Source organism: Undibacterium sp. Di27W (assembly GCF_049340345.1).
GTDB lineage: Bacteria > Pseudomonadota > Gammaproteobacteria > Burkholderiales > Burkholderiaceae_D > Undibacterium.
In genome coordinates, this window is the sequence record NZ_JBMPOS010000018.1 from 57,672 (window position 1) to 102,506 (window position 44,835).

General features: G+C 51.7%; 42 protein-coding genes and 1 riboswitch (1 of these 43 cut by a window edge). Of the genes, 15 read left to right on the top strand and 27 right to left on the bottom strand.

The window, feature by feature from the left end:
- The 6 genes from ACO0LF_RS27415 to ACO0LF_RS27440 form a co-directional block, all read right to left on the bottom strand.
- Positions 1 to 719, bottom strand: partial view of a methyl-accepting chemotaxis protein gene (locus tag ACO0LF_RS27415; RefSeq protein WP_423019894.1) — the beginning only. Its footprint begins 1,000 nt before the window's first position; only the first 719 of its 1,719 coding nucleotides appear in the window; its start codon is at positions 717 to 719; its stop codon lies off the left edge, out of view.
- 253 nt (positions 720 to 972) lie between these two features.
- Complete coding sequence (locus ACO0LF_RS27420) at positions 973 to 1,248, bottom strand: hypothetical protein (RefSeq protein ID WP_423019896.1); 276 nt, start codon at positions 1,246 to 1,248, stop codon at positions 973 to 975.
- Between the two features lie 16 nt (positions 1,249 to 1,264).
- Positions 1,265 to 1,561 (bottom strand): YkgJ family cysteine cluster protein, encoded by a 297-nt coding sequence (locus ACO0LF_RS27425; protein WP_423019898.1) that lies wholly within the window; start codon positions 1,559 to 1,561, stop codon positions 1,265 to 1,267.
- A 115-nt stretch (positions 1,562 to 1,676) separates the two neighbouring features.
- Positions 1,677 to 2,264, bottom strand: coding sequence for a C39 family peptidase (locus tag ACO0LF_RS27430; protein ID WP_423019900.1), 588 nt, complete (start codon positions 2,262 to 2,264; stop codon positions 1,677 to 1,679).
- Between the two features lie 44 nt (positions 2,265 to 2,308).
- Entirely contained in the window at positions 2,309 to 3,058 is a 750-nt protein-coding gene (locus tag ACO0LF_RS27435; protein ID WP_423019902.1) for a hypothetical protein, read from the bottom strand.
- 170 nt (positions 3,059 to 3,228) lie between these two features.
- Positions 3,229 to 3,429: a hypothetical protein gene (locus ACO0LF_RS27440; RefSeq protein ID WP_423019904.1), complete on the bottom strand. Its 201-nt coding sequence runs from the start codon at positions 3,427 to 3,429 to the stop codon at positions 3,229 to 3,231.
- Positions 3,430 to 3,594: 165 nt separating this feature from the next.
- Positions 3,595 to 3,693, bottom strand: a riboswitch (glycine riboswitch).
- A 287-nt stretch (positions 3,694 to 3,980) separates the two neighbouring features.
- Between ACO0LF_RS27440 and ACO0LF_RS27445 the strand changes: the two genes are divergently transcribed.
- Positions 3,981 to 5,366 carry a hypothetical protein gene (locus ACO0LF_RS27445; RefSeq protein ID WP_423019906.1) on the top strand — a complete coding sequence of 462 codons (1,386 nt, stop codon included), beginning with the start codon at positions 3,981 to 3,983 and terminating at the stop codon, positions 5,364 to 5,366.
- A 188-nt stretch (positions 5,367 to 5,554) separates the two neighbouring features.
- Positions 5,555 to 6,391 carry a hypothetical protein gene (locus ACO0LF_RS27450; RefSeq protein ID WP_423019908.1) on the top strand — a complete coding sequence of 279 codons (837 nt, stop codon included), beginning with the start codon at positions 5,555 to 5,557 and terminating at the stop codon, positions 6,389 to 6,391.
- 11 nt (positions 6,392 to 6,402) lie between these two features.
- Here ACO0LF_RS27450 and dacB read toward each other — a convergent pair whose 3' ends face one another.
- Positions 6,403 to 7,923, bottom strand: coding sequence for a D-alanyl-D-alanine carboxypeptidase/D-alanyl-D-alanine endopeptidase (dacB, locus tag ACO0LF_RS27455; protein ID WP_423019910.1), 1,521 nt, complete (start codon positions 7,921 to 7,923; stop codon positions 6,403 to 6,405).
- A 316-nt stretch (positions 7,924 to 8,239) separates the two neighbouring features.
- On the opposite strand from dacB, the gene ACO0LF_RS27460 reads away from it, so the two are divergent.
- The 4 genes from ACO0LF_RS27460 (at position 8,240) to ACO0LF_RS27475 (ending at position 12,977) form a co-directional block, all read left to right on the top strand.
- The gene (locus tag ACO0LF_RS27460; protein ID WP_423019912.1) at positions 8,240 to 10,213 is read left to right on the top strand and encodes a peptidase U32 family protein; all 1,974 of its coding nucleotides are present in this window, start codon (positions 8,240 to 8,242) and stop codon (positions 10,211 to 10,213) included.
- 194 nt (positions 10,214 to 10,407) lie between these two features.
- Positions 10,408 to 10,755, top strand: a complete 348-nt coding sequence (locus ACO0LF_RS27465; RefSeq protein WP_423019914.1) for an STY0301 family protein — start codon at positions 10,408 to 10,410, stop codon at positions 10,753 to 10,755.
- A gap of 161 nt (positions 10,756 to 10,916) precedes the next feature.
- A complete protein-coding gene (locus ACO0LF_RS27470; protein ID WP_423019916.1) occupies positions 10,917 to 11,195 on the top strand; it encodes a hypothetical protein in 279 nt (92 codons plus the stop codon).
- A 432-nt stretch (positions 11,196 to 11,627) separates the two neighbouring features.
- The gene (locus ACO0LF_RS27475; protein WP_423019918.1) at positions 11,628 to 12,977 is read left to right on the top strand and encodes an MFS transporter; all 1,350 of its coding nucleotides are present in this window, start codon (positions 11,628 to 11,630) and stop codon (positions 12,975 to 12,977) included.
- Between the two features lie 442 nt (positions 12,978 to 13,419).
- Here ACO0LF_RS27475 and ACO0LF_RS27480 read toward each other — a convergent pair whose 3' ends face one another.
- Together ACO0LF_RS27480 and ACO0LF_RS27485 are read right to left on the bottom strand one after the other, a co-directional pair.
- The gene (locus ACO0LF_RS27480; RefSeq protein ID WP_423019920.1) at positions 13,420 to 14,343 is read right to left on the bottom strand and encodes a prolipoprotein diacylglyceryl transferase; all 924 of its coding nucleotides are present in this window, start codon (positions 14,341 to 14,343) and stop codon (positions 13,420 to 13,422) included.
- Between the two features lie 102 nt (positions 14,344 to 14,445).
- On the bottom strand, positions 14,446 to 15,123 hold the full coding sequence (locus ACO0LF_RS27485) for a M949_RS01915 family surface polysaccharide biosynthesis protein (RefSeq protein ID WP_423019922.1): 678 nt from the start codon (positions 15,121 to 15,123) through the stop codon (positions 14,446 to 14,448).
- Positions 15,124 to 15,601: 478 nt separating this feature from the next.
- Between ACO0LF_RS27485 and ACO0LF_RS27490 the strand changes: the two genes are divergently transcribed.
- Positions 15,602 to 16,222, top strand: a complete 621-nt coding sequence (locus ACO0LF_RS27490; protein ID WP_423019924.1) for a DUF2238 domain-containing protein — start codon at positions 15,602 to 15,604, stop codon at positions 16,220 to 16,222.
- A gap of 92 nt (positions 16,223 to 16,314) precedes the next feature.
- On the opposite strand, the gene ACO0LF_RS27495 is transcribed toward ACO0LF_RS27490, so the two are convergent.
- Both ACO0LF_RS27495 and ACO0LF_RS27500 read right to left on the bottom strand, forming a co-directional pair.
- The gene (locus tag ACO0LF_RS27495; RefSeq protein WP_423019925.1) at positions 16,315 to 16,881 is read right to left on the bottom strand and encodes a hypothetical protein; all 567 of its coding nucleotides are present in this window, start codon (positions 16,879 to 16,881) and stop codon (positions 16,315 to 16,317) included.
- Between the two features lie 110 nt (positions 16,882 to 16,991).
- Positions 16,992 to 18,632, bottom strand: coding sequence for a tetratricopeptide repeat protein (locus ACO0LF_RS27500; RefSeq protein WP_423019927.1), 1,641 nt, complete (start codon positions 18,630 to 18,632; stop codon positions 16,992 to 16,994).
- Between the two features lie 412 nt (positions 18,633 to 19,044).
- Between ACO0LF_RS27500 and ACO0LF_RS27505 the strand changes: the two genes are divergently transcribed.
- Positions 19,045 to 19,260, top strand: coding sequence for a hypothetical protein (locus ACO0LF_RS27505; protein ID WP_423019929.1), 216 nt, complete (start codon positions 19,045 to 19,047; stop codon positions 19,258 to 19,260).
- 302 nt (positions 19,261 to 19,562) lie between these two features.
- Here the strand turns inward: ACO0LF_RS27505 and ACO0LF_RS27510 are convergent, their stop codons facing one another.
- Positions 19,563 to 19,688: a hypothetical protein gene (locus tag ACO0LF_RS27510; RefSeq protein WP_423019931.1), complete on the bottom strand. Its 126-nt coding sequence runs from the start codon at positions 19,686 to 19,688 to the stop codon at positions 19,563 to 19,565.
- A 108-nt stretch (positions 19,689 to 19,796) separates the two neighbouring features.
- Here ACO0LF_RS27510 and ACO0LF_RS27515 point away from each other — a divergent pair, with 108 nt between their 5' ends.
- Both ACO0LF_RS27515 and ACO0LF_RS27520 read left to right on the top strand, forming a co-directional pair.
- Positions 19,797 to 20,111: a hypothetical protein gene (locus tag ACO0LF_RS27515; RefSeq protein WP_423019933.1), complete on the top strand. Its 315-nt coding sequence runs from the start codon at positions 19,797 to 19,799 to the stop codon at positions 20,109 to 20,111.
- Between the two features lie 96 nt (positions 20,112 to 20,207).
- Positions 20,208 to 20,729 (top strand): hypothetical protein, encoded by a 522-nt coding sequence (locus tag ACO0LF_RS27520; protein WP_423019935.1) that lies wholly within the window; start codon positions 20,208 to 20,210, stop codon positions 20,727 to 20,729.
- Between the two features lie 147 nt (positions 20,730 to 20,876).
- Here the strand turns inward: ACO0LF_RS27520 and ACO0LF_RS27525 are convergent, their stop codons facing one another.
- The 3 genes from ACO0LF_RS27525 to ACO0LF_RS27535 form a co-directional block, all read right to left on the bottom strand.
- Entirely contained in the window at positions 20,877 to 21,263 is a 387-nt protein-coding gene (locus ACO0LF_RS27525; protein ID WP_423019937.1) for a hypothetical protein, read from the bottom strand.
- Positions 21,264 to 22,272: 1,009 nt separating this feature from the next.
- A complete protein-coding gene (locus ACO0LF_RS27530; protein WP_423019939.1) occupies positions 22,273 to 24,261 on the bottom strand; it encodes an alkyl/aryl-sulfatase in 1,989 nt (662 codons plus the stop codon).
- 14 nt (positions 24,262 to 24,275) lie between these two features.
- A complete protein-coding gene (locus tag ACO0LF_RS27535; protein WP_423019941.1) occupies positions 24,276 to 25,907 on the bottom strand; it encodes a GMC family oxidoreductase in 1,632 nt (543 codons plus the stop codon).
- Positions 25,908 to 26,040: 133 nt separating this feature from the next.
- Here ACO0LF_RS27535 and ACO0LF_RS27540 point away from each other — a divergent pair, with 133 nt between their 5' ends.
- Positions 26,041 to 26,952 (top strand): LysR family transcriptional regulator, encoded by a 912-nt coding sequence (locus tag ACO0LF_RS27540; RefSeq protein WP_423019943.1) that lies wholly within the window; start codon positions 26,041 to 26,043, stop codon positions 26,950 to 26,952.
- A 6-nt stretch (positions 26,953 to 26,958) separates the two neighbouring features.
- Here the strand turns inward: ACO0LF_RS27540 and ACO0LF_RS27545 are convergent, their stop codons facing one another.
- From ACO0LF_RS27545 to ACO0LF_RS27565, 5 genes are read right to left on the bottom strand one after another with little or no spacing between them, the layout of a single operon-like run.
- A complete protein-coding gene (locus ACO0LF_RS27545; protein ID WP_423019945.1) occupies positions 26,959 to 27,876 on the bottom strand; it encodes a haloalkane dehalogenase in 918 nt (305 codons plus the stop codon).
- 26 nt (positions 27,877 to 27,902) lie between these two features.
- Positions 27,903 to 28,979, bottom strand: a complete 1,077-nt coding sequence (locus ACO0LF_RS27550; protein WP_423019947.1) for an MBL fold metallo-hydrolase — start codon at positions 28,977 to 28,979, stop codon at positions 27,903 to 27,905.
- A complete protein-coding gene (locus tag ACO0LF_RS27555) occupies positions 28,976 to 30,793 on the bottom strand; it encodes an arylsulfatase (protein ID WP_423019949.1) in 1,818 nt (605 codons plus the stop codon). Before ACO0LF_RS27555 ends, ACO0LF_RS27550 begins: the two co-directional genes overlap by 4 nt.
- A gap of 1 nt (position 30,794) precedes the next feature.
- Positions 30,795 to 32,165: a DsbA family protein gene (locus ACO0LF_RS27560; RefSeq protein ID WP_423019951.1), complete on the bottom strand. Its 1,371-nt coding sequence runs from the start codon at positions 32,163 to 32,165 to the stop codon at positions 30,795 to 30,797.
- A 9-nt stretch (positions 32,166 to 32,174) separates the two neighbouring features.
- Positions 32,175 to 33,362: a SphA family protein gene (locus tag ACO0LF_RS27565; protein ID WP_423019953.1), complete on the bottom strand. Its 1,188-nt coding sequence runs from the start codon at positions 33,360 to 33,362 to the stop codon at positions 32,175 to 32,177.
- A 221-nt stretch (positions 33,363 to 33,583) separates the two neighbouring features.
- Here ACO0LF_RS27565 and ACO0LF_RS27570 point away from each other — a divergent pair, with 221 nt between their 5' ends.
- Positions 33,584 to 34,213 (top strand): TetR/AcrR family transcriptional regulator, encoded by a 630-nt coding sequence (locus ACO0LF_RS27570; RefSeq protein ID WP_423019955.1) that lies wholly within the window; start codon positions 33,584 to 33,586, stop codon positions 34,211 to 34,213.
- Between the two features lie 124 nt (positions 34,214 to 34,337).
- Positions 34,338 to 35,153, top strand: coding sequence for a TMEM175 family protein (locus ACO0LF_RS27575; RefSeq protein WP_423019957.1), 816 nt, complete (start codon positions 34,338 to 34,340; stop codon positions 35,151 to 35,153).
- On the opposite strand, the gene ACO0LF_RS27580 is transcribed toward ACO0LF_RS27575, so the two are convergent.
- Positions 35,100 to 35,981 (bottom strand): SDR family NAD(P)-dependent oxidoreductase, encoded by an 882-nt coding sequence (locus tag ACO0LF_RS27580; RefSeq protein ID WP_423019959.1) that lies wholly within the window; start codon positions 35,979 to 35,981, stop codon positions 35,100 to 35,102. The two genes, ACO0LF_RS27575 and ACO0LF_RS27580, sit on opposite strands and share 54 nt — an antisense overlap.
- Positions 35,978 to 37,480: a flavin-containing monooxygenase gene (locus ACO0LF_RS27585; protein WP_423019961.1), complete on the bottom strand. Its 1,503-nt coding sequence runs from the start codon at positions 37,478 to 37,480 to the stop codon at positions 35,978 to 35,980. The genes ACO0LF_RS27580 and ACO0LF_RS27585 overlap by 4 nt, the downstream gene beginning before the upstream one ends.
- A 185-nt stretch (positions 37,481 to 37,665) precedes the next feature.
- On the opposite strand from ACO0LF_RS27585, the gene ACO0LF_RS27590 reads away from it, so the two are divergent.
- Positions 37,666 to 37,872 carry a hypothetical protein gene (locus ACO0LF_RS27590; protein ID WP_423019963.1) on the top strand — a complete coding sequence of 69 codons (207 nt, stop codon included), beginning with the start codon at positions 37,666 to 37,668 and terminating at the stop codon, positions 37,870 to 37,872.
- 140 nt (positions 37,873 to 38,012) lie between these two features.
- Here ACO0LF_RS27590 and ACO0LF_RS27595 read toward each other — a convergent pair whose 3' ends face one another.
- The 5 genes from ACO0LF_RS27595 to ACO0LF_RS27615 all read right to left on the bottom strand — a co-directional run bounded on the left by ACO0LF_RS27595 (position 38,013) and on the right by ACO0LF_RS27615 (position 44,136).
- Positions 38,013 to 38,906, bottom strand: coding sequence for an alpha/beta hydrolase (locus ACO0LF_RS27595; protein ID WP_423019965.1), 894 nt, complete (start codon positions 38,904 to 38,906; stop codon positions 38,013 to 38,015).
- 173 nt (positions 38,907 to 39,079) lie between these two features.
- Positions 39,080 to 40,468: a DUF1254 domain-containing protein gene (locus ACO0LF_RS27600; protein WP_423019967.1), complete on the bottom strand. Its 1,389-nt coding sequence runs from the start codon at positions 40,466 to 40,468 to the stop codon at positions 39,080 to 39,082.
- A 13-nt stretch (positions 40,469 to 40,481) separates the two neighbouring features.
- Complete coding sequence (locus tag ACO0LF_RS27605) at positions 40,482 to 41,915, bottom strand: coniferyl aldehyde dehydrogenase (protein ID WP_423019978.1); 1,434 nt, start codon at positions 41,913 to 41,915, stop codon at positions 40,482 to 40,484.
- A 26-nt stretch (positions 41,916 to 41,941) separates the two neighbouring features.
- A complete protein-coding gene (locus ACO0LF_RS27610) occupies positions 41,942 to 42,991 on the bottom strand; it encodes a formylglycine-generating enzyme family protein (protein ID WP_423019969.1) in 1,050 nt (349 codons plus the stop codon).
- A gap of 8 nt (positions 42,992 to 42,999) precedes the next feature.
- The gene (locus ACO0LF_RS27615) at positions 43,000 to 44,136 is read right to left on the bottom strand and encodes a glutathione S-transferase family protein (protein WP_423019971.1); all 1,137 of its coding nucleotides are present in this window, start codon (positions 44,134 to 44,136) and stop codon (positions 43,000 to 43,002) included.
- A gap of 302 nt (positions 44,137 to 44,438) precedes the next feature.
- Between ACO0LF_RS27615 and ACO0LF_RS27620 the strand changes: the two genes are divergently transcribed.
- Positions 44,439 to 44,835 (top strand): hypothetical protein (locus tag ACO0LF_RS27620; protein WP_423019973.1); only part of this gene is annotated, 397 nt, incomplete at its 3' end.

A 44,835-nucleotide genomic window follows, 5' to 3' on the forward strand; every position in this document is an offset into this window, starting at 1 on the left:
TCTATGGTGTCACTCAAATCACCTTGTGCCATCTTCTCGGCCACTGCCGTCGCCCTGGCCAGTGGCCTGGTGATGGAGATTGTCATCAACCAGGCACAGGCTACTGCCAGTATGGCGGCAATCATTGAAAGGGCGATCAACAACATGCGGCTCGATTGATAAGTGTGCTGGATTTCGCCCGAAGTATCATCAATTTGCTTGCGCTGCATGGCCAGCATTTCTTCTATCTTTTTGACATAGATAGCCGATGCCGGGATGAATTCCTTGTCCAGGATTGCACTGGCTTCATCAAGCTTGCCTTCTTTTTTCAAATCAACCAGCTTGTTGCGGGCATTGATATATTGCTGCCGCTGTTCGCCAATTTCCTTGAAGAGAGCGATTTCATCGGAACTCTTCATATGCTCGCCGATTTCTTTTTGCAGGAGGGCAGATGTCCTGGTAGATTCTTCCTGGTCTGCTGCAAAAAAACTGGCAAGCGAAGGGTCGCTGCTTTTGGCAATCGCCGTGGTGCGGCGCACGCCAGTATGGATATTACGATACCAGTCACTGACCATGCGTTCTGTCGCCAGCGGATCTTTTAATAAGTCATCTGCCGCTGCAGCAACTGCATTGAGTTTAAGGATGGCGACTATGGTGGTAATGAAGAATAGTGCCAGAATGAGTGCAAAGCCCAAGCCTAAGCGTTTACCCACCGAAAGGTGTTTAAGTAGAGAGAACATAGATTTTCTATTTGTTGTCGTAAGACAAATTGAAAATGCAGACCCGTAAATACCTGGTGGTCTGCATAGGAAAGAAGGGAAATTAAATTTCCTGGTGGTAATTATACTTTGAAGTAATTAGCTAGATGTATGAAGTTTGTATGAAATTTATTCATGATTTGTTATGTCAGGTTCTTTTACATGCCAAGGCGTGTTGACATGTTTAAGCAGCAATATTTGCTGTAAATGCCAGTTGCATGACCTGGCATAGCCTTCATTTCTTGTTTAGTACTTTGAGTGATTTAGCTGCACTCACCAGCATGGTCAGTAGGAGAAACAAGTGCATGCTCACTACAAGCATGGTCCCCAACTGTGCATGAAGCTGGTCCAGCATATAGGCCAGGCCCCATGCCAGCAGCGGGAATAAGGGGATGATGGGAAATATGGATACACTTCCCATGTCCCCTTTTGCGCTTTTCTCTAAGACGGCCGTTGGTATCCAGATGAGCCAGGCAAGACTGGCAATGAGTAGGGCGTAGAGATCAGTCATGGCCGACGTAGGGTATTCAATGTGGCGCGGTCGCGGCTTCAAGCTGTGTCAAATAAAACATCGCCTGCTCCTTATTTTCCCCGCACATGTCAAACGAAGCCTTTAAGCCCGCGCAAACAGCCGGGCGGCTGGCATCGCCAAAAATCTTGCAACCCAAATCTGCATCCAGTTGTATACAGGGCACACCGGCGGGTTTGCCATTCGGCATGCCGGGTATGGGGCTAGTGATGGACGGTGCTATACAGCAGGCGGCGCAGTGGGGGCGGCAGGAAAAAGAAGTACTCATGCGCGCATTGTAAAGTATGCGTCTCATGGCACGCCAGCAGAAAGAGGTGCTTTGTATGATGCACGGCAGGTAGGAGGTGTTAAATGCACAAGCTCCCACCTGCTTATTTCATGACGTATATGTCACAGCAATGCCAGGGTGATCAGCCACTGACATTCATACGCTGGGTATGTGTCCACTGATGATCATAGTCAGATACCGCAGAACCATAAGTCCTGTAGGTTTTACCTTCACCCGGCCATGGGTTCATGATGTAGATGTAATTGGTACCATTGTAGACTTCATAGCCAGAACCGACCATGATATGGCCGCCGCCATTGGTCCAGCCATAGCGGATGATGAAGGGGCGGTTGGCATTGATGTCATTGACCACGGTATTCCATGAAGATGCATAGCTATAAGCGTTGTTGGATACGCCCCAATGGCTCAGGATGTTTTGCACGCTGCCACCGCTGCCATACATGGAGTTGGGCTGATTGGCGTTGCTATTCCAGTTAAAATTGCTATTGCCGCAGGCATAATTCAAGCCAAAAGCCCAGTTGACGATCTGGCACTGGCTGGGATTTTGATTGTAGAAACTCAGTAATGCCTTGCTGCTGCCTGCCCAGCACCACTGGCTATGCTCCTGGGTCACCAGCGGTATGTTCAGCGCGCGTGACTGCGAAAAGGCGGATGACATACCCAGCATGATGCCCAGTGCAAGGATCAGTCTTAACAGATTTTTTTGCATGATATCTCCATATTTATTGTCAGTGTGAGCGGTAGTTTTTTTGTCTAGCGGAAGTTATCCAGATTGGTTTTGATACTGGCGCGCAGCGGATCAAGGATGTCGCTTTGTTCCAGCAAACCATTATTGGCAGAGGCTGTTCCGGTTTTTTCGCTGCGCTGTTGCAGCAGCAGGGTTTGCCGCGCTGCCTGCAAGGGTGCGAAGCGGGCACGGGCATCAGTCGGGGAGACGACTTCCAGGAAATCCGACATGGCCTGGTAGATGCGGATGAAGCGCAAGTTAGAGCGTGTGCTATTGCCATGCACGGCGATCGCTGCATCCACATCCTTGGCCAGCACTGCGCCACCATAGGAGGTGATGCCCCAGCGGCCATTGTCTTGCCTGAGGGTTGCCAGGCCTATCGGGGTGTCATGCAGGCTGATGACAAAGCGCCATTCGCCCGTGGCCTTGGCCAGGCTGCGCAAATCACTGCGACCGGCCAGGACATCTTGCGGTGGAATGCTATACACAGGGAAGCCATAACTGATTTTGGCATCCTTGAGGTCTTGCACATCATTGACTTCCAGCGGGAATTCGGCAGGCAGAGTACCACCGCGCCGCTGTACATTGAATTGCACAAAGGCGGCGAAATCACGTTGTGCCGCGGCGTTGACCAGGCGGGCCTGCTCTGTCGTGCCAGCGATGTCGCTACTGATGTTTTGTGCCAGTAGTGGTGCGCTCGTCACGGCACAACCAAGGCTGAGTATCAAAGCGGCGAGCGTGGATTTTTTGTATCTTGAAACGGAGTTCAAATGCATGATAGCTTGCTCCTTCTAGAGTGGTAGACAATAGCCCGCCTGTCCAAGCGGGCTGGGCGGCTTGAAACATGGCATGGTTCACATGCCGGACAAAATTACCCGCTGGTGCGGGAATAGGGATTAGCGCAACGAGCTAGATCTGAACTATCTCGCTGAGCTATGTCGTGGCATCAACAATGCAGGTGACTGCACCAGAGGTGCGTGTGGTGATCATGCTTAAGTAAATGGTCTGTGCTGAGATGGTCTTTGTCGCCATGGCTGTCGTGTTTGGCTTCTTCAGACCTGGTTTTTTTACCAGGTCCAGACTTGGCGAGCGCGCAGGCAGCAGCCATCGCGGTGACAGTGTCACCGTGTAATTTCATGATTTTCATGATGTAGAAACTCCGGGCGTCAAAGAGATATCTGCGCGCAAAATACGCTGCGGATACCCCCTCTGTCCTGGACCTGAGAGATTTCGCCTGCAACTGCTGGTGGCAGTGCAATGCTTGCTCCTTCGGTGTGCCGGGCGACGTAGTCCGGCAGCTCTTCAGAGTTTAAAAATGATAACGGTCCTTGTTGCCTGAGAGTTTCCGGGGTGGTTGCTCCTTCGGCGCTGCCCTTTTTTATGCGTAGACAGTCTCTCCCGATATCACCTGGCTTGCGCCTTTGTGCTCAACCCCTTGTGTGGGTCGTAGAAATGAGCATAGTGCACGTCTTAATCATTTACAAATTATTTTTTGATGTCAAAGCATTTATTTTCCGCGCAATGCATTGCGGCCGTAGCTTTGAAAAAAATGAATGCCAGCCCAAGATCGTCAATAAGCTCTTACATGCTTTGGTATGCTTGGTGTTTGTCCCTTGGCCCAGCTATCATATGGCTACTATCCAGCCTATTTTTTTATCCATGTCTCTGCAATTTCCCCGGGTTTCGCGATCACGCCCCTTGTCCCTGCTAGTCAAACTCAGCCTCAGTTGTGGGCTGGCATTGAGTTCTATCCCACTCCAGGTCCAGGCTCAGGACAAACCCGCAGCACAGCAAGCTGCCAAGGAAAAAGGCAAGGAAAGTGCCTGGCTGACTAGCTCTGCGCTGAGCAATTTTGCGAAAAAAATGGTGGAAAGTCGCTACATGCCCTACAAGTTGGTGGGGCAAAAAGATGGCAAGAGCATGCTGACTTACAAAGCATATTTCCAGCCCTTGCCACGTGATATAGAAAGATTTTATTACTATTGGGCCATGACGCCGGAATGGTATGCCACTTACAAAAACAATATGGCAGAAGAAGGTTATCAGGAAACCTGGCACCAGTCTTTTAGCGATGCGGCCAATACCGAATTACATCAGGCGGTGTGGCAAAAAAAACTTACGGGAAGTCCAGAGGTTCCCAAAGTGGGTAGCGGCTATGCTGATGAAGAGCATGAGCAAAACATCCTGGCCTCAATGTTATGGCGCGGCGAATTTAATAAACTGGACCAAACTCTGGACGGTGGCTTTGCGAAAAAACAGGCTGGACAATTAAACTCCAATACCCTGTATACGCGTTTTGGCACCCTGTCACGTTTGGATAAAGAGTACAAAAAACAATTTGATCGCTGGGTAAAAACCAGTCGGCATGGATATGCCTATCTGGCGCGTGGGATGTTCTTGCAAGAGCAGGCCTGGGAAGCGCGCGGTGCTAAATTTGCTGCCGAGACCAGCAAGTCACAGTTTGCCGCATTTCACCGCCTGGCTGCTCTGGCCAGACAGGATTTTAATAAGGCCAATGAAAAAATCACGGCATGCGCTATCTGTGCCGGTGAATTGATACGCAATAACAAGGCGCTCAGCAAGCAAGAAGATGATCTGGCTTTGCTCAAAACCGCTCTGCAACAAGACCATGGCCTGTATTCACCTGCCTATGCCTATCTGAATAAACTACTGCCGCAATGGGGTGGTTCATTTAACGAGATGGAAGCCTTCATCAATTACATCAAGCAAAATACCGACGATGAGATACTGGTGGAGCAATTGAAGTCACGACTGTGCTACGAGCGTGGCATGGCCATTTATCGAGAAGATACTGAAGGCGCACGCATCTGGCTTGAAAAAGGCTTGAATAGCCAGCCCTATCAATTGCTGATCAACGAACTGGCCCTGCTATATGCCAAAAAGAACAGCCACCAACAGGCCATAGCCCTGCTGGAAAAGAGTATGGCGAATGGCAATGAATGGGATCTCTATACCCTCGAGGCCCTGGCTCAGTCTTATTTTGCGCTAGGCATGCAAGTCAAGGGTGACAAGCTCATCGCCAAGAGGGATGAGGCTGTCCGGCGCTTCAGGGATGGTGAATAGAGAGATTGTGCTTCTGATATCGGATCTTCATCAGGCTTCAGTTAAAATCTATGTTGCTTCATAGAAGAATTTCTTTTGCGTAATCAATTGTGCAATTAACCGTTCAACCAAGCCTGCGTCGCCCGCTCCTCCATTTTTTTTCCTTGCTTGCGTTATGTCTGCTGGCCGCTTGCACACGCACAGAATCTGTGCAAACCCTGGAGCAGCGCGACCTCATGCGCCTGGTCTTCAAGGGCTGGGATGTGGCAGATGACAAGGCCATCGTCAAGGCCCCGCAGTTAAAGGCAGAATTGCCAGCCTCTGCCAAACCGGTAGCAGAACTGGCCTTGCGCATGCATGCCCTGCATGTGCAAAAGCTGGCAGAAGATACCGCAGTCTTGCTAGTCAAGGGCGAGCCACTGGAGTCTGGCTTACCCAATCTGATTGCTGCCTACTGGTTCCAGCGTCGTGGCGAAGCCTGGTCATTGACCAATCGCCAGGACGTGGTGGAATGGCTGGCACCCGATGGCCGTATCAGCAAGACCAGCCTGGTGGAATTATTTCCTGGCGAATTTGCCCTGGCGATAGAGCATAGCCATGTAGAAAAAAATGAAGTGAATATCTGGTTGCGCTTGTTGCGCATCGAGGCTGACAAAATCAGCCCCCTATTCGATAAAAGCAAGGACCCGGATCTGGTCCGGCATTTTGAAAGCGGCCCCGAATGTGAAGGTCTGATGCGCGCAGGTAAAGGCAAGCACCTGCGCCTGCACTTGCGCGACAGCGATCCGGCACCGCCCCATTGCCATGACTATCTCGCCAGATGGCAGCTTAGCCCCGGCACCACCATGCCAGGTCCGCTATTGCTGGAATTTTCAGGCAAGATCATTAGCTATCGTGAAGTCAGCCATGGCACAGATAGCACGGGTGAGCGCCTGACAGGCTATGACTTGCTCATCACGCCACTACTGGGCAAGATCAAGCTGGTGTTTGATCCTGCCACGCAGCAGTATGTGCTCCAGAATGATAAGCAGCATAAAGCCAAATAGGCGAGTAGTCGTCAAGGCCGCCCGGCCGCGACCCAGTTGATTAACTCATCCAGTGCCGCTTTGGCCCTGGCGGCCTCATCATGATTGATCATCGCCACGACTACCCATTGCTGGTCATTGATATCCCTGACATAACCGGCGACGGCGACCACATCTTTCAGTGTGCCGGTCTTGATGCGTGCCCGCAATTCTGCCGGGCCACCTTTCAAGCGGCGGCGCATGGTGCCATCCAGCGAGGCTACCGGCAGGCTGCTGGCGAATTCTGCATACCAGTTACTGCGCGCACCAGCTTGTAATAAACCAGCCATTTGTTGCGGGCTGATGCGTTCTGTGCGTGACAGGCCAGCGCCGTTTTCCAGCACCAGCCCGGCATCGTTGATACCTTGCTTGAACAGCCATTGCCTGATACGTGCATCGGCCGCCTGCAAATGACTCATGCCCTGTTTGCTGCCTGTACTGCCTGATTCCGCACCCAAAGTCAGGTAGAGCGTGCGTGCCATGACATTGTCGGATTGCTTGTTGATGATGCGCAGTATATCCGCCAGTGGCTCGGACACTCGCTCCGTCAAGACGGTGGCAGAGGCGGGCGTTTTGCCGTCGCGCACTTCACCCTGCCAGGTGCCGCCCATTTCTTGCCATAGGGCGCGTATCAGATGCGCGATGTACTGGTTACGGTCCAGGATATTGATGTTATTAGTGATCTTGCAGCGTTTGGGGAAACCGCCATTCAAAGTGATTTCCAGCCCGCCACGGGTAGTCTGGCGCACCGGTTTTTTTGTGGCTGGTGCATTTGGGTTTTCTGCTTCTGGGTCATCAATGACATTGCTGGTGGTTTCTATGACAGGCGGCAGCCATTCTGTCTCCCAGGCTGAGCAGGGCAGCTCATTGAAGTGCAGATGATTGGTGATCTTGACCTTATCCAGCGGCGTGTTCAGACGCGCCTCGATTTTGTCACCTGCCGATTCTATCGAGATGCTGCTCAGATTGCTGTTCACCAGTAAGGAGTCCGGGATCACATTGTAATAAGCATCCGGGAATTCATCGAATTGCGGAGCGCCTATATCGGGTCGCTCAGGCTGGAAATAACTGCGGTCCAGGATGAGATCGCCACGCAATCTGCGCAAGCCCTGGTTGCGCAGATTGCGCAGCATGCTGCTCAGTTTTTCTATCGTCAGATTGGGGTCGCCACCACCGCGCAAGTACATGGTGCCAGTCAGGCTGTCATTGTTTTTCTTTGCTGCTTTGTCTGCCAGTATCTGCGTCTTCCAGCGGAAGTTGGGCCCCAGTTCTTCCAGGCCTACCAGGGTAGTCACCAGCTTCATGGCAGAGGCCGGGTTCATGGGCCGGTCTGCGACTTGCGTCAGGACTGCAGCACCGCCATTGGCTGGCATGACGATGGCGCTAAAGGCTTGTACGGGCACATTGGTCTTGTTAAACGCCGCCTCGACTGCCGGTGGCAGGCTGGCTTGGGCCAAGGCAAGGGCAGGGAGCAGGGGCAAGACAAAAAACAGGCTGGCAGGAATGAGGCGCATAAGTAATCTAATAATGACATCAGGCGGTATTGTAGAGCAGGCAAGTCAAGGAAACAGAAAAGCGTACTTTTTACGCAATGAAAATTTGTTTGCAGCCTATATATTTTGCTTATCTACTTTTCATCTGCATGTTTTGTCCTACACTGCAGATGGCAAAAATAATCTGCTAAAGTTGATTGATACTCAAGAAACTGGGTTTGTGAGCTTGAATATTGCATAACTAATATTCAATTCAGGCTTGGCCACAGCATCAAATACGACATAAGCCCTTGATTTCCTTTATAATTTCGCCCTTTCCCCGTCATTTGCCACCGCCATGAGCTTGCTAGTCAACCAGACCGAACTGTTATCGCCCGCCAAAACTGTAGAGATAGGCCGCGAAGCGATCTTGCATGGTGCTGATGCTGTCTACATCGGTGGCCCTTCTTTTGGCGCGCGTCACAATGCCAGTAATGAAATCAGCGAGATAGCCAGCCTGGTGGAATTTGCCCACCGCTATCATGCGCGCATCTTCGTGACCATGAATACCATCTTGCATGATTCTGAACTGGAACCAGCCAGAAAGCAGATACGTCAGCTCTACGATGCCGGTGTCGATGCCCTCATCGTGCAAGACATGGGCATACTCGAACTCGATATCCCGCCTATCCAGCTGCATGCCAGCACCCAGTGCGATATCCGTGGTGTGGAAAAAGCCAAATTCCTGGGTGATGTCGGTTTCTCGCAATTAGTGTTGGCGCGTGAGCTGACGATCAAGCAGATACAGGCCATCAAGGCCCAGGTTGCCACGCCGCTTGAATATTTTGTGCATGGTGCATTGTGCGTAGCCTTCTCTGGCCAATGCTATATCTCGCATGCCGACAATGGCCGCAGCGCCAACCGTGGCGATTGCTCACAAGCCTGCCGCCTGCCTTATACATTGAGCGATGGCGAGGGCAGGGTAGTCGCCTATGAAAAACATTTGCTGTCGATGAAAGACAATGACCAGAGCCGCAATCTTGAAGCACTGCTCGATGCGGGCGTACAGTCATTGAAGATAGAAGGCCGCTACAAGGACATGGGCTATGTCAAGAATATCACTGCCCATTACCGCTTGCTGCTCGATGAAATCCTGGAGCGCAGGCCAGAATTCACACGCGCCTCCAGCGGCCATAGCCAGGTGTCATTCAGCCCCAATGTCGACAAGAACTTCCATCGCGGTCACACCGATTATTTTGCCAATGGCCGCCTTGAAGACATAGGCGCATTTGATTCGCCCAAATATGTAGGCCTGCACCTCGGTTATGTCACCCGTCTGGCCGCCAACTACTTTGAGATAGAAGCCAATGAACCCATGTCCAACGGCGACGGCCTCAACTACATGGTCAAACGCGAAGTCGCAGGCATACAAGCCAACACGGTAGAACGTGTTGGTGCCTCAGAAAACGGTGAAATCTGGCGCGTATTCCCGAATGAAAAAATGGCCGAGCTGGTCAGCCTCAAAGTCGGCACCCTGATCAACCGCAACCGTGATCACCGCTGGGAACATGCACTGACCAAAAAATCCGCCGAGCGCCGTATCCCTGTCTATATGACTTTGACAGAACACGCAGATGGCCTGAGCCTGAAAATCACCGATGAAGATGGCGTAAGCTCTGAAGTCAATACGCAACTGGCACTGGAACCCGCACAAAACCGCGACAAGGCAGAGGCAGGCTTGCGCGACAACCTCGCCAAGCTCGGCAACACCATGTTTGAGGCAGCCCAGGTTAATCTGGATTTGCAGCAGCCATGGTTTGTGCCATCCTCCGTGATTAATGCCTTGCGCCGCGATGCTGTCACTGCGCACGAGGCCGCACGCCTTTCAGCATGGCTGCGTCCATTACGCACACCGGCAGTCGAACCGCCAGTGGCGTATCCAGAGACGACATTGAGCTACCTCGCCAATGTGTACAACCACAAGGCCCGCAGTTTCTATGAAAAACACGCAGTACAACTGATCGCCGCCGCCTACGAGTCACATGAAGAGCCGGGTGAAGTATCGCTGATGATCACCAAACACTGCCTGCGCTTTTCCTTCAACCTCTGCCCCAAACAGGCCAAGGGCGTGCAAGGTGTACAGGGGCAGGTCAAGGCCGAACCCATGACCCTGGTCACAGGCGAAGAAAAGTACACGCTGAAGTTTGACTGCAAGCCCTGCGAAATGCACATCATAGGCGCGATGAAAAAACACATCTTGCAGGCACCGCCACCATCATCGGTGCAATACAGCACAGTGAGCTTTCACAAGACCAGGCCACAGACAGCGTGATCGCGTAGTGGATGGAAGTTATAGGCCCAAAAAGTGGAGGCGCTTTTTGGGCCTTTCTTGTATTGTGGGTCAGGGTTTGTGAAAATTCTGGCAAGTGGCACGTCGCATCAATGTGATAATCTGGAACAAGTTTTTTGACGTCAGCTTTTGTCGTCACTTTTCGCCACTTTTTTGTCACTTAAGAAGGAGATACTGTGCTTATTAAATTCAAGTTGAAAAGCTTGGTTTGCGCATGCATGACACTCAGCATGCTACAGCCAGCATTTTCTGCAGAGATTTGCCCACGCCGGGACGCTTCTTTCCCCCTATCGGTTACCGTCTTTGACGGTACTCCAGAAGAGCTTGCCAGTCTGGTACCAGAAGAGAGCGGCAAACGTTCAGGCTATTGGTTGTTGGAGTCTGTTTACGATCAAAAGCGTTCTGTTACTGTGCTCTGCAAATACGCCGATGGACATGTTGAGCGGGTTGATCTCAAACAAAGAGTCAGCAGATGCAACTATCAAATCAACAAGAAAAATCAGTTTAGTATTCAATGTAAGTAAACGCTGAATTGAACGCTCCGAAAATGAAGAGGTTTTTTGGGAGCATTTTGGTAGCATGAATATGAATTTATCACTAATCTAATTTATCTAATTTATCTCATTTATCTCATTTATCTCATTTATCTCATTTATCTCATTTATCTCATTTATCTCATTTATAAATGACAAGTACACATACAGGTAAAGACCGTAACGGCCACATCGTCAGAGACGATGACTATGTCCGCTTACTCGCCATTCGTCCTTCCATCATCAAAAGGCTGGCTGGCTCTGAGTTGGCCGATGTGTCTTCCATGTTGGGACAAACCGTCCAGGTGTTTGATATCTATGAAAACGGCCAAGTCTGGGTGAGCATGGAATGGAGAAGGCCAGATGGATTGACCGAGATGCATGCCATCGCTGTTGATACAGAGGCGATAGAGTTTGTAAAGGGTGCGTGAGCGACGGAGCAGGACTTAGGAGCGGGGCAGGTGTCAACTTTACCAATGGGCATGGCTATGCAATCCCGGCCCCAATTCACCCGGGCAGTTTTTCTGCAAATCTTCAAAACCTGCGATTGATACAAGCTGAAGATCGCATGTTGACTGTATGATAAACTTATTTTAATTGTGTGTTATCGTACAACATAGGTTTTTGTAAATAAGCCAAATAATTATCCCTTGATACCCCAAGGTGGCGATTATTTACTATAAGCCACGCAAATAGCGCCTGCTACAAGTACCAAGTTTTTCTGAAAATAATATTCCTTACAATCCATTGTTGTACGACGTCATATAACAATGTATAGTTTTAGATAGATTTAATCCGGCATTGGCATTGTTCCATTTCTATGGCAGCAAGCGATATCGAAAAACTATACAAATGGGGACAGGATGGACGCGCAAGCATTAGTAGCAGGCAGGCAGAACAGCCAGACACGCACGGGGACCCGCTGGGGTATCTTGCTGATTTTATTTATCGTAACGACCATCAACTATGCTGATCGTGCATCTATTTCTATTGCCGGGCCGGAGTTAAGCAAGAGCCTGGGCCTGTCATCTGTGCAGATGGGCTTTATCTTTTCAGCGTTTGCCTGGTCTTATGTGCTGGCACAAATCCCTGGTGGATGGCTGTTGGACAGATATGGTTCCAAGGGGACTTATTTCTTCAGTATTTTTCTGTGGTCATTGTTTACGATGCTCATGGGCCTCGTGGGCTTTTTGTCGGGTGCTGCGGCGATTGCCGTATTGTTTGCGCTGCGCCTGCTGGTTGGTGCGGCAGAGGCGCCATCGTTTCCGGGTAACAGCCGTATTGCGTCTGCCTGGTTCCCTGTCAGTGAACGCGGGCTGGCAGCAGCGATATTTAATTCTGCGCAATATTTTGCGACCGTGATTTTTGCGCCTTTCATGGGCTGGATAGTTCATCAATGGGGATGGCCCAGCGTCTTCTATGTCATGGGTTCTCTGGGTATCATGATGTCTGTGGTCTGGAAGTTCAAACTGCACGACCCGCAAACGCATCCGCGCATCAATGCCGCAGAACTCCAGTACTTAAAAGATGGTGGGGCCTTGATTGATCTTGAGACTGCCCATCAGGTCAAAAAAACAGAGCAGCTTGATACTGCTTCCATCATCAAGCAATTGCTGTCCAACCGCATGCTGCTGGGGGTATATATCGGCCAGTATTGCATCAATACACTGACGTATTTTTTCCTGACATGGTTCCCGGTCTATCTGGTGACGGAGCGGCACATGACTATCCTCAAGGCGGGCTTCGTCGCTGCCATACCCGCTATCGCAGGCTTTATTGGCGGGGTACTCGGCGGTCTCATTTCTGACCGCATGATCAAGGCCGGTGTGTCTTTGTCCAGGGCCAGGAAAACACCTATCGTCATCGGCCTGCTGATGGCGATGAGCATGATCTTCTGCAATTACATCAGCACAGATGTGATCGTCATTGCGACCATGTCACTGGCATTCTTTGGCAAAGGCATAGGCGCCCTCGGTTGGGCTGTGGTATCTGACACAGCACCAAAAGAAGCGGGTGGCCTCAGTGGTGCGCTGTTCAATACTTTTGGCAACGTCGCCGGTATTACTACACCCATCGTCATCGGTTATATCCTGCAAGCGACTGGTTCGTTTGCCGGTGCCCTGGTTTTTGTCGCAGCCAATGCCGCCATCGCTATTTTTTGCTATGTGTTTATTGTCGGTGACATCAAGCGCATGGAATTCAAACCTGCCTGAGGCTAAAGGAAAAGAGGGCAGCGAATTCGCCAGAAGCTATCCTCAAAATTCCTTGTAAGGCTCGCGCTTTTTGAGCGGCATATAATTGTGCTTGTGCTCAAAGGCGAAAAGCTTGTCCTCAGACATTTTCTTCATTTTCCTTGCCAGATATTCCTGTATGGGTTTTGATTGGCCAGCCCGCGTTATGAGGCAAACGCATCTCACCCCATTTATGAAATGACTTCTAAAGTACCCACACTCAATAACATAGCGTTATTGGCACAGCCAGTATTACCAATTTTGGTTTGACTCCACGCGAGGGATGGCAATAGAAAAAATCAGGAAAACGATTGAAGTCAGTTTCATATCTGGGACGTTGTCAGACATCAGGAATAAAAATATATTGTTAAGACAAACGCTAGCCAGGTGTCGATGTTAAGAATGGTATTGGTAGCAAGCCGGGCTACTTCGCCATTGCGTCTGTCATGGGCATTGCTGGCAAACGCTTGCGCAATATCAGCATACCTGCGAGCCCTGCAACGATCAGTGCACCAGAAATAAATTCTGCCTGTGTCGCATGGATACCTAAAATATCAAATACAGGATTGATGCGGATTTTTTCTATCAGCAAACGTTCTACGCCAGCCAGCAGCATATACAGGGAGAACAGCCATCCAGCCTGGAAAGTGTTTTTCCTGAAAGCCCATAACACGGCAAAGCAAGCCATACTCATCACGACTTCATACATGGGGGTGGGATAGACGCCTGGAGCAGCAATGATTGTGCCAACGATATTGTTGTCATAGGTTTGTGCCCAGGCCCACAGCGGCAGCCAGTCTGGTTTGAGTGCCAGGTTCGCCACGCTGCCCCAGTCTCCATCACCCGATACCTGACAGCCTATGCGACCTATGGCGTAGCCTAGCATCATCACCGGTGCCGCCGCATCCAGGGCGGGGCGTAGGGCTAATTGCCATCTCCTGACATAGTACAGACCCACCAGCGTGCCTGCGATCAAACCTCCAAAAATACTCAGGCCAGAAGTCGTGAATATCATCGCCCATGGAGTAGTCATAAATTCGTCGGTATGCTCAAGCAGATGAAATAGTCTTGCACCGGCGATACCGATCAGCATGACGATTATGCTGAGATCTGCCACAATTTCCTGGGGTGACACTTCAACAAAAGTGTCGGCTTTATTTTTGTCCTTGCGCCTTATCTTTGCAGCACCAATTTGACCATTATTGTATTTGCGCTGCAATTCATGCTTGAGTACGTATGAGGCTGCCAGCATGGCGATGGCGACAAATAAGCCAAACATGGGCACAGGCAAAGGAAGAGAAATGCCGGACAGGCTGTACACGACATCGGTTAAATAAGGGAAAGCCATGTGATTCTTTGCTCAAAAATTAATCTCCATCTTAACATGAGGCAGCTTATCAGGCTGCGACTTTCAGACTGATTTTTCATGCAGGCTCAGGGAAAACAGTCATTAGTTTCCTTTCGATTTTCTCGGCACAAATTGATAGCTATTATCAAACCCATACAAATTATCCTTGTACATCCCTTCCATCTTCTTCACCAAATGCTTTTGCACTGACGCAGGTAGTGAGAAAAAATTCTCGGTCGCGGTCGTCTGCCTTTCACCATCCAGATTGCCTGTAATGGCGCGTATGACGACTTTTTCGCCTTTGTAGAACATGATGATCTTGAGACGGCCTGAAAAAGCCTCGCGGTCTGTGTTAGCACCATCCTGGTTATAAAAGCGATAGACCAGGATGGGATCTATATTGCCATCCCTGTCTATGTCAGCGATTTCTGTCAGCTTGCTCCAGAATTCCATGCCTGCTTCTTCACTCTCGGCCCTGTCGCGTATGCTGATCACATTGCTGAGGGATTTATCGCTCGCGATTTTGAAGAGATGTGCCTCTACTGCGCTGGAGAGTTTTTCAGCGCCGTATGTTCTATCCTGTTTTTCAGTCAGGTAGAGGACATAACTGCCGCTTTGATCGCTATAGCAATAATGCTTGAATACTGGCAAAAGTACCTTCGATTTTTTCAGCGTGTCGGCATTGAGCCATGTCTTGTCTGTGCAGGTGGCTGCACTATTCTTGGCTTCGGCAAAGGCAAGAACAGGTAGCAAGAAAATGAGAGAGAGCAGGTTTTTCATCTGATACGCTGGCGTTTATATAGCTGCATAGCTTAACAAAAAATCTTGCGCAGGCAGCATTCTTTGTGAGTGCAGCCGCTTCCACGGTCGCACTGTACATGGGCCAGCGCCTTTATCGCCATGTTCCGACTCTACATGGGCATCACACCTAAGGCCTGGCTGGAGAATAGATAGACCAGCCCGCGTAGGTGCGATTAGCGCAAGCGTAATCGTACGAATGTTGATTTCACTGCAGATGCATTTGCTGCTTTACACTTTACATACGTACGATTACGTTTCACTAATCGCACCTACGATGACTGAAATCGCCCGCAAACATAAAAATGCCGATATTTGAGCAGATGTAGCGTACCTCTTCGGTTATGATGTGGACCCGCGACTTTAGCGACAACACAGAATAAGAAAGCTACGCTATTGAATACCGCACTAGTTACTACCGGGCCTTTGTTCTACTGCTAGCATCTTTTTTATCCAAATAATGAAACTCAGTAAAACCTCATCTTTCCTGTTTGCCCTTACGGTATTTGCCATCAGCTGGATCAAGCCTATCTGGCCCTATGAGCAAGCATTGCATAGTTCGCTCACTGTCCTGGGTTTGATCCTGCTCTGGTATTACGCTAGAAAAAATCCCATCAGCGATACCAGTTTCTTGCTGATTTGCCTGTTCATTGCCGTTCATTGTGTGGCCGCCAGATGGCTGTATTCAAACGTGCCTTATGACGCCTGGGTCAAATCCCTGTTTGGTTTTTCCTTACAGGCCAGCATGGGCTGGAGCCGCAACCATTTCGACAGGCTGGTGCATTTCATGTATGGCTTTTGTCTGGTGCCTGGCCTGGTAGAACATTTCCGCCATAAATACACACCCAAGACCGGTTATTGCCTGACCCTGGCGCTGGCAGCCATCATGGTCACCAGCCTCTGGTATGAATGGTTTGAATGGCTGGTCGCCATCACCATGTCCGCCGAAGATGCCGAAGCCTACAATGGCCAGCAAGGCGATATCTGGGATGCCCACAAAGACATGTTAGCAGCGACCCTGGGGGCGCTGGTGTGGGTGCCGGTGTATCGGTATTTTGGTAAAAAAACTGGACATGATTAATTTGCAAAGCCCGTGTAATTTCAAGGCTTTACCTGGGTACTGTCAGGTTTTACTCATTGTATCTACGCTTCTCTCGATGGCATGCCTGGAAATCAAGATTTTTTCAAATTATGTAGTGCCAGCTCTATTTTATTCAAATCAGATTGCTGTTTTTTTGTTATTTTCCCATTCGCCCATAAATCCATGAGCATCATTCGCTGCCGATGAAGGAAGTGATAATTGGAATGGGCTAACAGCGCATCGATGTCATAGTCGTTGGCATTTCCAGTAGGAGGTGAGGCATTTTCTGAATCTGGATATTCATCAGGGTTTTCATTGTCTGCATCTTCCAGAGCTGCGTTGGTGTTTGCCAATAATTCTTCCAGGCTTTCTGGCTCATCACCTTCGTACGAGATGATTGCATCAAAGTATTTAGCCAAAGCAGTGCTTACTATCATGACGCATGCCAGATCCTTCAGGCTGCTGCTCCACATCAAGCTTATGCAGTAATCCCTGCCATCAACTACAGCGGCCAATTCTTCATCTTCTTCCAGCAGATCAGCCGCAGCTTCATAAAATATGTCAAATCCGCAGCCTTCAAGCTCATGTAAAGTGCAGGGTGAAAAACCGGAATCCTCAAACGGAGTGAATGCCGGATCCAGTTTCAGTTTAAAGCCCAATTGATCGATTGCCGCTTGCAGGGATTCGCGATTCGGTATTTTGTCTTGATGGATGAAGGCAAACTGTGTATTCGACATATTGTCATTTCCTTATATTTGCGAATGACTACTTATGAAGCTGCCTGTGCGTGGGCTGCAGCGTTTTGTGAAACCGCCAATATATTCTGCATTTTCTCCAGGTAATTGCTTGCTTCTGCCACTACACCAGCCTCAGGATAGCGCTGCAAAATCACCTTGAGGATGGAAATAGCCTGGGCATATTTACGGAAATGTTCGCCTGATAAGCGCGCTGCCAGCATATACACTGCCGGGATATCTGCGTGCTTGGGATTGTTCTTGTCAAAGCCTTGTATTAATTTCATGGCGCTCCTGAAATCGCCGGTGACAAAAAAACTGTTTGCCATTTGCAGTATGTCGTCAGGCTGTATCTCATAAGTGGTATCGAATTTCTTTTGCTCACTGAGCATATGCAAGGCTTTTTCATGACAGCCAGCTTTGCTTAATACCAGCATATAGCGCCGCCGCTGCTCGTTGATACGCTTTTCATCGCCTTTGCGCTGTAATAATTGATACAGTTTTTCATTCAGGCTCAGGCTGGTGCGCTCGTAGCGCATTTCATCTTCCAGCAGACGTATGGCTGTATCCAGTTCGCCGTTCAACAAGAGTGCATCAATGCGCTGTATAAACGGGTCAGACGATACTGGCGTTGTCCTGGTGTTTGCTTTTACACTATCCCTCACTCTGTGCGTATCAAAATCGACAGCGACTGGCAAACCTAGTTGCTGGTGGTATTGATACAGTACATATCCCATCATCGAATAACATGCCAGGATCAGATAGAAATTTAAAAACGTTAGCAATGGCACACTGACAAATGGCGACCAGGCAGGCGGTATCAAATGCCGCAAACCCTCCAGCGCCAGCGAGGCCATGCCAAAGATAAACCACACCACGAAATAAGACGCCCCCATGCCCCGTATGAAAAAGAACATGGTCATAGGATTGAGTGCGCGCCAGACATTGTCTTCTATCGCCAGTACCATCACTGCCGCGGGTAAGGGCAGGGCAAACAGCATGGCGACCAGATAAAACCATTTGGCAAAGTGCACATCCGGGGAGAGGAATCTATCCATCCTGCTCCGTGGGTGGTAGCTTTGATCGCTGTCTGCCTCATTATTTTGTGCGCCATCGCTGGCCCTGGAGTTGCCCACATCATGTGCGCTGAAAGTTTTGGGATCGTCCTGTTCTGCACTGTCGTCATCCTCATCCGGCGAGCCCGACTTGTGTGCGGGGTCAGCATGATGGTCTGGCGCTATGAGTAATGGCGTCGTTGCTGCAGCCGCTTGTTTGCTGGTGGCAGCAGACTTGTATGCCGCTGCAGGCGTAGCTGTGTCAGCTTTGATGGCATAGCCTGCAACTACTACCATCAAGATAAAATACAGCAAGAACACCAGATTTTGTTTATAGGGGCGCGCATCCTTATTGCCCCAGACATGGATGTCATCCCACTTCGGCTCCAGTTTTCCCATGGCTCCCATTTCCATGACTGCATAGGCATAGCGCAAAAAGAACAAGGTCAGCAAGCCACGAAACATGCCAAAAGCAAATACCGTCACGATACTCAAGGCCGACAGGCCCGCAATCATGATGAAGGGAGCAGGCTGAAAAGGAAATAAAAGAAAAGTCGGCAAGCGCTGCAAAAACGGCGTGATATCGTCCTGATAAATTTTGATTCTTGGTTCTGCAGACATGGTTTTCCTGAATAATGGGCGTGCGCTTTGAGAGCGCTATTTCTGTTTTCTTAAGCTGGCAAGATAAATGCGACCAGGTTTGTCTGCTTTGCACATACCTCAATTTCTTCATGCTTCAAAAGACTCACAGTGCTGCTCACGCAATCAACTCCATCACTGGGATAAAGGCAGGGGCAGGAGCAGCGCTAAAAAATTGAGCACAAATTATAACGAAGCCTTAGTGTCAAAAGCTTGAGAAAATAGTATGTTCATACTTAAGTATGGAGGAAAGAGTAGCAATTGTTTCCTCTGCGAAATAATGCTGCCAAAAATCAGCATGACAATTGTCATACTACTTTGCTGACAGCTGCTACTTATGCAACTGATCCTTTCCCCCTACACTGAAGCCTCAATCAAAAAACGAAAGGCAGTCATGTTAGACATACTCTCTTACTCTCAAATCGTTCCCCTGGGCGCATTTGCTGTTGCCATCGCCTACGCTATCTGCAATGCCTGGATCAAGACCAGCCAGCACGAAACCGAGCTGCAACAGCGCACGATGGAACACCAGGAAAAGATGAAAGCCATGGAACTGGAAATCGCCCGCAGCCAGGCAGCCATGACGGACAGAAAGAGCCAGTTAGCCTGAGCTGCAAACACGGGTATCAGACATGCCTGATTTGATCAGGGCAGGCACAAATTCTCTGTAGGAGCGGCTTCAGCCGCGAACCGCCATGCAATGTCGCGTACGAATCATGCGGCCTGGTAGGTACGATTAGCAGGGCGTAATCGTACGCATGTTGACTCATGCAAGATATTGAAAGAAATGATACCCGCGATATTAAAGTGAAGCAGGATGAAAAATCAGTAGTACCGCATGTGCAGCTCTCAAAGCTATGCTGGCATAGTGTGTGAGGGGGGGCGTAGTTTCCAGGCTTTACATGCGTACGATTACGTTTCACTAATCGCACCTACGCGAGCTATAACGGCCAGCAAGGCGATATCTGGGATGCCAAAAGACATGCTGGCCGCGACCATGGGAGCGCTGGCGCGGGTGCCGGTGTATCGGTATCGCAAGAAGTCGGCAAGGGCGACGAATGAGCTTGTGGTCAGAGAAAAAATGTAAGAATATGAGAATTTCACCCTGCATTTATAAACATGCAGAAGTTTTTTAAGAGATACAGTATGAACAGATATGAAGGAAAGCCTTTTCTCCGTTTGCTTGAATGCTACGTTTTAGCAGCGATTGATCAACTTGATGCCGGGCAGAGCGAGGCATTGAAAAATATGGAGCCGAAACTCGCTGCCGTATATAACACCAGCGGAACATGGGTAGAAATCGTCCGCGATCAGATGGATTTTCCTGAGTCTCTCCCGAAAAAAATTCGTGAGATATGGGAAAGCAATCTTGTTAAATTACGAGCGAACGGCGTTTCAATCGACCCAAACGAGTTTGCCATGGCATTTATAGACCAGAATTTCCCTGAAACTGCTGCTTAGGCCATGCCAATGTTATTCTTCGTTCCCTGCTTGTCTTTGATAATGCGCATTAAGTTTGTGCCTACGCGAGCTATGTAATCCAACTTGATGAACAATATGCGAAAAGTAAAAACATTATCCAAACTCAATGCCAGCAAAGAAAAAAGTATTCATCTGCAATTCCCATTTTTGCAGAATGTGAAAGAGAATATCAATCACGGAGAAATGGGACAGCTTGCCTTATCTGTTTTTGATCACTGGATCACTTGCGAGAGCGAGTATCATTTGCTGGATAACATAGGCGTGATTGAGCAAGAAAACCGGAATCAAAAATTTCTTTCCCATTGGGCCGCTATATTTGATGTCACCGAGATTTTTACGCTCCGTTACCGTGGCCGTTGGCCACAAAAAGAGAAACTGGTCATCAAGCAATATACTGACAAGGCTGGCTACCTTGCACAATGCAGATTAAAAATGGGCAACAGTCCATTCCAATTTATCATCATGCCCGAATTTGATTGTCTTTATATGGCATCCTGGGACGACACCAACCACCTTTATTTTAACGATCGCCTAAAGGCAGAACCAGTTTTAAGCTTGGCAAAAAAATCTGGACTGCATGTTCTTGAATACAATTAAGTTTCATTCAACTTGGGTAGGTACGATTAGCAAAGCGTAATCGCCGCATGTTGATTTGATCATGGTAGACCCTGATTCTCTGTAGGAGCGGCTTCAGCCGCGAACCACTTGCACTATGCGGTACTGTGTTCGCGACTAAAGCCGCTCCTACCCAAGTATTTGCAATTTCTCTTTGGCATAGATACTGAGATCATCAATCGCCGAGTAATTTCTTGGCAGGCTGGCTATCAGTGTCAATATAAATTGCCCCAGCGCTTTATCGCCGCAGTCGATTTCTATATCAGCAAAACTCACTACATCCTGGAATTTGGCATAGGAATATTTTTTCTTGCCATTATCAGTCAGGCCTAGATATTTACTAAGCGACAGCCTTGCCTCTTCAAGAGCACCATTCAGATAATGTCCTATGGTATTGTTAAACAGGCTGCGCTTGTGCGATGCTAACAGTTTGCCATTTTCATCAAGCACATCCTTGTGGAAACTGAAAAAATATTTTTCCTGCTTGACGGCTGCTTCATCGCGAGAATAAGTCATTCCACTGCTGCTGAGTATTTTCTCTATCTCTTCAAAGGGTGCGAATTTCAATCTGAGAAAACTGGCTCTATCTAAGGAATCCTTGATACTTTCCTCGTGCCTGGGAAAATATCCAAGAAACGAGACTTGCGCCTTTCCCTCAATGAGATCCTTGAAGAATTGCAGGTGTTCTTTTCTCAAACTCTTACTCATATCCTGATCGTGGTGCCATGAAGTTTCTGGAGTGCTACATTGTCTCTCGGAATTTTAGCCTGTGTAGGTACGATTAGTGAAACGTAATCGTACGCATGTTGACTCGCGCAAGACATTGAAGAAAGGTGACGACCACCATATTTTAGCGAACCATGATGATAAACATAAATCCCGCTTGCACACTTCACAAAACGATGCGGTGTCGTGTTTGAGGGGTGGCGTAGTTTTAAGTTTTTACATGCGTACGATTACGTTTCACTAATCGTACCTACGCAGGTTTATAACTGAGATCGAAATTTACGAAATTGAATCGTCACGACATAGCTACCGGCTATCCAAGAAAAGAGCCAAAGGAAACCAGGCATCAGGGCGATAATTAATTGGTCTAAATGTTCAAATACCCGATTGTTCGATTTTGATAAAGTATAGGCCACCAGAACTAAGCAGCCAACTGATGCGAAAAGCGCAATTAGATACCAAAGGTATTGGCCCCACCGTTTCCGCAGGAATAGACCTCCTGAGCCAAAGAAACCTACAATCGCAACAATTAACCATATCCAATTTGATGAGAATGTGACCCACCAACTGATGCTCGCGGCAAGAAGAAATAGGTAAAGCGCGATGATATTGAGTATCATTTTTTACGGGGAATTTAAGTAATCTTTATTTTAACCTAATCTAGTACGCATGTTGACTTATAGAGGGGAGCTTAGGTGCGATCAGATCTGTGTAATCGCACCTTATATTGCATCTCATCGACCACAGAATTCATTGCAGATGCTACCGGAAACCCAGCTTTCATGCACAGAGAAAGCATTTACTTCGTCACAATCGCAAACGTCCCCGCCGCCTTGTCAATGAGGCCAAAAAACCGCACCAGATCTATCTTGCTGCCATCCACCTTCAAGTCATCACTGAACAGTGTATCTTTGACACCCGCCGTTCCCGCCATCATCTTGATGAAGATGGGTTTGGTCAATGTCAGGGTGGCATTCGCGTCTTTAACTGGCGCGGCTTTCTTGTGATGCAGTACCGCGTTTTCTATCCATAGTACGTAGGATTCTTTGGTGTCGGTCAGCACCAGGTTGAGCTTGTAGTCTTTGCCTTCGGCATCTGTGCCATTGAGGCCTGCGGCCATGGCTTCGAGGAAGCGGTCTATCGGGGTTTGGGCCAGCATTTCTATCATGGCGGCGCGGTTCACGCCTTTGGTGGGTGGGCCGTTGCGTAGTTCGTTGGCGGCGGTCAGGTAGCTGTTGCGCCAGGTGGATGCTTCTGCTGCGTAGCCCATTTGTTCATAGGTGCGGGCCAATAATTCCTTGGCGTTTTTGTTATTGCTGTCGGTAAAGACGACATGATTGAGCAGCTCTGCGGTCCAGCGATAATCGCCCTTGTCGAAAGCTGTTTGTGCTGCGGCGATGGCCTTGTCTGCGCCGCCCAGCAATTCTACATAATGCTTGGCAGATTCTTGTGGTGGCAGGCGATTCAGGTTGGCGGGGTTGCCGTCATAAGCGCCGAGATAAAACTGGTAGACGGCTTTGACATTGTGGCGCAGGTCGCCATAGTAACCGCGTGCGCCGAAATAGCTTTCCAGGGATTTGGGCAGTTTGATCTTGTCGGCGATTTCAAAGGGCGTATAACCAGCATTGATGAGGCGCACGGTTTGGTCATGGGTGTATTTGTAAACGTCGCGCTGCTTGGTGATGAATTCTGCAATGCGTGGCTTGCCCCAGACTGGCCAGTTGTGCTGGCCAAAATACACTTCAGCATCAGCACTTTGCGCCAGTGCCTGTTCTAGGTAGCCGCCCCAACGCTGGGCATCGCGGGCTTTGGCTCCACGCACTGGCAAGAGATTGTGCATGGTTTGCGCGAGTATTTCGGCACCGGCATAGGCTTTTTTATCGGGGATGCTGAAGGTCAGTTCTGAGGGGGCTTCTGCACCCGGCACATTGTGGAATACAAAGTTGACGCCATCCAGCGTCAGTTCCTGGGTTTCTTTGATGATGAGCTGGTTGGGTTCGAGCACGCCTATGCTGCCATAGGCGACACCTTTGCCCAGGCCGGTGTCGACCAGGCCCTTGGGCGAACGCTCGAGGTCTTTACCAAACTGGTAGCCAGAGCGCCTGGCCATGGCTGTACCGACCAAAATATTTTCGCTGGTGGCTTCTTCCATGAAGCCATCGGGGGCGATGACGGGGATTTTTTTGCTTGCCACTTCTTCTGGCGTGATGACACCGAGTGCACCACCAAAATGATCAGCATGGCTGTGGGTGAAAACGACAGCGACTACAGGCTTGTCACCCAGGTGTTTGCGGGCAAAGGCAATGGCATTGGCGGCACTCTCTTTGGCAGTCAGCGGGTCGACGATAATCCAGCCTGTCTTGCCTTCGATGATAGTCATGTTGGCGATATCAAAACCACGCAATTGATAAATGCCATCGGTGACTTTGAACAAGCCGATTTGCGCATTCAGTTTGGCATGCCGCCACAGGCTGGGGTTGACGGTGGCCGGGGCTGCGCCTTCTATGAATTTCCAGGCATCGAAATCGATCAACACTTCACCTGATGGGCCAAGGATTTTACCTTCTGGTTTGGCGATGAGGCCGCGCCTGGCATCTTCAAAATCCTGCTGGTCATCCAGTGCCAGGCCTTGTGCCATGTCGGTATTGGCTTTGACGGTGGTGGCCGTGGCGTCGCCCATGGCAGTGTTGCCAGTTTTTTGGCCACAGGCGGCCAGCAGCATGGCTGCCATGGCCACCATAGTCAAGGCCACAGTTTTTTTCAGGTGCAGGTGTTGAGGTGTTTTCATATCGTCTCCGGTTTTTATACGTTATCTGCTTTGATCATGTCTGCTGCCTTCTCGGCAATCATGATAGTTGGTGCATTGGTATTGCCGCCTATCAGTGTGGGCATGATGGAGGCATCGACCACGCGCAAGCCTTGCATGCCAATGACACGCAAACGCTCATCGACGACTGCCATGGCGTCTGTAGCCTGGCCCATCTTGCAAGTGCCTACGGGGTGGTACTGGGTATCTGCCCTTTGCCTGATGTCTTGCTGCAAGCCTGCCACATCATCTGCCCTGGTGGGGTAGAGCATGTCGCCGCGCATGTGATCAAACACGCTGGATGCAAATAGCTTATGCTGGAATTGCGCGCCGCGCACCAATAATTCGAGGTCACGCTCATCGCTTAAAAAGCGCGGGTCGATGACGGGGGCAGCATGCGGGTCTTTACTGGCCAGGCTGACCGTGCCATGACTGTGTGGTCGCAAGACATCGATGTGGCTGGAAATGCCATGGCCCAGATGTGGTTTGCGCGCATGGTCATCGACCAGGGCGATGACGAAGACGATTTGCAGGTCAGGTACAGTGAGGCTGGGGTCAGATCGCAGAAAAGCACCGGCCTCGGCATAGGTGCTGGTGACCATGCCTGTACGTTGTTTGCGCCATTCCCACATGGCCTTGCTCATCTTTGTCATGCCTGTCAGCGACAGGCCAAAGGTGGCATTCTTGGCGGCGCTACCTTTGCTGCGCCAGCTTTGTACATAGTCGATATGGTCTTGCAGATTCTTGCCTACTCCCGGTAAATCATGCACGAGCTGGATGTCCAGCTTTTGCAACTCGCTGGCCTGACCTATGCCGGATAATAGTAAAAGTTGAGGTGAACCAAAGGCACCGCCAGACAAGATGACTTCACGGCGTGCACGTATTTGTTTCAGCTCCCCAGCCTGATGGTATTCAATACCGATCGCGCGCTTGCCCTCAAACAGGATGCGGGCAGCAACAGCTTGGGTGATGACTTGCAGATTGGGACGCGCTAGATTGGGGGCCAGATTCGGCGTCAAATAAGCCTTGGCAGCGCTGCAACGCTCGCCATTTTTATGGGTAACCTGGTAGAGGAAAGCACCTTCCTGTTGTTCACCATTGTAGTCAGGGTTATGTGGCAAACCGCATTCGCCAGCAGCCTGGATGAACAGCTGGTTGATCTCGCTCTGATGACGGGGGTAGCAGACATTCAGCGGGCCGCCCTGGCCGTGATAGTTATTCTGGATATCTTCATTATGCTCGGCGCGTTTGAAGTAGGGTAGCACCTCGTCATAAGTCCAGCCTGCATTGCCTAATGCAGCCCAGTGATCATAATCCCAGCGGTGGCCGCGTACATAGAGCATGGCATTGATGGAGCTGGAACCACCCAGGGTCTTGCCACGCGGTTGATAACCGCAGCGACCATTCAAGCCAGCCTGGGGCACGGTCTGGTAGCCATAGTTATGGTATTTGGTCGGGACGATGGCAGCTACACCTGCCGGTGCATGGATCAGCACGCTCTTGTCGGGGCCACCGGCTTCTAGCAAGGCCAGGCTGATGCCGGGGTCTTCCGTCAGCCGGGCTGCGAGTACGCAACCGGCTGAGCCACTGCCTACGACGATGTAGTCGAATTCCTGGGATTTTGACATCTGTAGTCTCCTGATGTTATTGAGTGTATGGGGCTATTTTTTTGGTGTCCAATGCATTCTTGAGCTAGAATCAATGCACTCAATGCATGGCTTTGTGGTGTTTTTGCTATATTTAATTGCAGGAAGGAATACCGTGGAATTGAAACGTCTGAGGCACGTCGTTGCAGTGGCAGATGAAAAGAACTTTGCCCGTGCGGCAGAGCGTGTGCATTTGTCGCAATCTGCCCTGAGTCGTAGCATACAGGCGGCGGAAACCGAGCTGGGGGTGCAATTGTTTGACCGGGGCACGATAGAGGTGACGGCAACCCCGGCAGGTAACTTTTTCATAGAACGCGCCCGCAAGCTTTTGTTTGACAGCCGCTGCCTGCAAAGAGATATAGAGCTGTACCGCAGCAAGCAGATCGGTGACCTGGCCATAGGCGTGGGGCCTTTTCCGGCGGCGACGCTATTGCCCATGCTGATGCCTGAATTGCGGCAGCACTTTGCGGGTGTCAACTTGCGTGTCGAAGTCAATAACTGGGAATACCTGGCAGAACATTTGCGCAATGAAGAACTGGATTTCTTTGTGGCTGATACCCGTGATCTCCCGCCCGGCCAGGACCTGGACATCAATTTGCTGGCACGCCAGCGCGGTGGCTTTTTCGTACGTGCGCATCATCCTTTATTGAGCAAGTCGCGCAGGCTACCCGCCGATATTTTGCAATATGGCCTGGCATCGGTACGCTTGCCGCAAGCCATACGTAAGGCCCTGGCGCAATTGCTGGGCTTGCCTGCCAATGCCAGCTTGCCGATAGCGCTGGAATGCGATGATGTGCTGACACTCAAACGCGCTGCCCTGGAATCTGACACCATCCTTGCCGCCATCAATGCTGCCGTCGCAGATGAAATCCAGCGAGGGCAAATTGTCCCGCTGGTGATAGACGGTATACCGACCATGCATTCAGAACTGGGCATTGTTTCTTTACGGGGTCGCAGCCATTCGCCAGTGGCGCAGTTTGTGATAGGCAGGTTTAAAGAACTGGCGGAACTGCATGCGCGGCAGTAGAAGGTATTAGCCACCAGTCTGCTGCATAAACCTGACTATCGCCGTTGCAACTTCTTCCCCTTTGTCTTCCTGCAAAAAATGCCCGGCATTGCGGGTAATCGCATGTGGCTGGCCTTGCGCGCCGGGCACCAGTTCTTGCCAGGCTTTGTAGCCGCCACGGGTGACCGGGTCGCGATTGCTGAACAGGGTCAGGAAGGGTTTATCCCAGCGTTTGAAAACTTCCCAGGCCTGCTCATTGCGTTGTCGTTCGGGGTCATCTGGCGTAGTCGGTACAAAGCTGGGGAAGAGGCGGGCAGCGATGCGGTAGGCTCGACCGGGAAAGGGCGCATCATAGGCGGCGATTTCTGCCTTGCTTAAACCATGCACACAACCAGTCTTGACGATGCGGCCTATGGGGAACCAGGGGCTATAGCGTGAAAATGCCCGCCAGATTTTAAATGCTTTGGGTACGGCCATGGTGCCGGTAGGCAGGGCACCATTGGCTAGCACGACGCGCGCAAAACGTTCAGGTTCTTCTGCTGCCATGCGCAAGCCTATGAGGGAGCCCCAGTCCTGGCAAAACAGGGTCAGGCCACGCAAATCATTGGCGATCAGCCAGGCCTTCATCCACAGTACGTGGTTGAGGTAGGAATAATCTTTCCTGCTTGCCGGTTTGTCCGAGCGGCCAAAGCCGACCAGGTCAGGTGCAATCACGCGGAAACCCGCTGCCAGCAAGACCGGGATCATCTTGCGGTACAAATAAGACCAGGTAGGCTCGCCATGCATGAGCAGTATGGGCGTAGCATCGCGCGGGCCTTCATCAATAAAGGCGATGCGCAAGCCGCCTATCTCGCTATAGTGAGGCTGGTAAGGGAAGTCGGGGATATGGGCAAATCTATGCTCGGGGGTACGCAAGAATTTTTTTACGACGGGTAGTGCTGACATGCTGAGCCTCGGTGATGAAAAAACGATTAAAAGCGCTTGCTGAAAATAATCTGCTTGCTATCCGCAGGCATGCTGACAAAATCGCCATCGACACCGACCCTGATTTTGCCTTTGTAAATATGGCCTGCATCACCCAGAAAAGCCGTTTCCATCCCCGGCAGGGGCAAGGGTGGGGCGATATGGTTCAGCAGCAAGGCACCCACCTTGGCATCACGTGCAATCTCGGCGGCCTGCTCGGGTGTGGTGTGATAATTGGTGATGTCCTTGAAGATTTTTTTCAGATTGGCCTTGCCCGCCTGGTCAGCCGCTTTTTCCAGCAAATTGGTCAGCGGGATGGAGAGCGCTTCATGCAGCAGCAAATCCACATCTTTGGCCTGGGCTTGTACAATCGCTGATTTGACGGTGTCACCGCTGATGAGCAGGCTGCGACCCTTGTAGTTGATACGGTAGCCAACGGCAGGGTGGATGGGGCCATGTTCAGCCGTGAAGGCGGTGATTTCCAGATCGGCATCCTTGAGCAGTGTCACGCTGCCTTGTGCCAGTGGGGTAAAACTTTTGACCGTGCCACCAAAACCACTGGGCGGCATGGTGGCTTCTCCGTGATGGGCCACGCGATAGCCCTGGTCCAGTTTATAGGCTTGCATGATGCCCTGCACTACCGTCTCGACGCCAGTGGGGCCGTACACAGGAACCGGGTTCTGGTTACTGGCAGATACCCAGCGCTGCAATAAAAACTCTCCCATGCCATCAATATGATCGGAATGAAAATGAGTGAGGAAGACAGCATCAATCTGCCCTGCACTAAACCCCATCCTGCCCAGGTTGCGCACCGTGCTGCTGCCTGCATCAAAGATGAACTGGCGTTGCCCGGCGATGACCAGGGTGCAGGGACCGGAACGTTTGTCGTCAGGGAAAGGTGAACCTGCTCCGCATAAACCCACATGCAAGCCATCCGGCAATTCTGCCAGGGGATTGGCGCTCAGATGTCTGACTATCATGCGCTCGGCGATGGCCAGGCTGATGGGGGTACGGAACAAAAACAAGCCAAGCGTGAGCAGTGCCAGTACACCCAGGGTGGTGATAAAAAAACGCTGACTTTTCATGATTTGCCTTTATTGCCGGATGGGCGGCGTCGACGCGCCAGCAGGTATGTCAAAGTGACCAGGCCCAGCAAGAGCAGGATGGCGGGATATTTATAGCGCGGTATATATACATGCACCATGGCATTGGTGAAAATTTGCTGGCTGGGTTCATAGCCATCCGGCATGGGCAAGACGCCATTGTCTTTGGCGTATTGTGCATAGGCAGCCTGCATGCTGGAAAACATCTCAGGCAGGCTGCTTTGCAGGTCGCGGGTTTCTCCAGGGTCTAGCCGGATATCATATAAATGCCACAGACCATCACCAACCGGTGGCAGGTTTTTCACCAGTTTATAGTCGCCCCTGAACAAGGCCTGGTTGCCAGACAATTCATAGCCTATGTTTTCATCGGGCGCATGCACGCGGTCCTGGCCATAGTACAAAACCGGGATCAAGCTGCTGCCTCGCATGATTTCCACGGGTTTGCCATGGTAGCTGCCAGCTGGTTTTGCGACATTCGCCAGTTCCAGTATGGTGGGGGCAATATCATTGATATGGGTAAAGCCTTGCTGGATACTGTTTTGCTGTATGTCCTTGCCAGCAATGATCAGGGGTACGCGTATGCCACCTTCACCGGCATAGAATTTATAGGTGCTCAAAGGCGAGGCTGCTGCACTGCTCCAGCTTGGGCCTATGATGCTGTAGGCCCCCTTGTCGCCGAGTTTGTCCATGTCGCTGTCGTAATGCATGCCTAGCCACAGGCGTGCGCTCAACATGGCGTAGGGGTCGGATGCTTCTGCCCCATTGTCCGACATGAACATGAATACCGTATTGTCGTACTGGCCGCTTTTTTTTAAGGCAGTAATCAGGCGACCTACGTGATAATCCATGGCCTCTGCCATGGCGGCATAGACTTCCATGCGCCTGGCCTGGTAGGCTTGTTCCTCAACTGTCAGCGCATCCCAGTTTTTCGTGGTGGACATGGTGACCATGGGTGTGTCTTTGGGTAGCAGCCCCAGGGCGATGGCGCGGTCGCGTCTGGACTGGCGCAAGGCTGTCCAGCCGTCTTTATATTTATCCTTGTACTTTTCTATGAAAGCGCGCGGTGCTTGAACAGGAATATGATTGGCCTGAAAGGCGACATAGGCAAAGAAGGGTTGTGCTGCATTGCTGGCTTGCTGATCGTGCTGGATGTAATTGATCATACGGTCTACATAATATTCCGACGAATAAAATTCCCTGGGCATGGCGGCTTCCTTGCCATCTTCAAACCAGTAGACCTTGTCGGTCAGGTCGAGATAGCGTTTGCCGGTTTCCCAATTATCCGAGCCACTGTCACCTTGTATGATGGAGCGCTCAAAGCCGCGCTGGTCTGGCAGGTTATGGCGTTCTTTGCCTACATGCCATTTGCCAGCGACATAGGTGCGATAGCCTGCATCTTTCAACAGGCTGGCTACGGTTACGACCCTGTCGTTCAAGACGCTGAGGTAACCCGGTTTGCCCTCATGTTCCTGGGGTATGGTTTCGCGCATATTGCCGACCCCATTGAGGTGGTTGTCCACCCCGGTCAGGAGCATGGAACGGGTAGGCGAGCAGGATGCCGTCACATGGAAATTGGAAAAACGCATGCCTTGCCTGGCCAGGGTATCCAGATTGGGGGTGGCGATTTCGCTGCCAAAGGCACCCACATCGCTAAAGCCCCAGTCATCGGCCAGCAAGACCACGATATTGGGCCTGGACGGTTTGCCTGCGCTGCCGGACGGTGCAGGCGGGATCTCGCTGGCCTGGGCCAGCTGGCTGGAAATGCATAATAAGGCAAGCAATTGTTTGATGCGCATGCTATTCCTGGTGATTGTATGGTTCAACTTGTTTCGGTAATGGCGTATCTTGGCCCGCCATTTTTTTCATGATATCGGCGATGACCCATAAGCGATCCTGACCCCAGACTGCCGTGCCAGCGCAAGAAAACGAGGGCACGCCCCACAGGCCAAGTGCGGACATGGCTAGCCGGTTGGCCTCGGCTGTCTTGCGCCAGGCTTGGTCCTGCAAAGCCCGGCGGGCGTCGTCCCAGGGTAGGCCAGCCCGTTCACAAATCTTGCGCAAACCGCAGTCACTGCCCGCATCCAGGCCCTCGGCCCATACTCCGCGCATGAAGGACAGGACATAGTCTTGCCCGCGCCCCAGACTTTCAGCCAGCGGCATCAGGGCCAGGCCACGTTCGGTGGGGCGGCCTACCGGGTCGTTCAAGCGACCAAAGGGAATCTGCCGGACATGGGCTTCACGTGCAGCGTCCATGGCGATATACAATCTTTTATTCGCAGGCACAGGCAAGCCGCGCATGACCATGGGCAGCACATAGCGCAGTTTGATACTGGCACCTGCAAGCTGCCCCAGTCTGAATGCCCGTTCAGCCACGATGGCAGAATAAGGGCTGCGCAAGGAAAAATAAAAGTCGATCTCAGGTGGCTGAGCGATATGGAGTGGCTGAGCAAGCTCGGTTGCTGGCGGGTACAGCAGAGGCTGATTGCTGCTCATCTCATTGCTGCCCAGCTCATCCTGCAATCTTAGTTCCAGGTGATACAGCCGGTCTATGCCCCAATACCATTCCCCTTCATACCAGAAGCAGGCACCCAGGTAATGGCCTAGCTCTTTCCTGAGTCGATTGGCCTGCTGCATTTCTGAGGCAGTTAGTCCTGGCGCAGTTGGGTAAATGCCCAGTGCCGTGGCGGTCTGCTCAGTCAGTGGCTGAGAGGCATTCCACAAGGCCGCGCTGATGCTGTCCACCAACTGGACAAATAGTCCCATGTGCATGGCAGCCACCAGCAGGCGGTTTGCCATCTGAGTTTTTTCTGCTGAAGGCTGTTCTGCAAAAATTGTTATTGGAAAAATTGGAAAACCATAATGCTGTGCCAGCAAGTGCGCATCCTGGCGGCCATAGGTCTGTAATTTGTCGGGTTCAGGTGCGGCAGCCTGCTCAGGCGGGCTGACTATATGGGGCAGAATTTGCAGCGCATATTTTTGCTGCAAGGCCACCAGACTATGGGCCGCCAGCACGCTATAAGGATCGTCGGCCTGGTGAAAATAGTGTAACTGCCTGGGCGCACCACTACGCAGTCTGGTCTTCATTGAGCGCTCGCGCTGCCGGAGCAGGCGTGTTCTACCCAGCATGTGCTGGGTAACTATAGGCATCAACAGGCTTTTGATGGACATGCGCAGTTTTTACCAGGCTTTGATGAAACGCAATTGCAGGGTGCGCGACACCAGGGCATTGCTACTGCCAAAGCTCTGGCTAAAGTGCAGATTAAAGCCTGCCTCCTTGCCTGGCAGCTTATAGGAAATAAACGGCCCTGCGGCATAAGTCTTGTAACGATTGCCACCAACTGGCGCGCCGGTGCCACTATCGTCCGTCACCTGGTTGACTGCCAGCACATTCGAGCCTATTGCCCAGTTGCCCATGACCTTGACGATGCCTGCTTCAGCATAAACGTAATTGCCACTGCGGTAATTGGTGTCCTTGTTGGTGCTGTTGATGCCAAATGAAAGACGGCCAGCAACGGTGATGCCGCTATCCCAGACCTCGCTGCCATGATTGGGATTGAGCGCATAACTGACAGCCACACCGGGGCGCAAGGTATAGAAATTGCCAAAGCCGGGATTTGGCCCCCTGTCCTTGTTGTAATTGCCGGTAGGTACAAACAGGGAGGCACCGGCGGCGATTTTCAATCTATCCTGCTGCCTGATCCAGACTACTGATAATTCTGTGTCACCCATGCCCGAGGTGTCGGCATTCTGGCTGGCCAGGGTATTGGCAACAGCTGCCTGCACCTGGGCATTGGCAGCCGTTGCCACGCCGCTGATCGCACCACGCAAGGCGGCTGGCAGGGCAGGGTTGGGGGTGGGGCTGATAGTGCCAGCCGGGTTGGTGGCAGTAAATGTGCGGCTTTGCCTGATCAGCGGCAAATTCATGGCAAAGGCAATATGCCCATCGCCATAGGTGCTTTGCGTCAGATAGCCAGCCAGGATATTGATCTGCGTCTGTGGCTGTTCAAAGCCTATCGCGGCAGCAGGCACGGTCAATGCATAAGTACCGTCGGGTACGGCGCCCCTGGTCAGGGTGCTGGTAGGCAGGGGCAGGTTTCGGGCAGGCAGGCTGATGTTATTGCCATCACCATCAACCACCTTGTAGATGCTGGTATGTGACAGCGCAGCCGTACCAAAAAAGCCCGGATTTTCTAAAGAGGCTGCCATTTCACCGCCAAATACCCCGACCGGGGATTGCCTGAGCTTATAGCCTTCTCCCGCCATGGCCGTCATCGTGCAGCAGGCTAGTGCCAGTCCGCCCAGGTAGGATGTTGGATGTATTTTTGGCCGCATTTCTGACAACACTTGCTTGTCTTTTTGTTGCATGCATATCTCCTTCGTTTTTATAGGCGCTGTGCGCTATTTGAGTTTCAATACACATGTGTATTGATGCTGTTAATGTAGAGGTCTGCGCTGCCGCTTGTCAAGCATTAAAGTACACAAGTGTATTGATTTCGCCTGCTTGTTGTAGTCACGCCGCTGGCGACTTAAAATGCTGGCTTTGCAGGCGCTGATCTGCATCTCAAAGTAGACGAAAAAAGGACGATATGAAAGCCGCAGTAAAAACAAGAAAAACCTCGGAAGGCCCCAGGCTCAGCCGTGAAGACTGGCTTGATGCTGCCTTCAAGGCGGTGGTCGATGGTGGCTTTGATAATGTCAGGGTGCTGGTGCTGGCAGACAAGCTGGGTGTGACGCGTGGCAGTTTTTACTGGCATTTTGCCGATCATGCAGAACTCGTCAGCGACTTGCTCAAGCAATGGCGTGAATACCAGCGCGAACAAGACCGCGTCGCCCGCAGCGAAATTGACCCAGACCCGCAAAAAGATCTGGAAAGACTCATCGACATCGCCTTGCGCCACGGCGGCAAAGACCTGGAATACATGCGCTTTGAACTGGCCCTGCGCGGCTACGGCAGACGCGATGCCGAGGTCGCCAAGATGCTGGTCGAAGTCGACCAGGAACGCATGGACATGGTCATAGAAAAATACATGCGCCTGACCAATAATGACGCCCAAAAATCACAGGAACTGGCATCCCTGTTTTACCTCGCCATTGTCGGCAGCTACCAGGCCCTGAGCCGCCCGCTCAACCCGCCTATGATCAGGGAATACCTGAAGAGCCTCATCGCCAATTACCTGGTACAGCAACAGCAGGCAGCAAAGCCCCGCCGCAAATAAAACAGTCTGTGAAAAAATAGCCACGCCCGTGCCAGGCCTGCTGTGCACGGGTGCTTGCTTATCTGATAATCATTGCTATACTTGCTACGCCATTTCTTGCATACACTGACTCTGGGAGCTTATTTTGTCTGACACTGATCATCACAAGCAGCATGGCCATATTTCCTTGCATCGCCTTGATGGCTTTAGCGATGCGGTGTTTGCCTTTGCGGTGACCTTGCTGGTGGTGTCGCTGGAAGTGCCAAAGTCTGCCCATGAGCTATTCCATCTCATGCATGGTTTTCTTGCCTTTGGCGTGGCTTTCACCCTGCTGATGATATTGTGGTATCAGCATGGAAAATTTTTTAAACGTTTCCCGATTACCGATCTGTGGATGATCACTTTGAACATGGCCTTGCTGTTCGTCATCCTCTTGTATGTCTACCCGCTCAAGTTTCTGTTTACCAGTCTGTTTGACTCCCTGATCTGGAGAAATGCAGGAGATAACTTTAACACCGTATCAGAAGTGCGTACCTTGATGACGATCTATGGTGCCGGAATCATTGCTGTCAATTTTGTTTTCTACCTCATGCATAAGCATGCCTGGCGTTTGCGCGAAAGATTCGCCATGAGCTTGCCGCAACTCACTGAATTGCGCGCCGATACAGCGGGCAATCTGATCAACATGGCGGTGGCTGGTTTGTCTGTCTTGATCGTGCTGGTCACCAATGACCAGGGCGCATGGTCAGGATGCATCTACTTCTTGCTGGGGCCTGCACATTGGGCCAGCGGCGCCTGGCATGGAAAACAATACCGGGCTATCAAAAATCAAGAGCAGACAAAGCAGGAAAGCCAGAAGGTGGAACAGGTCAGCAAGCCAGACCTGCCCGTTGCTGCGACCCCAGCATCAGCGCCTGTCACGCCGCACTTGCCTGCGCAGCAAGCCAGCAAACCAGGCTGATGCCCTGGCTGGAAAGAGGCGGTAGAAAAAATCACCGACGCTGGCATCAGCGCCTATCAGCAAGCGTGTCTTGCGCTTGTTGACGGCCTTCATGATGGCCATTGCCGCCTGCTCAGGACTGGTGCGGGCGATGCGCATGAATTGCTGATTCAGGCTGGCGGCATCGCTGGCCATGGCAGTAATATCACCCAGCCTCGCTTGCTCAACCAGGCGGGTGCGTATGCCACCGGGGTGTACGCATAGCACATGGATGCCATGCTGCTCGCCCGCTTCATTGTCATTCCCCCGCAATTCTTCACGCAAGCTGTCAGAAAACGCCCGAACAGCCGCCTTGCTGGCATTGTAGATAGCCTGCGTAGGCAGTGACAGCATGGCAAAGATGCTGGAAATATTCACGATGACCGTATCTGGCCTGGCCTGCATCTGCGCTGCAAAGGCGCGGCAGCCGTGGACCACGCCCCAGAAATTGATATTCATGAGCCAGTGTGCATCTGCCAGCTTGCCACTGAGTACGGGCGCGACCAGGGCCACGCCTGCATTATTAATGAGGATGTCGGTGCCGCCAAATTCTTGCTGGGCAAGCGCGGCCAGGGCGTGCATGTCAGTCTCGCTGGCGACATTGCAGGCTTGCACCAACACCCGCTGGCTTGTTCCTGTGCTCTTGAATTGCGTAGTCAATGTCGCTGCCAGCCTGCCCAGGCGCTGGCTGTCCACATCTGCCAGTAACAGATTCGCGCCTGCAGCCGCACAGACATGTGCCAGTGCTTCACCTATGCCGGATGCTGCACCAGTGATGACGACGAGTTTTTTATCCAGTGTATTCATCATGCTTTATTAAGGTGGGGCAGGAGATGGAATTCTGCCCAGTCAAATTGCTTGAGACGGCGACGGAACAGGAAAGTAAAGTCTGGCCATAGCGTGCGGTTGCTGCCATCCTTACCCAGATACCAGCTGTGGCAGCCACCACTATTCCAGACACTGCCGACCAGTTTATCTTGTACTGCCAGATTGTAATTGTCCTGCACCTCAGCCCTGACATCAAAAGCCCTGGCCTGTTTTTTGTCGAGCGCGCGCAGGGCCGCCAGCACGAAATTGATCTGTGACTCTATCATATACACTTGGGAATTATGTCCCAGTCCTGTGTTTGGGCCAGTCATGATAAACAGGTTGGGAAAGCCATGCACCACCGTGCCCAGGTGAGCCTGTGGCCCTTGCGCCCAGATCTGGTTGAGGTCCAGGCCATCGCGTCCGGTGATATCGAAAGGTGCACCGGCGTCCGCTACCTGGAAGCCGGTGGCGGCAATCAGTATATCCAGTTTGTGGGTACTGCCATCAGCGCAGATGACGCCATCTGCTGTTGCCCTTGTCACACCGTGCGGTACTAGCTGCACATTTGGTTTTTGCAAGGCTGGATAAAAGTCGTCAGACAATAAAATGCGCTTGCAGCCTATGGTGTAATTGGGTGTCAGTTTCTGGCGCAAGCCTGCATCCTTGATGCGGTGCTGGAGATAGGCCTCTACCTGCTTCTGTGCCCGGCGCAATAGCCATTGCGCGCGGGTGAAGGCATACATGCGCGATTCCAGCTTGATGTAAGTCAGCTTGCGGCTTAACTGCTGTCGCCAGGGCTGGGCACGGTAGCGGGCGCGCCTGGTTTCGGGAACGGCTTCATCATGACGCGGGATGATCCAGGCAGGCGTGCGCTGGAATAAGCTCAGGCTGCCGCATTGCGCTGCTATCGCAGGCACGATCTGTATGGCGCTGGCACCTGTACCGATGACACCAACGCGCTTGCCGCGCAAATCTACCTCATGTTGCCAGCGGGCAGAATGAAACAGCTCGCCCTGGAAAGCTTCAAGGTTTTCTATCTTCGGCATTTGCGGGCGGCTCAGGCCACCTGTGCCTGCTGCCAGAGTGCGGGCGCGTAATTCTTCGCCACTGGCTAGCTGTACCAGCCAGTGTGCCTGCTCTTCCAGCCATTTGGCGCTGACTACCCTGGCATTGAATTGCATGCCATGCCGTACGCCAGCCTGGTCAGCACAGCGCTGCATATAGGCAGCGATTTCTGCCTGCGGTGGATACAGGCGTGTCCAGTCAGGATTGGGCATGAAAGAAAACGAATACAGATTCGACGGGATATCACAAGCCGCGCCAGGATAGTGGTTGTCGCGCCAGGTGCCGCCCAGGGTATCTGCCTGTTCCAGCAAATGCCAGTCGTATCCTGCTTTTTGCATGCTAATCGCCAGGCCCAGGCCGGAAAAGCCACTGCCGACGATGAGGATATCGTAGATTTTTTGCTGGAGAGATGTGCTTATTGAAAATGCTGTCATTTGCCTGCCTTGCTCCATGTAGTTTAGCAGCGCATTATCTTGCGCATGCAGTTAACAATACACTAGTGTATTGAAAAAATAAACCACTGAAACAAATAAATTTCAGGTGGGCATACCAAGGTATGCTCAGGCAAAAAAATAGCTGCGCCTATAATGCTGATTCCAGCATTCATCGCGACTTTTTTATGGCAGATATCCATCCACTTGGGCAATTTGTGCGTGTCGGCGACGAGCTTGGCGTCATTGTTGGCTACCATGGCATGCCGGATGTGCCCGAAGATCACTATGCCATCTGGTATGGCCAGGTGGCGGCAGATGGTGTTACGCCGCTAGTGCGTACCGTGCCTGTGGAATATTGTGTGCTGGTCGGGAAACACGAGCTGTATCACTGAGCAAGAAACCGTAAATTTCCATCCCCCGTAGGAGCGGCTTCAGCCGCGAAAGCCTACAGCCGCACACCATGTCGAGCATAAGCATGGAGTCAATGTTCGCGGCTGAAGCCGCTCCTACAGGTACTTCTGCCGCCGTCCCTTTATAGACTGTTTTGCCTGATAAAGTCTGCCGCCTGACGCAAGCTTGCTCTTGCCTCTGGCAAGTTCACCATCGTAGGCCAGACATGGGGCAGGCGGCTTGCTAAAATCAACTCGCTGCTGACGCCTGCTGCCTGTGCATGCTGATGCAGGCGGGTGGCATCATCGAGCAGGATTTCATGGCGGCTGGCAAAGATCTGCAGTGGTGGCATACCGCGTAAATCTGCATACAGAGGCGAGGCCAGTTCAGTTTTTGCCGGTGTCCCTTGCAAATACAATGCTGCCGCCTTGGGCAGGCTATCGGGAGTGAACATGACATCGGCCTGGGCCTGGGTTTGCATGCTGGCACCTTCGCAGGCCAGGTCTACCCAGGGTGAAAACAAGACGGCTGCTGCTGGCATGGCGAGGCCAACCTTGCGCGCCGCCAGCAGGCAAGCCAGGGCCAAGCCACCACCGGCAGAATCACCGGCTACAATGATTTTATTGGCGGGTGTGGTTTTCAATAATTCCTGATACCAGGCCAGGGCATCATCTACAGCGGCGGGGTAGGCATGTTCAGGTGCCAGGCGATAATCGACGGAGCAGACCCTGGCCTGGGCGACGCGGCTCAGATAAGCGCAAACAGACTGATGGCTTTCTATGCTGCAAAAGAAATATCCACCACCATGAAAGTACAGGATAGTTCTTTCGCTATGTGCAGGCTGGAACCAGGCCGCCCCACATAAACCCGCATGCGCTGCGACGGGCAGGTATTGTATATCTGCTGGCAATTTACCCTGGTAGCGCAGCATGCGCGCGATTTTCTCCCTGGCCTTGGCAACATCGATCGCAGCACCCGGCACAGGCTTGAAGCGATAGCGCAAATAAATATTCGTGAAAATAGCGGACAGGCTCATAGTTGTTGTTCCCGAAAATCAAAGTTTCCCTGAAAATGTGTTTACGATCCGTAGCGAGCGGGCGTCAGCGGGGTGAAGAGCAGCGCAAAAAGCGGAATGTACTTAAGTACATGAGCATTTTGAGCAGCGCATGAGCCCCGATCACGCTCGCGCAGTAGGATCGTCAACAGATTTTAATCAAGTCGTTCCAGCACCGGCATATGCCAGCGACCCTCCAGTGCGGCAGGCATGGGCCAGTAAAGCCTGGCATTCAGCACAAAGCCCTGGCCCTGCTTGACGGGCAGCCAGTTGGGCTGCCATTTGTCTGGCGGGGCCGAGGCTTGTATGTAAAGATCAAGCGAGCCATCTTCATTCTTTGTGAGTGCATCGTGGCTGCCTAGGGCATGGCGCTGTATGGCATTCTCTATGAGAAAATCATCTGCCCCATATGCAGTGACTGACCAGAAAGCCCTGGCGGGTGGTAGTTGATCAGGCGGAAAGTGCAATCGGTAACGTTGGCTGCCATCCAGTGGCCGGTTCTGGCTATCGACACTGGCGCTGGGATAGATGGCATCGGCAGGCAGGTTGGCACCCAGGCCTATCATGGCCACTACGGCGCGGATATTATAGTCAGTGCCGTAATTGCCAAGATTGGCGGGTGGCGTTACCCAGCCATTGATTGCATCACGCGGTTTTTTTAATTCTTGTGCAATCTTCCAGTCAGCCAGCCACCTGCCCAGGGCGATGCATTTTTCGTCCAGCCATGACCAGTCTGGCGCTGCGCCAGAGGAGATACCTATGCGGCGCATTTTTTCCAGCATGGGCGCGTCGGCAGTGGCTGGAGGGTTGTCTTGCATGAGCTTGCTCAAGTGACTAAAGAAATGCATCACATCCATTTGCCGCATTTGCACTATAGGTGGCAGGGCTTTTTCTGACTGGGGTCGCCAGACGGGCGGAGCTTCAGGCTTGTTGACTTGCCAGTCAGCCAGACTGCGTAATTGCAGACCATCCTGCAAGACATGGACGAGGGCAAAGTCTGCCGCGCCATTGGTCTGGGTGCGAGCTATGAGCCAGACAATTTGCGTAGGAGCGCGCAAGACTTGCAGGCCAGGTGGCACCTGGCCTTGCCAGTTTGCTGCGACCAAGAGATATTTGCTTCCGACCTTGCCATCGCCTTTACTATTTTTGCTATTCATGCGGCTGCCCGGTGCTGCAAAGACATTGGTCCAGGCATCCATGAAAGGCATGACTTCATAACGCTGCTGGTTGGCAGGCATCTCAAATACCCAGGGGCCTTGCTGCATATCGATGAAAGCCGTGGTGTAGAGGGTATCGACATTGGGCCTTACCACATCCCTGAAGCTGGCATCAGGGAATTGCCGCACGCGGCGCAAATGATTTTCCGGTCCTATACTTTGCGCCGCCGTCTGGCGTGTCAACTCCATCATCACCAGAGGGTAGCCAAATACATAGGCTTCGGCCCCGCCCTTGATATAGTCAAGTTTGGCATACAGGAAAGCGGCAGTGGCCAGCACGGCGGCAAGAATAATCCAGCCAGCCTGCTTCAGTCTTTTCAAGTGCATGAGAACAAGCTCATCAGCGTGTAAACATGCTCAGCATTTTTGCTACCAGCTTGCCATAAGGCGGGTAGGCCAAGCCCATGACATTCCAGTTTGATTGCATGAAGATAGGTTTGAGTTTGCTAAAGCTATTGAAACCCGCTTCCCCATGATAAGCACCCTGGCCGCTGGGGCCTACCCCACCAAAAGCCAGTTGTGGCTGGCCCACATGCAAGAGGCAATCATTGATGCAGACACCACCAGAAATAGTCTGGCGCAATACCTGGTCCCTGTGGGCGTTGTCATTGCCAAACCAGTAGACAGCCAGTGGCCGCGCGTGCTGGTTGATGTAATTGATAGTCTCATCAAAACGCTGATAAGTCATGACCGGCAGGATGGGCCCAAAAATTTCTTCCTGCATCAGGCGCATATCTGCCGTTACACCGGTGACGATGACGGGAGCCATCTTCTTCAGGGCTGGGTCAAATTGTTCTGCCGCCGGATTGATGACGTGCAGTTTGGCACCACGCTGCGCCGCATCTGCCAGCAAGTCTTGCAGGCGTTGCCATTGACGGGTGCTAATGATGCTGGTGTAGTCTTTATTATCAGCCAGGCGCGGGTAGAGACTCTGCATGGCTGCGCTGATGGCGGCGACGATAGTCGCTTCCTGTTCTTGCGGCACCAGCAGGTAATCAGGGGCGACACAGGTTTGTCCGGCATTGATGAGCTTGCCCCAGGCAAGGCGTTTGGCGGCGATGGCAATATCCACATCAGTATCAATGATGGCTGGTGACTTGCCACCCAGTTCCAGCGTCACTGGCGTCAGGTTTTTTGCTGCTGCCTGCGCCACGATGCGGCCCACTTCGGTTGAACCAGTGAACACCACATGGTCAAATGGCAGGCTGCTGAAACTGGCAGCCACGCTGGCATCTCCCTGCACCACGGTCAGCACCGATGGATCAAAATATTCAGCCACCAGCCTGGCCAGCAGGGCAGACAGTTGCGGGCATAATTCTGAAGGTTTGAGCATGACGCGATTGCCCGCCGCCAGTGCATCCAGTGCCGGCCCCATGCATAAATCAAAAGGATAATTCCAGGGGCTGAGTATGCCTATCACACCCAGCGGCTGTGGCAAGACACGGTTCTTGCCAAACAAATGTTGCGGGCTGCTGGACAGGCGCTTTTGCTTCATCCAGCGTGGTAAATGTTTTTTGCAATACTTGATTTTTTCTTCCAGGGTGGCCAGCTCCAGCAAGAAGGTTTCGTGGATGGAGCGATTGCCAAAATCAGCCGAGATGGCGGCAGCAATTTCCAGTGCGTGCTCGCGTGCCATGGCCAGCAGTTTATCCAGTCTGGACATGCGAACGGCAAGCTCAGGCATGGATTCTTGCGCAAAGGCGGCACGCTGCATGGTCAGCAGAATCTGCAAGTCTTCTATGGTGGTTTGTTTCATGATGACCTTGTGTGTTATTGGGCGCTATTGAGTACTAATGAGTGCTAATGAGTGTGGCCTGGCGGCGCTGCCTGCAAGATGGTGCGAAAACCGAGGTGGCTGGCAGCCAGATCATCCTCTTGTTCATGCCTGGCACCAGTGCGGTAGCGTACACAGTAATTGGGCGCACACAAGAAAGAGCCGCCCTTGATGACATGACTGGCAGCCGCTTCATTTCGCTTTGCTGGCTGGTTGGGTGAACGCAGGGATGCGTGATCGGGTGTGAATGCATCGGCCGTCATTTCCCAGACATTACCTATCATGTCATGCAAGCCATAAGCATTTGGCGCATAGCAGGCGACTGGTGCCAGGCCGACAAAACCATCATCACCAGAATTTTGTACCGGGAACAGCCCTTGCCAGGTGTTGGCGTTTTTGGGTTGATCGTGGTCCAGACCAGCCTTGGCCTGGCCGCCGCGCGCTGCCCATTCCCACTGGGCTTCTGTAGGCAGGCTGTGGCCCTTCCATTTGGCGTAGGCCAGTGCATCTTCATATACTACCGCCACGACCGGGTAATTGTCTTTCTCTTCTATCGTCGTCTCCGGCCCGCCCGGGTGGCGCCAGTTGGCACCGGGGATATAGTGCCACCATTGGCTGGCCGGGCCATTTACATCGGCATCCCTGGGCATGACAAAGACCACCGCACCGGGTTTGTACATGTCTTCTGGCAAGCCAGGGTGCAGGCCTTCATCGACAGGGCGCTCTGCTACTGTCACATAGCCTGTGGCTTTGACAAAGGCAGCAAACTCGGCATTGCTGACCTCGGTCTTATCCATCCAAAAGCCTTCGACGGCCACTTCCTGTATCGGCATTTCTTCGGGATATTTGTTGTCACCCATCTCAAAACGGCCAGCCGGTATCCAGGCCATGCCCGGGTGAGGCGTTTTGCCCGCATCTGCTGGTACGCCACATTGCGTGGGAGTTGCCGCTTTCACTGAGACCAGGCTGGTATCGGTTTTTCCAGCAATGGCAGGTTTTTTGAAAAATACCAAGGCAAATACGGCGACAAGAATAATCGCTGCGATAAAGATATATACCTGCCTGTTTTTACGCATGCCTGACCTTATGCTGTCTTTAATTTCATTATATTGCTGGTTTGCCCGGCTTCGATCGCTATCCGCAAACCGACGCGGCGCAGGCGCGGTATCTCCAGCGCCAGCAAGTCTGCACCGCCTACAGACTGCAACCACTGCCTGACTTTCGCCTGCTCGACCGTATTCATTGCTGCCAGCACATCCAGGCAGCGTTGCACCATCCATAAAGTATACGGCAAGGCGACACGGGAAAACTGTTGCCCTCCCATGGGCATGCTAATGTCATCCAGCCTGCGTGGCAAGGTCTTGCCTGCTGGGGCATGCGCCTGCACGGCTTTGACTTGCTGATTAATCGCCGCCACCATGGGAATGAACTCTGCGCAGATGATTTTAAAGATAGGCGTGAGAGTAGGGGCAAGCGCATCCTCGGCAAGCAAGGAAGCACTGGCAGCCTTGCCCGCCGCCATCCTGTCTATCCAGGCGCGCAGGTGGGGGCGTGGTGCCACCAGGACGCGCGCAGGCCAGGGATCACGTCCCAGATGGCCATACATGGTGCCCACCAGACCAAAGTCGCCTATCGTTGGCACATCGCCAAACAGGTAATTGTGTTTGGCAAAATGCTGTTCCAGCAAGTCCAGCATATTGATGGTCCACTCATTCATCATCCTGTACTGCTCAGGCCGTATGCCTACGGCATGCAGCATGCCACGCAATTTATTGGCAACGTAAGAGACTGCGCGCTTTTGCACAAACCGCGGGAAATGCGGCAGCAGTGCACTGCCTGCCTCACGCTCAAACAGGGCATAGTTTTCCGGATAATTCCAGCGTGTGTGCATGGCGATGGGCACCCACCATTCATCCCCCCAGGCTTCCATGAGATAAGAGGCAAATTTTTGTACCGGGCTATGCGGTATGACTGGCGCTTGTGGGAAGAGCGCTTCCAGGTGATCAATCATGACGCTGGAATCCTGCAACCAGTTTTCGTCTGGTGTTACCAGCAGGGGCATGACGACTTCGCCAGTCTTGCGCTTGCCTGTCCGGGTCAGTGTCCAGAAATTGACTTGCTGATAGTCATAAGGGATTTTTTTGTAATTCAGATAGCACATCACTTTGCCGGTGAAGTAGGACAGGTGCCAGCCATGGAGTTGATAGGGTTTGGAGGTCATCGGCGTGGTGTTTGTTTAATGTGATATTGGGTAGGTTTTGTTAACAGTACATATGTGTATTGAATGTGTCAATCGGGTTTTTGTATTTACGCTTTTTGAGGGCGATATTTTTTCGGAATGCTTGGTTCTGGAAGCTTTAGAATTAATTTGTTTAGCTCGTCCTGGTTAACAGGCCTTTGATGCCAGGGCAATTAATTTAACGTCATTCCTGCGTGCTTTTGGCAGGAATCCAGTGGCGTTCGTGGCATATCGCGAAGGTATTAGCTTCTGAATAGTGGAGCTTTGGGCGATTTGATTTTCAAATGACCGTACTCGTAATTCACGATCGCTGGCCGGTGGTAGACCGGCGGCTACTCCCTTTTCTTGCTCGCCAAGAAAAGGAAGCAAAAGAAGGCGACCCAGGCGTAGCTGCCCCTTCGGGGTTCCCATTTGTGCAGTACAAAAAATGGGAAATGCCCGAAACTCGCCTGCGGCTCAAACAACGGTCATTTCTTTTTCCATTTTCTGTACTGCACAAATGGCAGCTACACATGGGAACTGCGAACGTCAAAAACAACCCCAAAGTCAAACCTAACAGCAACAGCAACAGCAACAGCAACAGCAACAGCAACAGCAACAGCAACAGCAACAGCAACAGCAACAGCAACAGCAACAGCAACAGCAACAGCAACAGCAACAGCAACAGCAACAGCAACAGCA

Excerpts from the sequence above, each read along its gene's own strand:
- ACO0LF_RS27420 (WP_423019896.1), bottom strand. The coding sequence starts at position 1,248 with ATGACTGATCTCTACGCCCTACTCATTGCCAGTCTTGCCTGGCTCATC.
- ACO0LF_RS27425 (WP_423019898.1), bottom strand. The coding sequence starts at position 1,561 with ATGAGACGCATACTTTACAATGCGCGCATGAGTACTTCTTTTTCCTGC.
- ACO0LF_RS27430 (WP_423019900.1), bottom strand. The coding sequence starts at position 2,264 with ATGCAAAAAAATCTGTTAAGACTGATCCTTGCACTGGGCATCATGCTG.
- ACO0LF_RS27435 (WP_423019902.1), bottom strand. The coding sequence starts at position 3,058 with ATGCATTTGAACTCCGTTTCAAGATACAAAAAATCCACGCTCGCCGCT.
- ACO0LF_RS27440 (WP_423019904.1), bottom strand. The coding sequence starts at position 3,429 with ATGAAAATCATGAAATTACACGGTGACACTGTCACCGCGATGGCTGCT.
- dacB (WP_423019910.1), bottom strand. The coding sequence starts at position 7,923 with ATGCGCCTCATTCCTGCCAGCCTGTTTTTTGTCTTGCCCCTGCTCCCT.
- ACO0LF_RS27460 (WP_423019912.1), top strand. The coding sequence starts at position 8,240 with ATGAGCTTGCTAGTCAACCAGACCGAACTGTTATCGCCCGCCAAAACT.
- ACO0LF_RS27470 (WP_423019916.1), top strand. The coding sequence starts at position 10,917 with ATGACAAGTACACATACAGGTAAAGACCGTAACGGCCACATCGTCAGA.
- ACO0LF_RS27475 (WP_423019918.1), top strand. The coding sequence starts at position 11,628 with ATGGACGCGCAAGCATTAGTAGCAGGCAGGCAGAACAGCCAGACACGC.
- ACO0LF_RS27480 (WP_423019920.1), bottom strand. The coding sequence starts at position 14,343 with ATGGCTTTCCCTTATTTAACCGATGTCGTGTACAGCCTGTCCGGCATT.
- ACO0LF_RS27485 (WP_423019922.1), bottom strand. The coding sequence starts at position 15,123 with ATGAAAAACCTGCTCTCTCTCATTTTCTTGCTACCTGTTCTTGCCTTT.
- ACO0LF_RS27490 (WP_423019924.1), top strand. The coding sequence starts at position 15,602 with ATGAAACTCAGTAAAACCTCATCTTTCCTGTTTGCCCTTACGGTATTT.
- ACO0LF_RS27500 (WP_423019927.1), bottom strand. The coding sequence starts at position 18,632 with ATGTCTGCAGAACCAAGAATCAAAATTTATCAGGACGATATCACGCCG.
- ACO0LF_RS27505 (WP_423019929.1), top strand. The coding sequence starts at position 19,045 with ATGTTAGACATACTCTCTTACTCTCAAATCGTTCCCCTGGGCGCATTT.
- ACO0LF_RS27515 (WP_423019933.1), top strand. The coding sequence starts at position 19,797 with ATGAACAGATATGAAGGAAAGCCTTTTCTCCGTTTGCTTGAATGCTAC.
- ACO0LF_RS27520 (WP_423019935.1), top strand. The coding sequence starts at position 20,208 with ATGCGAAAAGTAAAAACATTATCCAAACTCAATGCCAGCAAAGAAAAA.
- ACO0LF_RS27525 (WP_423019937.1), bottom strand. The coding sequence starts at position 21,263 with ATGACTTATTCTCGCGATGAAGCAGCCGTCAAGCAGGAAAAATATTTT.
- ACO0LF_RS27530 (WP_423019939.1), bottom strand. The coding sequence starts at position 24,261 with ATGAAAACACCTCAACACCTGCACCTGAAAAAAACTGTGGCCTTGACT.
- ACO0LF_RS27535 (WP_423019941.1), bottom strand. The coding sequence starts at position 25,907 with ATGTCAAAATCCCAGGAATTCGACTACATCGTCGTAGGCAGTGGCTCA.
- ACO0LF_RS27545 (WP_423019945.1), bottom strand. The coding sequence starts at position 27,876 with ATGTCAGCACTACCCGTCGTAAAAAAATTCTTGCGTACCCCCGAGCAT.
- ACO0LF_RS27550 (WP_423019947.1), bottom strand. The coding sequence starts at position 28,979 with ATGAAAAGTCAGCGTTTTTTTATCACCACCCTGGGTGTACTGGCACTG.
- ACO0LF_RS27555 (WP_423019949.1), bottom strand. The coding sequence starts at position 30,793 with ATGCGCATCAAACAATTGCTTGCCTTATTATGCATTTCCAGCCAGCTG.
- ACO0LF_RS27560 (WP_423019951.1), bottom strand. The coding sequence starts at position 32,165 with ATGTCCATCAAAAGCCTGTTGATGCCTATAGTTACCCAGCACATGCTG.
- ACO0LF_RS27565 (WP_423019953.1), bottom strand. The coding sequence starts at position 33,362 with ATGCAACAAAAAGACAAGCAAGTGTTGTCAGAAATGCGGCCAAAAATA.
- ACO0LF_RS27570 (WP_423019955.1), top strand. The coding sequence starts at position 33,584 with ATGAAAGCCGCAGTAAAAACAAGAAAAACCTCGGAAGGCCCCAGGCTC.
- ACO0LF_RS27580 (WP_423019959.1), bottom strand. The coding sequence starts at position 35,981 with ATGATGAATACACTGGATAAAAAACTCGTCGTCATCACTGGTGCAGCA.
- ACO0LF_RS27585 (WP_423019961.1), bottom strand. The coding sequence starts at position 37,480 with ATGACAGCATTTTCAATAAGCACATCTCTCCAGCAAAAAATCTACGAT.
- ACO0LF_RS27590 (WP_423019963.1), top strand. The coding sequence starts at position 37,666 with ATGGCAGATATCCATCCACTTGGGCAATTTGTGCGTGTCGGCGACGAG.
- ACO0LF_RS27595 (WP_423019965.1), bottom strand. The coding sequence starts at position 38,906 with ATGAGCCTGTCCGCTATTTTCACGAATATTTATTTGCGCTATCGCTTC.
- ACO0LF_RS27600 (WP_423019967.1), bottom strand. The coding sequence starts at position 40,468 with ATGCACTTGAAAAGACTGAAGCAGGCTGGCTGGATTATTCTTGCCGCC.
- ACO0LF_RS27610 (WP_423019969.1), bottom strand. The coding sequence starts at position 42,991 with ATGCGTAAAAACAGGCAGGTATATATCTTTATCGCAGCGATTATTCTT.
- ACO0LF_RS27615 (WP_423019971.1), bottom strand. The coding sequence starts at position 44,136 with ATGACCTCCAAACCCTATCAACTCCATGGCTGGCACCTGTCCTACTTC.